This window comes from Pseudoneobacillus rhizosphaerae (assembly GCF_917563885.1).
GTDB classification, from domain to species: Bacteria; Bacillota; Bacilli; order Bacillales; family Cytobacillaceae; genus Pseudoneobacillus; species Pseudoneobacillus rhizosphaerae.
On record NZ_CAKJTG010000003.1, the window covers coordinates 162,064 to 219,734 of the forward strand.

Below are 57,671 nucleotides of genomic sequence, written 5' to 3' on the forward strand. Positions count from 1 at the left end.
TCGGCTGGAAATTGCTGATTAAAATAGTCACTATTTTCAAATGGTGTATGATATTGGGCAAATGGCATCGATCCACTATCAAACCACACATCAATCACTTCTGGAGTCCTGTGCATCTTTTCCTTACAGGAAGGGCACTCGAAAGTGATTTGATCCACATGTGGTTTATGGAGGTCGATTTCTGTAAACGTTTCATTTGCAAATTGTTTTAACTCACCAATACTTTTTGGTGAACATTCCGTGTTACACGAGAAGCATACCCATACGTTTAACGGAGTCCCCCAATAACGATTTCTGCTAATGTTCCAATCCACTAATCCTTCTAGGAAATTTCCGAAACGACCGTTTTTAATATGCTCAGGATACCAATTTACTTGTTGATTTTTCGAAATAAATTCATCCTTTAAGGCAGTTGTTTTGATGAACCAGCTTTCAGTAGCATAATAAAGTAACGGAGTATCGCATCGCCAACAATGTGGGTAGGAATGTTCATACCTCTCTTTATGAAATAGTAATCCTTTTTCATGGAGTAGTTTAACGATTGCTACATCACTTTCTTTTACTAATTGTCCAGCTAGAGGGGTAACGAGCTCCAAGTATCTTCCTCTTTCATCGACAACATTGATAAAGGAGAGCTCGTTTTCCTGAACAAGTCGATAATCATCCTCCCCATAAGCAGGTGCAATATGGACAATTCCTGTTCCACTACTCTCAGTCACAAACCCAGCAGAGACAATACAATGGCCTTTTTTGACCTCGGCAAACGAGAACGGAGGTTCATACGAAAGCCCGACTAATGAATTTCCTTTAACTGTTTCTAAAATTTCATCATATTGGTTAATCACTTGATTGGCTCTGGCTGCAGCAACAATATAGATTTCTTTATCTACTTTTACCCTTACATAATCAAGGTCTGCATGAACGGCAAGTGCTACATTTGCAGGAAGAGTCCAAGGGGTTGTCGTCCATCCTAACACATATTCATTCTCCGTATTTTTAACCTTGAATTTGACTGTTGCACTAAGATCCTTTACATCCTTATATCCTTGAGCGACTTCATGTGAGCTTAAGGAGGTTTGGCAGCTTGGGCAGTATGGCGAAACACGATGCCCCTTATATAACCAGCCTTTTTCATGGATGGTCCCTAGAATGTGCCAGACCGATTCAATATAATCATTTTTCATCGTCATGTAGGGATGGTCCATATCAACCCAATAACCTAAATCTCTAGTAAAATCTCTCCATTGCTTTTCATAGGAAAAGACACTTTCCTTACATTTTTCAATAAAAGCTTCGACACCATATTCCTCAATCGCTTGTTTTCCAGAGATGCCAAGAGCTTTTTCAACCCCTAATTCAACGGGTAATCCGTGCGTGTCCCAACCAGCTTTTCTTATGACCTGTTTGCCTTGCATCGTTTGATACCGAGCAATAATATCCTTTATCGTTCTACCAAGTGCATGCCCGACATGCGGAAGTCCGTTAGCCGTTGGAGGTCCTTCATAAAAGACAAAATTCTCGGACGTTTCCCTGTTTTGAACCGAACGCTGAAAAATATGCTGCTGCTCCCAATAATCCTGTACTCTTTGTTCACGTTTTGTGTTCGATTCCTTTAGATTCATAACATCCATGGTTCCAATCCTCCTTAAAAAATAAAAAACACCCGTCCCTATAAAAGGGACGAGTGTATTACCCGCGATACCACCCAAATTCTGTTGCAAAATGCAACAGCTCTTCGACAACGTACAATCATACGTGTTCCTTGTAACGGTGGACATCCGTCAAGACTTACTAAAGTTCAGCCTTGCATCTCAGAGATGATATTTCCGTTTGGTTTTCCTCACTGGCTTCCACCATACCCAGCTCGCTGTAGATTCCTACCCTAACGTACTTGTTCTCTTCATAGATTTATCTTTTGGAATATTTTGTTTATCATAGCATTTAAACATTGTACATTTCAAGATGGAAAGTAGAAAAAAGGTCCATAATTTTTTGACATCATTAAATATCCAATTATAGTGATATGTTTTATAGTATTTATTCATTAGTGTGAATAAATACTCAGTTAATTTTTAGGGTATTTAAGGTACTAACGGGAGGTTAGTTTAAGAAGCCTGAACAATTAAGAACATATGCCAGAATATATGAATGTAACAATTGGTAAAGTGCTTTGTCACCAATACAGATAGAGTATATTGATCTTTTTATTAGACTAATGAGAGCGTGAGTCAAAAAAGGAGTAGTCGCCCTTTTATGAAAAAGGATTATGGCCATAGCAGGTTTTTTACCCATTTTTCTCCCCTAAGATTATATTGCAGTCTAATATGCTTTCGCTCTTTATCTGCTTGCCAAAACTCTACCTCTGTTGCCTCCACTTTATATAAAGTCCAAGAAGGAGAAATTAATTTTGGATTACGATTAAGTTTAATAAGTTGTTTAGTTAATGCTTCCTCCAATTCATGAGGATCTTGTAGAATTAAACTCTGCTTTTCTAGTAACGCAATAGCTTTTGCAATCTTTCCTCTTTCTAAAAAATCCTTTGAACTACGCTCTTTGTTCATCGTTACCGCATTTCCACGGATTCTGACTTGTCTTCCAATTTCTGACCAATAAAAATTAAGTGCAACCTTTGAATTAATTTCTATCTGCTTACCTTTTGCACTTTGTGAACTTGAAGCAAAATACCAACCTTCATTATCAATATCTTTTAAGATAAGAACACGAGAATCTGGAGATCCGTGCTGATCAATTGTGGAAATAGTCATTGAATGAGGTTCATGTACACTAGATTCAACAGCAACTTGAAACCACTCTAAGAATAGTGCTTGAGGGTAATCTGGCGTTTTTTCATAAAAAAAGTTTGGAAATGGTCCGAGTAGAGTCTTACTATTTCTAATTCTTTGTCTAATTATTTCATCCATTATGTCTCTCTCCTAATCTGATAGTTCAACAACCCACTTATCATCGACAAATTCTATATTTTGATTGTTCACTAATGAAATCATTAATTCTTTAAAATCAACATCTTTCCAAATCGGATGAATATGAATAAGACCAACTTTTTGGATTCTATACTTATTTAGCATTAATTTTATCTGCTCGAAGGAGCTATGGTCCTTACTGTCAATGTTTATTTTATCCCAGCAGTCATGTAATAATAGTTTTACATTCTGCGCTAAGGCAAAGGTTTCTTCAAGGATTGCTGTATCAGTAGCGTAATGTATATAATTACCAACTGTTACTCCAAATGATCGACCACTATGCACCTGTTCATTAATCGAAATCTTCATATTACCGATTTTAAATCCTTGTAAATTATAATCTAACATATTTACTTCATTTAACACTTTGTCTAAATCAACATAATAAGGAGGAGTAAAGATGTCAGACAAAGTTTTGCGGCAGGTTTCAAAACCCAAATCCTTTCCTGGACCATAAATGTTCAATTTCTTTATTGCTTGATTCCAATTGGATAAATAACTAATACCTATTATGTGATCAAGATGATAATGACTTAATATAATATTTACTTCTTCATATTTCTTAAGCATTGTAGAATAGTCACCTAACCGGGCTAGTCCACTTCCTGCATCAAGAATTACAATGCTTTCTCCTGTATCAATTAGATAACTTGCAGTATGTCTACTCTTTGATGGGGTTCCCCCGCCACTTCCTAAAGCAATTAACTTCATCATTCTATCTATCCTTTCAACTTATTACTTGTAAAAAATGATAATAGAAGAGTGGTACAAATGTATAGAAGAATTAAACAAAACTAATTAAGCTAACGAAGGCTTTCTTTTTACAACATATTTTTAGACTAAGCCGAAAATATGCAAATTTTTATACAAATATCAACAAATTTTCCGGCCACCAACTTTTTAAAAATACTTCCTATAAAAATCTTCTCGTAATCGTCCACTTACTAGAGGGAGTTTACTTGAAAAAGGATTTGAAACTGTTGAGGGCGAAAATATCTATTATAATTAGAAAAAGGTTGGTGATTTTTTATAATGATTATCAATATAGATTTAGTATCAAAACTAATAAATGAACAGTATCCAGAATGGTCTGATTTATATATCAAACCTGTAAAAAATAGTGGAAATGATAACAGAACATTTCATCTAGGCGATAATATGAGTGTAAGGTTACCTAGTGCAGCAGGCTATGCTCCACAGGTAGAAAAAGAACAAAAGTGGCTTCCGATTTTAGCTGAAAAACTTTCATTACCCATTCCTGTTCCAATAGCAAAAGGAAATCCGAATGAAGAATATCCCTGGTCCTGGTCCATCAATAAGTGGCTTGAGGGAGAGCACCTATCTCATAACAATATTGAAAATCTTAATCAGATGGCAAAAGATTTGGGGTTATTTTTAAAAGAGTTACAAGACATCGATACCAACGAAGGTCCCTTAGCTGGTAAGCATAATTTTTATAGAGGTGGGTCTTTATCTATTTACAATGATGAAACTCGAAATGCTATTAAGAACAACAAAGAGGATTTTGCTGGAGGTTCATTGAGTGAAATATGGTGGTTAGCTTTAGATTCTGAATGGGAATTAAAGCCTGTGTGGGTACACGGTGATATTGCACCAGGGAATTTGTTGGTTAAGGATGGAAAGCTCAGTGCAGTTATTGATTTTGGTATTTTAGGAGTAGGAGATCCCTCTTGTGATGCAGCAATAGCCTGGACTTTTTTTGATGATGCCAGTAGAAAAGTGTTCAAGAATGAATTAAATTTGGACGAGGCAACCTGGAATAGAGCACGAGGATGGGCTCTATGGAAGGCATTGATAACATATGATGTTCAAAAAGATTTTGATAAAGTGAAAGCAAAAGAAGCATTTAATACTATTTGGAAAATAGTAGAAGATTACAAAAACTAAAACAAGAAAAACAAAAAAAGAGCCTAATTTCAAGTTTTTATACACTACTTGAATATTAGGTTCTTTTTATTTTCTTAAAACATTCTTACATATTTGGTTTTTCAACAGAGGCTTCTGATAGTAGAGGTTCCATGTCAATTACATTGATATTAATCCAATTTCCAGTTAATCGTGTCACTTAAATGAGCAAAAACTGTGTCCTAATCAGGTTAACATTCAGAAAACGCAAAGTATCTTACACACATAATTAAGTGAGTTATTGACCTTTTGAAAAGCGTTATGCTAGAATCATATATGAAAATGATTCTCGTTATCAATAAAGGATAATGAAAATGTGATAATAATTGGTGTCTCGATGAAAAATAACAGAATTATAGATTTATTGAAAGGGTGTACATGATGAGAAATATCGAAAAATATAGAAATGCATTTATCAATGCGCTGGACTTGGAAGAAGATGAAGTATGTGAAGATTTAGCGCTTGGAGTAACAAGAGAATGGGATTCAATTGGACATATGACACTCATTTCTGAGGTTGAGGATGTTTTTGATGTCTCAATAGATTCTGAATGGATTACAGAGTTCAATTCTTACCAGTCAGGAATGGAGCTATTGAAACGGTTGGGAGTGGACTTTATTAATGAATAGTTTCAAAAAAATGGAGGAGTTTGGGAACCGCACCGCTGTATATGCTGAACGAAAATATTCTTACTCTGAAATGTTAGAAATTGCTGACGCTATCTGTGGTAAAGTAGGTGAACGAACGCTCGTTTTTTGTCTATGTTCAAATAATAAAGAGTCTTTATTTGGCTATGTGGGCTTTATTAGAGGTGGTGTTGTTCCTGTACTTTTGGATGCATCCATCCATATTGATCGGTTACGCAGACTGATTAACCTTTATAAGCCTACATACATTTGGGCGAGTAGTGAAAATCAAGACCTAGTAAAAGTAATGGATAGTTCATTTGTGTTTGGTGATTACACATTATTTAGATGTCCGACATTTTTTCAACATGATCTTCATGAAGATCTTGCGCTCCTTTTAACAACCTCTGGAAGTACTGGTAGCCCCAAATTTGTTCGCTTAAGTTATGAAAATATTTTCAAAAATGCTGAATCAATAGCAAAGTACCTTGACATCAATGCAGACGATAGACCTATAACAACACTTCCAATGAATTACTCCTATGGTCTCTCTATCATCAATAGTCATTTCATTTGCGGGGCGACGATAATTGTAACGGATGCATCTGTCATGAAAAAAGAGTTTTGGGACTTATGTAGAGAGCAAGGAGTAACAACTTTTGGAGGAGTTCCCTTCGTGTATGAGATGCTTAATAGGCTGAAGTTTGAAGAGTTTAATCTTCCAAGTTTAAAAAAACTAACTCAAGCAGGTGGAAAATTAAGCGAAACCCTATCGCGCAAATTTGCTAAAGTATGTAATCAGAGAGGAATTCAGTTTTTTTCCATGTACGGTCAAACTGAAGCTACGGCACGGATGGCCTATTTACCATGTGAAAAAAGTCTTGATAAAGCCGGGAGTATTGGTATTGCCATTCCAGGTGGAGAATTGATTCTGCAAGATGACAATGGCAACAAAATTACAGCGCCTAATGTTATCGGCGAATTGATATACAAAGGAGCAAACGTTTCTTTGGGGTATGCTGGGTCGTTATTCGATCTTTCGAAAAAAGATGAGAATAACGGTATTTTGCGTACAGGTGATATGGCTTATTTTGATCAGGATGGGTATTTTTTTATATCTGGCCGAATCAAAAGAATGATTAAAGTCTACGGAAACCGTATCAGCCTTGATGAAGTAGAAGGATTTTTAAATGAGCATGGTCATGATTGTATCTGCGCTGGAACGGATGATCAAATGGTTATTTACACATTAAAAGAAGATTATGTTCAAATTAAAAAATTACTCAAGGAAAAATTAAACTTAAAGGGCTTTAAAATTATTAGAATCAAGGAAATTCCACGTAATCATTTTGGAAAAATCCTCTATTCGGAGTTACCTAAATATGGGTAATATATTCAGATGAACCAGTAACAGGAAATATGAACCACATGAGAAAACCTTAAACACTGAGATCTGAAACCGAGTGTGTCACCTTTTAGGTGAAACATTGAAGTAACGTGAATCCGCATTAGTACATAGTTTACTAGTTCTTATGCGTTAGTCGACACAGAGCAGGGTTTCATGCAACTTGGACAACTTTAGGGTTATTTTTAGTTCGATTCATGAAAAATTTTAAGTATATTTATTATCAGGTGATTAGATGACATTTATATCAATTGAGTTTCTCCTATTTTTCGCAATAATCGTTTTTACTTATTATTTAATCCCACATCGATTGAGATGGATTCTTTTATTAGTAGCAAGTTACGTTTTTTACGCTATCTTAAGTATCCAATTTATCCCGTTACTACTTACAAGCACAGCTTTTACTTATTTTACTGGAATTATAATTGAAAAACAGGAGACAAAAAAACAGAAGAAAAAAGTCATGCTAGTTGGTATTTCGGTATTATTGTTTTTTCTCGGTTGGTTTAAATATTTTAATTTTGTAAATGACTCACTTCGGGCGATGGCAAAATACATAGATTGGAATTATACCATACCATACCAAGAGATTGTCCTGCCATTAGCCATTTCGTTTTATACATTTCAGGCAGTAAGTTATCTTGTGGATATCTACTATGGAAAGCAAAAAGCAGAAAGACATTACGGCTATTTTTCAGTATTTTTTGCATTTTTCCCACAATTGGTTGCTGGGCCGATTGAACGTGCGAAGAAATTACTTCCACAATTGAAAGGCGAACATAGTTTAAATTATGAAAATTTAAACTATGGGATGAAGCGGATTGCATGGGGCTTTTTTAAGAAGACATTAATTGCAGATCGGCTAGCTCCAATAGTATCTAGTGTTTACGATAGTCCCAACCCGACTGGTTCACAAATCGTACTAGCTACCATTCTATTTTCGATACAATTGTTCGCTGATTTTTCAGCATGCAGTGACATTGCCATCGGTTGTGCAAGAATGCTAGGGATAAATTTGACAGAAAACTTTAAGCAACCGCACTTTGCAGTTTCAATTTCAGATTTTTGGAGCAGATGGCATATAACGCTCTCTACATGGCTTAGGGACTATATTTTTTTCCCATTATGTAAGGGGAAAAAGAAGAGAAGTGAAATTTATTTAGCCATTGTGATTACTTTTTTAGTAAGCGGCATTTGGCACGGAGCCGCTTGGACTTTTGTTTTATGGGGTTTTATTCATGGGTTTTATCGCGTGTTTGGAGATGCTACAAAGTCTTTTCGTGAAAGCATCGCTTCATTTATTCATTTGGATAGAAGTCCAGTGCTCCATAAATGGGTGAAAATTACAATAACCTTCCTGCTAGTTTGCTTTTCCAGAGTTTTTTTTCGGTCGGATACCGTAGCACAAGCATTTGAAAATGCAAAACTTTTCTTAACGATTAGCTCTTGGAGTCCTTTGGGAATTGTTAAAGCATTTGAAATTTTTCCGTTACTGGATTTGGTGATTTTTATTTTTTTCTATATTATTGTACAACTATTTCAATATATCGAAAGAAACAATGTTTCAACATGGAAATTTCTATCGAAGCACTCGATATTCACTAGATTTGCATTTTATATTTTTCTCATTCTTTCAGTCCTTGTATTCGGTGTTTCGGGTAATGGATTTGTTTATGGTGGATTTTAATCTAAATACAAATTTCATGGGAAGTTTGATTGCACTTTATACTAGAGCCATTTAGCAATTTTGGTAAAAGAAACAATGTATTGAAAGGATTTGCTATGGGACGATTATTTATCAAGTTAACAATTATCATTAGTGTTATTATCCTACTGTTTATGCCAGTAAATAAATTTGTAAAGGATTCTTATGATTACAATATAGACCATGAGATACTGGCATTTAAGAAACATCCATATCCTGTTGATATCATCAATCTAGGTGCCTCTCATTCAATGTATGGTTATTATTTTAAGCCTACTGGTTTGTCCCATCTGGACTTAGCGCTTCCTTCCCAGACAATTCAGTACGACTTTAAATTGTTGAAAGAGTATGGCAAGTATCTTAAACCTGGTGGTGTCGTTCTCGTTTCCATCTCTCAAATTACTTTCGCCAATTCTGAGGCTAAGAACATAGGAAATTATTATAAAGTTTTGGATCGTACCGAAATTGATCCGTTTAATTTAATAGATTATTACAGTTACTTGTACTTACCAGGGATAAATAGTGGGAGTTTTCATTCTGCGCTCGCGGGTAAATTGAAAAACTTAAAATGGAATTCTCATCAACCATGGGCAAATACCGGTAAAAATTATGCAGGAAGAAAGTATATGAAAATAGAAGGGCAGTACCGAGAAGCAGTTGAAAACAATAATATGGAAATAAATGTAAAGCAGTTAAGAGAGATTGTAGATTATTGTAACGAGAAAGGTTATCGAGTAATATTAACCATGGAGCCAGTACATCAGTCTTATCTAGAGTTTTTCAATGAGGAAGTAATGAACAGACTTGTTTTTCAGTACTTAAAAGCTCTGAAATTAGATGTCCCATTTATAAATTATATGAGTGATCAAAGATTCGTAGACAACAAAGATTATTTTATCGATCCCGATCATTTAAACAGAGAGGGCAGGAAAATGTTTTCTTGGATAGTATACGAGGACCTCAAGAAAATGGGCTATTTATGAGTGGACTAATTACTAATATTGATAACTTATTTAAATGTGAAAGACTTTTTTTAATTGATGTGAAACAATAGTTTGATATCCGTTTAGGGGCTGTCTAATTTTTGTTGATTTTAGCTTTGTCGGACAAGGAAACTGTTCCTCCGTCCCTTTTAGTAAAAGGAATTCTCTTTCGATAATAAGAAACCCAATCTTCTTTTTATAAGAATATTGGGTTTCTTTGTTATCGTTCGAAAAGCAACAATCTTTGCGAAAACAGCCTTTATTATTATTAAAGGATTAATATAGCAAGATTTATTAGCCTTGTGTATCTTGGGCCTTTTTACGTATAAAGGTAGTAAAAATACAGTTTTGTTTAATGAAAAATGGTATAATTTACATATATTTATAGTAGGTCTAATAGACCGATGTTTATGTAGTTGTGAAAACTTGCCAATTAATTTGAGAAAGTAGGTATTTAATTGAAGATAAAAGCTTTATTAGGTTTTATTATACTATTTGCAACATACCATACATCAGAAATAGTGGGCAATAACGCTATATATATCTTATGTAGTTTCATTTTCTTCTTTATAGTCGCACATATAGTTTCAAAATTAATGGGGGAAAAAGGCCTATCTGCATTTGGAATGTATAGACATAAAAGTGCTTTTAAAAATCTTTCTACTGGCTTTTTACTAGGTATATTGTTTTATAGTGGTAGTTTTATTGTATCTGTTATGAAAGGCGAAATTTATTTTGGTGGTTTCTTTTCAATTCAACAAATGATCCTTCCTTTACTAGGAATAATTCTAATTACTTTTTTTTCATCGGCAAGTGAAGATATGTTAACTCGTGGTTATGTTTTTAAATATCTTCCAAAAAAGTTTTCTCCACAATTATTGGTAGGAATTTCTTCTGTTATTTATGTACTTAATCACATTTGGAGAATTGACGATGGTTATACTCAGTGGATAATGCTCTTACTAATGGGATTAACCTATGCTATACCTTTTGCAGTAACTGGCTCCCTTTGGTTCACAATTGGATGTCACTGGGGGTGGAACACTGTTTCACTCTTCAAAAGTCAAATTGGTAATATGAGTGATTTAAGGATTATCGATCATACAACTGACTGGACATATATATTCACAATGGTGATTTTTCTTTTATTTGTTACTATTTATTCAATGTCAGTCTTAAAAAAACAAACTGAATATGAAAGAAAATTAACATCAAAGAAAGACTGGAAATTAAATTTATAATCTCAGAAATAAGACTAGTTGCAAAACAAAGAGCGAAAAATGCAGGAAGATTAGGACTGGGAATTAGGCTTGTAGCGGTAAATGTTTTTATAATTTTCTGAAGGTTATAAAGATAAATTAAGAGAATATATAATATATGATGACCATATTGTCATCGTTTGACTTCAACTTAACAATTAGTTGCAATAAATTGCTCGTTTCCAGCCTTACTCTGAATCATCTCTCCTATTTTATTGGAAAGAGCATAAATTCACTTAAAATGACAAGTTCTAACCCTAGGAAAAAAATAGGAATATTGAGGAGGAAAAGCAGGTGAGAGCAGCTATTCATAGTACATATGGTCCCCCTGAAGTCATGGAGATAAAAGATGTGGAGCAGCCATCCATCATAGATGATGATAGAGTGATGATTAAAGTGCATAGTGCTTCGGTCAATGCTCTAGACTATTTGTACCGAAAGGGATATTTGCCTACAAGGTTAGAGAATGGACTAACTAAACCCAAAAATTCGATTTTAGGTATTGATGTTGCGGGCACGATTGAAGCAGTCGGCAAAAACGTACAGAAATTTAACGTAGGTGATCATGTTTTCGGGAGTTGTTTCGGATCTCATGCCGAATATGTCTCCCCGCGTGAGAAGTTCCTAAGTCATATGCCGAAAAACGTAACATTTGAGGAGGCTGCCGCTATACCGTGTGCTGCACAAACTGCGCTACAAGCATTGAGGGATGTTGCACAGGTTAAGCAAGGACAAAGAGTCTTAATCTATGGTGCCTCAGGTGGAGTTGGTCACTTTGCTGTTCAACTTGCCAGATACTTTGGTGCTGAAGTAACCGCTGTTTGTAGTACCTCCAATCTTGAGTGGGTTAAGGAACTTGGGGCACATCACGTTATTGATTATTCGAAGGAAGATTTCGTTGGTAATGGAAAAAAGTACGATGTAATTCTGGATGCAGTTGGTAAGCGTACCTTTTTCAGTTGTTTACGCTCTTTAACCGAGAACGGTATATATATTACAGAACACCTATTTTACCCTAAGTATCACCCGGTTCAAATTATGATAAGTTCATTATTTGGCAGCAAGAAAGCAAAGATTCATTTTACAAAACCAAATGATAAAGATCTGGATTTCTTACGTAGTCTAGTGGAGGAAGAAAAATTAAGACCCGTTATTGAGAAATGCTTTCCTTTTGAACAGATTGTTGAGGCTCACCGGCACGTTGAAAGTGGACGTACAAAGGGGAAGGTTGTTCTTACTTTCAATAATGGCGCTGAAGAAGAGTAAAAATAAATCAAATATAACTAAAACCTCCGATTGAATCCTAATTGGAATTCTTATCAGTTACACTTTATTTTCGTTACCGTTTTCTCGTTCATTGGCTGTTTCCGGTAACTATTAGCCTCTAATAGTTACCGTTTTCTCGTTCATTGGCTGTTTCCGGTAACTATTAGCCATATTATTACTAACCCAATTTCGTTTGTTTCTTTAGAAAATCTACATTAAGCTTTAACATAGCCTTATTTTTAAAGGTAATCCAAAACAATCTTAAGAAATTCTTCATTTTTTTCCTCTCTTTTACTTAAGAACTTTTGACTATACTAAAATCAATCCTATTAAATTAACTTATGTTAAACTTTGGAAAGGAGGGATGAATCGATGAATACTTATGTGGTGTTAGTGGTTGATGATGATAAAGAAATTCGTGATGGGATTGAAATCTATTTGAAAAATGAAGGGATGAAAGTGTTAAAAGCTCAGGATGGTGTAGAAGCACTAGAGTGTTTAACAGAGAATAAAGTTCATCTCATTTTATTAGATATTATGATGCCGAAGATGGATGGAATCACAGCTACTTTTAAAATACGAGAACAAAAGAATATTCCAATCATTATGTTAAGTGCTAAAAGTGAAGATACGGATAAGATTTTAGGATTACAGGTTGGCGCTGATGATTATATAACAAAACCCTTTAATCCATTAGAGCTGATTGCAAGGGTGAAATCCCAGCTTAGAAGGTATGTTACGTTAGGAACCTTTGAAGGAATCAACAAAACGATTGATTTGAACGGACTTACACTTGACCAGGCTGCAAAGGAAGTCGCAGTAAACGGTGATCCAGTGAAATTAACACCAATTGAATATAAAATTGTTGAACTACTAATGGTGAATGCGGGTCGTGTGTTTTCTATTTCTGATATTTACGAAAAGGTTTGGAACGAGCCAAATTTCAATGCAGAGAATACCGTAGCTGTGCATATTCGTAAAATTCGCGAGAAAATTGAAATCGATCCAAAAAATCCAAGATATTTAAAGGTGGTATGGGGAATTGGATACAAAATGGAAAAATAGAATCGGCATCATAGCTTGGCTCGTTTTGTTCGCGTATGGACTAAGTGGTGTCCTAACTGCCTTAGTAAATGATAACAATTATGTAGAAAATGATTATTTTAAAACCTCTCAATTTCAAAATACAATCGGAAATTTAACAGAGTATATTCAGGCGTTTGAAGTTTCTCCATCGAAGGAAGAGATGAAAAAAGCAATTACCGTATCAAAGGATGAAATAGCGGAACATCGATTAAATTATGGTGAATATGGTGATTTAGGCGATCAGGTTTTGAGTATCGAACAAGAATTTCAGCCACGGATTGAAAATGCCCAAGCAAATAAAGATCAAAAGATGGCAGATGTTTATATAAAAGAAAGAGATAAAAAAATAGAAGAGGTTACAACAATCTTTGAAAATGATGAGTTTATCGAGGAGAAAATCAAAATAGAAAAGGAAAATAACATCGATAACTATTTCAATGAGCTCGATCAATATCGAGACGATTATGAAATCTATCGACAAGCCTTTGTTTATTATCTAAAAAATACCGCCACTGGTGAGGTTTATACGAATCTTCCGATTACAAATAGTAAATTAGTTGATCAATATATAAATGATAAAACGATGGATTTTATTCAAAGTTACCCAAGTAAAAACAATGGCTACCTTAAAATGAAGGAAAATCATTTAGTCTGGAGATATGAAGATGGAGTCCATTTTTCAACTGTCAATTCTAATGATCAATATGAGGGTAAAATAGGTGTTTCAAAGGATGCCCCTAATACCAATATGATCATGCTTGATTATGATAGCTACGATCAAGAAAGAATCGTCTATTGGATTTATACAGTGGGTGCTGTGCTTGCTTTATTAGCTAGTATAATAGTAGGTAAGAAAAAAGGGTTATTCACTAGCATCGCCTCCAGTAAATGGCAGGAAAAATATAATAGAATCCCATTTGATTTAGCTATAGTGCTACTTGGAATATCCATCATAGCCTCCATAGTCATTTCAGTAGAATCATCACATATTTATATGAACTTCCATGTGGATGATATTTTAATTTATCTATTTTGGATAACGGTTTTTATAGGCTTATCCATGGTTCAAGTGAATTATATGTACAAAAGACTTACAAGTCATCCTAACCAAAAGGGAATTTGGAAAAACACATACATTGCAAGAGTGTTAAACATATTTAGAGATGCCTTCTTAAATCGAAAAGTAGGGACGCAAATTTTCTTGATTTTGACCGTTGTCTTTTCATTAGGTTTATTACTCGGTCTCGGAGGAGTGGATGAGGGCTTCCTAATTATCTTTATGTTTGCCTTTTTTATCATTGGGGTGCCACTATTTTTCATTATTATCAGAAGAACAGGATCTTTTAATAAAATTTTGATCAATGCAAAGGCATTAGCCAACGGGAATTTTGAACCTGATTTAGAGATTAAAGGAAAATCCGTCATAGCTAAACTAGCTGAAGATATTAATAAAATGAAATACGGGGTCGAGACCTCACAAACAGCTCAGGCGAAAAGTGAAAGGCTGAAAACGGAGCTCATTACCAATGTGAGCCATGATTTACGTACTCCATTAACCTCGATTATTACGTATACGGAGCTTTTAAAAAATCCGGAGATTGCTGAAGAGGAGCGCAGCACGTATATCGAAATCATTGACCGTAAGTCCCAACGGTTAAAGGTATTAATTGAAGATTTATTTGAAGCCTCAAAAATGGCAAGTGGATCAATTGAGCTCGCTAAACAAAAGGTTGATATTGTTCAATTGCTTCAACAAGCATTAGCTGAGTACAATGAAACGATTCAAGCTTCTCAAGTTCAATTTAGAGTTTCAAATCCAGAACACCCATTATATGCCTTTGTCGATGGGCAAAAAATGTGGCGGGTGTTTGAAAACCTTATTGGAAACATGATCAACTACTCTTTAGAAAATACTAGAGCATTTATCAGTGTGAAAGAAGAAAACGATCAAGTAATCATCACGTTTAAAAATATCTCGAAATATGAGCTAAGTGAAAATACTGATGAATTATTTGAGCGATTTAAACGCGGTGATGAATCACGCCATACGGACGGTTCGGGTCTTGGCCTTGCCATTGCGAAATCCATCGTTGATTTACATGGTGGAGCTTTAGATTTAGAAGTAGATGGTGACCTGTTTAAAGTGACGGTTATTTTGGAACGGTTAGATAAGTAATTGGTTCGGCTTTGAAAAAAACATCTCTCGAAGCTAGGGAGATGTATTTTTTTTAGCCATTTATGCAAATTGGGCATATGCTGAATCGAGATTGAACTGGAAAAATACGGCTGAGGTCTTAGTCGATTCTTAGTCTGAGGTTCATTACACCATTACGGTCCTTTTTGTATGCTTACTTTACCATGACAAAATGAGTGAAGGAATGAGTAGCGATGAAGAAGATATTATTTTTCCCTCTGTTGAGAATGCCTTCGGGTCATCACCAAGTAGCGGATACAATTGCAGGATACTTACAAAGACGAGATTCAACAATCCTATGTAAAAAAATCGATTTAATGAGTGCGTGGAATCCGACTGTTGAAAGAATCGTAACGAATACGTATCTTGAGTGGATTCATTATTTTCCAAGAAACTATGCCTGGGTTTACAAACATATGGCCAATAAATCCAATACGGGTCGTTCCTATAAATACTATGATTTCTTATTCATGAAGAAGATGAAACAAATAATCGCTGAAGAAAAACCAGATTTAATCGTTTGTACACACGGCTTTCCTTCCTATTTTCTTAGCCAACTCAAAAGTAAACATCAATGTCCGATACCTGTCATCAATGTTTATACTGACTTTTTTATAAATGATGTGTGGGGACGGGAGGGCATTGATTATCATTTTGTGCCAAGTCAGGCAGTGAAAAATAATTTAATGAATAGGAACGGAATTCCAGATAATCAAATTATTGTTACTGGTATCCCAACAGATGAACAATTTGAAAAACAATTAACACCATTGGAAGCCACATCGAAAATTAAGGTGCTTGTTTCAGGCGGAAGTGTTGGTCTTGGAAACATTGCGGAACTATTGAAGCAGCAGAGTAACGAGAGTGAAGTCGAATACTTTGTTTTATGCGGTAAGAATAAAAAGCTTTATCAAAAAATTGAAAACCTTCATTATCAAAACATCCACCCTCTCCCATACATTTCATCTAGAGAAAAAATGAATGAACTATACAGCAATGTGGATGCCATCATTACAAAGCCTGGTGGTGTGACAATAAGCGAAGCTTTAAAAAAAGGCCAACCCATTTTCATTCATTCTGCGCTTCCAGGTCAAGAGGAAATTAATCTTAAGCTATTAAAGGAGCTAAATCTTGTCCAAATCCTTAAAGAAAATCTGTCGTTAGATGATCAAGTAATGAACTATTTCAAGGATGAAACAGTAAAGGATCAGTTTCAGGCTTCGTTACAGGCGTATTTAAGAGAAATAAAGGGCGGTTCCCCAAATGAAATAGCAACCTTTATCCAGGATGTGATTGACTTTAATCGTGAAGATGCACTCAAGGGGAGTGCTCGTAAAATAAATTAAACTTAAAAATGTGTAAAAAAGGGGGGAGAGGCAATGGTACAACAATTTTTAGAATGGATCCATGCTATTGGACTTCCCGGATTATTTCTCGTCATGGTTTTGGAAGGCTCATCCTTACCCTTCCCAGGTGTGATTATGGTACTTTCCTTCGGGTACTTATTTTCTCCCGGTTACGTTGACACAGCCGTAATCGCCTTAGGAATGAGCCTCAGCTATAGCCTAGCTAGTCTAATTCCTTACTATCTAGGAAGGAAGCTCGAAAGGCATATCCCCAAACGGATGAAAAAAGGATTAAAGAAGGGTCAATTATTTTTTAATAAATATGGAATATGGAGCATCGCCTTATCCCGCCCATTTGGTATCGGGAATTATATTTCCTATGTAGCGGGAATGAGCAACGTACATTTGTTCAAATATTTTACTTTAACGTTTTTAGGAATTTACCCTTGGTCCTTTGTGATGATTCTTCTAGGAGATTATTTCAATGGGAATTACGAGGCATTTAAGAACTATTTTAGTACCTACAGCATATATGGGTACGGGGCAGTTATCCTCGTGCTCAGCATCATTTTCCTTTTTTATTATAAAAAATCTAAAAGGGAAAAGAACCTTATAACTGATATAAAAGAAAGGGGGCAAAACAATTGAAACAAACAGGAGTTTCACTAGGAGGCGGATCTCTTAGAGGAGTTGCCCATATCGGTGTGTTAAAAGAACTGATTAATAATGATATCGAAATTACTCATCTAGCAGGTACAAGTGCAGGGTCAGTTGTCGGCGGGTTATTTGCCTGTGGGATGTGTCCAGAGAAAATGAGAAGTGTCCTGCATAATCTATCCATTAGAAGACATATTGATATAGGGTTGAATCGAAAAGGCTGGATAAAAGGAGATCGAATCTATCATACTTTGCAAAAACTAACAGATGGAAAGCATTTTTCAGATTTAGAGATTCCTTTTGCTGTCATTTGTGTAGATTTGGTTTCAGGAGAAATGGTAGTGATTGATTCTGGTGAAGTTGCATTGGCCATTCGCGCAAGCATTGCTATTCCAGGTGTGTTTTCACCTGTAGAGGTAGGAAATAAGTTATTAGTTGATGGCTATATTTTAAATAACAATCCTGCTGATATTGTCAGAGGAATGGGTGCTGAGAATGTCACTTCTGTAAGGGTGCGAAGCTCAAACAGTCAACAACCGACCAACATTATTTCTTATTTGAATCGATATATTGATATTGCGAGTCATAAGAATACAGATCGTTGCCTAAAAGAGCATGCCGACCTTTTAATTGATATTGATTTACATGATATTGGTAGATTTGAAACAAAAAACTTATCAAAAGTAATTGAACTTGGTCAGTTAGAGACGAGAAGGGTCTTACTTCATAAAAATAATATGGAAAGTAACAGTAAGATTGTTTATTTAGATCAATGGCTGAGAAAAATTCATTAAAAACAACAATCCCCTTCTGAACTAGGGGATTATTTGTCTTTTAATCTATAACATTCGACAAACAATTCAAATATATTTTTTCCAAAGAAATGGTTATATGTTAACATTTATTTATAAAAGTTGATTTAACGATATATAGGAGTGAGATAGATGAAACCAATCTCAATTTTAATAGCCGATGATGAGGAGGAGATTGCTAATCTAATAGCTATCCATTTAGAAAAAGAAGGTTATCATGTGTTGAAAGTAGCGGACGGACAAGCAGCTATTGATGTTATAGAAAATCAATCCATTGATTTGTTGATTTTAGATATTATGATGCCGAAAATGGATGGATATGAAGTAACCCGTCGCATACGGGAACATCACAATATGCCAATCATTTTTTTGAGTGCCAAAACTTCTGACTTTGACAAAGTACAAGGACTAGTTATTGGAGCAGATGATTATATCACAAAGCCATTCACACCGATTGAATTGGTTGCTCGTGTGAATGCTCATTTACGAAGGTTTATGAAATTGAATCAGCCGAGATCAGCTCAACATTCAAATTTAGAATTTGGGGAACTAGTGATTGCACCTGAGCAGCGCACCGTTAGTCTATATGGTGAAATTATTGAGTTAACACCGAAAGAGTTTGATATTTTGTTATTACTTGCCAGTCATCCAAAGAAGGTATACAGTGTGGAAAATATTTTTCAACATGTGTGGGGAGCAGCCTATTTTGAAGGAGCAAATACCGTGATGGTCCATATTCGTACGTTACGGAAAAAGCTTGATGAAGATAAACGGAAAAACAAATTGATTAAAACCGTTTGGGGTGTGGGGTATTCATTCAATGGGTAAAATCGTCCGTAGTTTTCGTTCAAAAATGATTATGTTATTTGGTTTAAGTATGCTCCTGTCTGGAATCATAACATTTATCATCTTTAAATCCCTACAATTCTACTATCGGGAAAATGCACAACTTGGTGATTCCTTGGCTGCCCTTCGTCAGTGGATAGGAAGAATTGGAGATGTTAACTTCTTTTTACTACTCTTTATCCCGCTTTCGATATTCTTTTTCTATATCCTTACTAAACGATATTCTATCTATTTTAATGTGATATCAACAGGAATCCATAATCTCGCTCGTGCTGACTTTACACATCGAGTTCATATCGAATCCAATGATGAGTTTAACGAGATTGCCAAAGACATTAATCTAGCTAGTGAAAAACTGAAAGAAGCAATCGAACGAGGAGATTTTTCCGAAAGCAGTAAAGATCAGTTAGTCGTTAATCTAGCTCATGATTTGCGTACTCCACTTACGTCTGTGTTAGGTTATTTAGATTTGATTTTGAAGGATGAGAATTTGACAAAGGAGCAAGTCAGACATTTTTTAACGATTGCCTTTACCAAATCTCAACGTTTGGAAAAACTAATTGATGAACTTTTTGAAATAACACGAATGAACTATGGTATGTTACCTGCCCAGAAAAAGGATATTAATTTAAGCGACCTACTTTTTCAATTACAGGAAGAATTATTTCCTGTTTTCGAAAAAAACAATTTAAAAGTGCGAATGAATATGACTTCCGAATTACTTGCTTTTGCTGATGGAGAGTTGCTAGCACGAGTGTTTGAAAACCTTTTAACCAATGCGAATCGTTATGGATATGATGGTCAATATATCGATGTCGAAGGTTTTATAGATTCAGGCGAAGTAGTCGTTCAGGTTGTGAATTATGGGGACAGTATTCCACCGGATGAACTGCCACATATTTTTGATATGTTTTATAAAGGGGACAAAGCCCGAACACATCAAGAGGATAGCACTGGTCTTGGCCTATTTATTGCTAAAAATATTGTGGAGCAGCATAGTGGAACGATTACGGCCGAAAGTAGTTTGATCCGAACGGTCTTTGAAGTTCGCTTGCCAAAGCTAGGTCATTTCGCAAAAAATGAAAAAATTTAAGAAAAATTTAAACTTTACCCCACTATTTTTTTAAAAAGTTTTTCCTATTCTAGAAACATCATGTTAGGACTGGGAGGAAACGGTAAATGAAAAAGTGGGGTTTTTTATTGGTTATTTTATTGTGTATGGGTTTTGCCTTTGAAAATAAAATTCCTTTTTTACAAGATCGAGTAGAGATACAAGAATATATCGGAACAACTGAAAATATCGAAAAAAAAGAAGTGACATTAGACGATATTCATCAAGGAAATCTCCTTTTGGTCAACAAGAAATACCCTGTTCACCAAAAGAGTATTAAATCAGACGTGGTGAATTTATTTTCGCATGATAAATTGACAAATGGTTACGGATTACTTAGAAGCGAAATTTATTTGTCTGAGGAAGTATCCTATCGTTTTTCGAATATGATAGCAGCTGCCCAAAAAGATGGTGTGGATCATTTCTCTATTAATAGTGGTTTTCGAGGCTTTGAGGAGCAAAGCACCCTTTACAAAGAGATGGGTTCGGATTATGCCCTACCAGCAGGCTATAGTGAACACAATTTAGGACTTTCACTTGATGTCGGTTCCACTCAGATGAAGATGGAGGATGCAGCCGAAGGAAAATGGATAGAAAAAAATGCTTGGAAATATGGCTTTATTTTACGTTATCCAAAGGACAAAACAGATGTAACTGGAATTCTCTATGAACCTTGGCATATTCGCTATGTTGGGTTACCACACAGCGCGATTATGAAGGAAAAGAATTTAGTGTTGGAAGAGTATATGGATTATTTGAAAGAAGAAAAGAGCATCTCAGCTAGTGTGAATGGAGAAAAATATACAGTTTTTTATTACCCTGTTTCTGAAAGGATGACAATAGATGTTCCCATGAATCGGGATTATGAGGTTTCAGGTAATAATGTCGATGGCGTGATAGTGACTGTGTTTGAGTAATAGGTCCACTCTGATTTATTTAGACTGCATGTTTTTTTTGTTGCTTATTTTTCAAAGTGAACACTCATCCATGGACGTGCATACTCTGGAAAAAAGGAGTTAATGAGATGAGTATTACTACTTTTATACTTACCGTTATCTTCGCATTAGTAATTGGTACTGTTGCGGATAGGTTATCCCCATTTAGTATGCCAGGTAGCTGGGTTGGTGCGATTGTAGCGGGCTATGTAGGAACTTTACTTGGACCTTATCTATTTGGAACATGGGGTCCAGTGGTAGTTGGCTATTGGTTAGTGCCTTCTCTTATTGGCGCTTATATTGTTGTCATCGTCATAGGTGGAATAAGGAAGGTTTTTGGTTAGTTTTTTTAAATAGTCACCCTAGCTTAAAGATAAACCGTTCATTTTTAAGGTGCATAACTTTTAAATGATAATGAAATAGGTGTGCAATCTGATTTCAAAGGATTTGACACGCCTTTTTCATTTATTATGGATTCTTTGACACAGATAATTTTAAATAAAGAGCGAACCCTCAAGGAACAAGAGGAGGGAGTCGACATGGGTTGATAAATAAGCGGAGAAAGTTCCCTTAATTACGAAATAGCACTGAAAATAGCTTAAATAGACGGAAGGATTCCGGCTATTTACTCAAAAAACGTCAAAATGGGTCATTTCGCTTGCTTAACCGGAAAAACTCCGCTTATATACCCCGAACCAAGCCCTATTTGGCAGTTTAACCGAAAAACCTCCGCTTATTTTTTCATTAGTTACTAATAAACGTCCTAGGAACTGATATCCCAATTACCTCAAAACGGAACTGTTTAACTTTAGGAGTAGGGTGGCTATTTCTTTTGGTGAATGGATTGAGGTGATACAATGATGTAAGCCGCTAAAGTATATTAAATTAGCAAAAGCAGACACTAAAATGTATAAAAATTAATAAAGAAAAGGGGGATACGATGACAACAAGTAACGAAATTGGCTGGAATTTTGATAATAGTTACTCCCAATTGCCGAATACATTTTTCAAAAGCCAAAAACCAACCCCGGTACGTTCACCAAAGTTAATCATACTTAATCAATCCCTGGCCACTTCATTAGGGTTAGAAGTTCAAGCACTGCAAAGAGAAAATGGAATTGCGGTGTTTGCTGGAAATCAAATTCCAGAAGGTGCTTCACCTCTAGCGCAAGCCTATGCGGGGCATCAATTTGGGCATTTTACAATGTTGGGGGACGGCCGAGCAGTGCTACTTGGCGAACAAATTACGCCTCAAGGTGAGCGTTTTGATATTCAGCTAAAGGGACCAGGTAGAACCCCGTACTCCCGTGGTGGGGATGGGCGAGCGGCACTTGGACCAATGCTGCGCGAATACATTATTAGTGAAGCGATGCATGCGCTTGGGATTCCTACAACACGTAGCTTAGCAGTGGTGTCAACGGGTGAAATCGTCAACCGTGAAACGAATTTACCCGGTGCCATTCTAACTCGTGTGGCTTCCAGTCATCTTCGTGTTGGGACCTTTCAATATGCTGCAAAATGGGGGACGCTTGAGGAACTCCAAATTCTCGCAGACTATACAATAAAGCGACATTACCCAGAAGTCGAAGGGGATGAGAATCGGTATCTTTCGCTTCTTCAAGCAGTAATTAAACGTCAAGCCGAACTAATTGCTAAATGGCAGCTGGTTGGCTTTATTCATGGGGTTATGAACACGGACAACATGACGATTAGCGGTGAAACGATAGATTATGGTCCGTGTGCCTTCATGGATACATATGACCCAGCAACAGTTTTCAGTTCCATTGACAAGGAAGGGCGTTATGCCTATGGTAATCAGCCATATATTGCAGTATGGAATTTGGCGCGACTTGCAGAACCCTTGCTGCCACTTATTCATGAAAATCAGGAGCAGGCAGTTGAAATGGCACAGGATGCACTTTCAAATTTTGAGCAGCTATATAAATCTAATTGGCTAGCTGGAATGAGATCGAAGCTAGGGTTATTTAACGAAGAGGATGAGGATGGGGCACTTGTTGATGACCTCCTCAGTATGATGCAAAAATATCATGCGGACTATACAAATACCTTCCGTGCATTAAGCTTTGAAAAACTCGAGGACACGAGTCTTTTTGGAAATTCAGAATTTACCGAGTGGCATGAACGGTGGAAGGCGAGACTAGGCAGGCAAGAAGAAACGCAAGCCTCCTCGCAGGAATTGATGCGAAACAGCAATCCGGCGGTCATTCCTCGAAACCACCGAGTAGAAGAAGCGCTAGAAGCGGCTGTGGATGGAGACTTTAGTGTAATGGAGCGTCTTCTTGATGTACTTTCAAAGCCATTTGAGCATTCTCTTGATCAAGAAGAATATTGCAAACTGCCAGAACCGTCAAACCAACCATATCGGACTTTTTGTGGTACATGAGATAAAAAAGTGCCTAACCCTTCAATAAAGTAGGGGTTTGGCACTTTTTTGTTTTGATTTTTCACTTAAATAAAGGAAAACAAAAGGAAATCCTGAATAAATATACGAGGAAAGAATTATTTCGTTTATTTAAGGAGGTTTCTAATGTTTTCAAAAAAACTAATATGTTATTTTATCATTCTATGTTTCTTAGTTGGCCAAGCTCCAAAGATAGAAGCATCTGCACCGCTTCCAAAGGTCTATGGGAATTTTGCAACGGTGATTGATGCTAAAACGGGCGAAGTAATCTATTCTAAACAAGCTCGGACTAAGTGGTATCCAGCCAGTATGACTAAAATTGTCACCGCTATGCTTTTGCTAGATTCAGTTGAAAAGGGTACGATGCTGACCGCCAGTAAACAAGCAGTAAAACAGGATGTAAGCAATTCTATTTTTCTATTAAAAGTAGGCGAGAAAATGAATCGTGAGGATGCTTTGAAGGCATTGCTTGTGATGAGCAGTAATGATGTGGCGACCATGATAGCGGAACATATAGCAGGTAGTGAAGCCAAGTTTAGTACCCTTATGAATAAGAAAGCCAAAGAAATAGGCGTGAAGGATACGAATTTTGTCACCCCAAGCGGATTGCATCATCCGAAGCATTATACTACGACCTATGATATGGCTTTGCTGACTAGGGAGGCTCTTCAAAAATACCCGGAAATTATTAAAACAATGGGGACAAAAGTGGCAACCGTACATACATCTCTGAGGACAGTAAAGCTTACCAATCGAGCGCAGTACTTTACAAAGCCCCATGTGATCGGTGGGAAAACAGGATATACAGACGCAGCTAGGAATTCATTAGTAGAAATCGTTAAGAAAAATGACGTCACGCTTATTGGTGTTGTGATGAAATCCTCCAAACTAGAACAGTATAAGGACCTTGCAGCTATGACAAATTACTCCTTTTCATTGATGAAGAATGTAGTAGCTGTGAAGCAGGGGCAGGAAATCACAACTGTTAAACTTAATGGTACTTCTGTTCCTCTAATTGCTAAAACAGAGATTTCTTATAAGTCAAAGATCGATTCCAAGCTACCTTTTAGAATAAAAGAAACCATTTTCCCTCAGGAAGTCCTTTTTAATATTGAAAAAGGAAAACAATATGGAGAAGTCACCGTTTGGAAAAATGGTGTGAAAATAGGGAGTGCGCCCCTAATTGCGGCAATGTCATTGGCGGGTGTTGCTGGTAGTAGTGATTGAAAAAATTGATGACTGATGGTCTAAAAGCGAGTAAGAAAAGGGTCATCAATCGCACGATAGGTTACTGTTTTGGTCTTGAAAGTAAGAAAAGGGTCATCAATTGCACGATAGGTTACCGTTTTAGTCTTGAAAGTAAGAAAAGGGTCATCAATCGCACGATAGGTTACCGTTTTGGTCTTGAAAGTAAGAAAAGGGTCATCAATTGCACGATAGGTTACTGTTTTGGTCTTGAAAGTAAGAAAAGGGTCATCAATTGCACGATAGGTTACCGTTTTAGTCTTGAAAGAAGAAAAGGGTCATCAATCGCACGATAGGTTACCGTTTTGGTCTTGAAAGTAAGAAAAGGGTCAACAATCGCACGATAGATGTCCCTTTTGGCCAAAAAAGTAAGAAAAGGGTCATCAATCGCACGATTGATGACCCTTTTGGTCAAAAAAGTTAAAAAAGGGTCATCAATCCCCAGATTGATACCAAACGTCGAAAAAGAGTCACTAAGAAATTTCTGTCCTCATAGGTGGATGACCTATTACAAATGATGGAATCTCTTAATTGAAAAACTCCCTACACAATGTAGAGAGAGAAGAGTAAAACATTATTAATATCCTTTTTCAAAATCAACAACATTAATTATCGTTTTTTGATCATCTATATAGCTCTTCAGATTTGGGATGAAAATATCATCCATTACTCGTTTGTTGTAATGCTCAGTTGAACCAGATGTATGAGGAGTAATAATCACGTTTTCCAACTCCCATAAAGGGCTATCCTCAGATAATGGCTCTTTTATAAACACATCAAGTCCTGCACCGGCAATTTCATTTTCAGTAAGTGCCTGAACAAGTGCTGACTCATCTATAATTTCCCCACGACCAATATTAATTAAGAAAGCTGAAGATTTCATTAGTTTTAATTGTTCTGCACCCAATAAGCGGTATGTCTCTTTTGTAAGTGGCAGTGTAATGACCACATAATCACAAAGGGGGAGAATCTCGTTAAGCTGTTCTTGCTTGTACATTTCATCAACATAATCTTCTTGAATTCCAGAGTGACGGACCCCCAGCACCTTCATTCCGAATGCTTTAGCGATTTTGGCGGTTTCTTTACCAATCGCCCCAACCCCAATAATGCCAACTGTTTTTTCATGCATTTCGAGGTTCATATTAGCATGATGCCATTTTTTAGATTGTTGATTTTTAACATATGTATGGATTTTTCGAGTTAGAGCCAGCATAAGTCCAAAGATCGTTTCAGAGATTGGATAGGCATGTACTCCGTTTGCGCTTGTTAGTTGAATGTTTCTAGATTCTAATTCAGAAAGAGGTAGGTTATTTACCCCAGCACTCCATGTTTGGAGCCATTTAAGCTGAGAAGATTCTTCTAGACAATGTTCTTTAATCTCTTTTTTCCAACCAGCAACAATCTCAGCATCCTTTAGATGCTCAAGCCAAATGCTAGGATCCTTTCCAATATAAATCTCCCATTCTGGGATGATTTCTTTCAAAATATCGTTATAGGTTGAATCTAAGTCTTGTGTAATAATCAACTTTTTTTTCATGATTTCCCCTCCAAATTCAACTTCGGACTCCGTTGCATCGAAATAAACAGAAGGAATCCGCTAATAAGCAATAATAGACTAGTAATGATAAATACAGCTGAAAAACCAAAGTAACCAGCAACCATTCCACCCATAACGGGTCCAATAACATTTCCTAAAAAGCGAAGGCTCGTATTGTAGCCAAGAACTTCCCCTTGCATAGATATCGGAGCTTCCTGTCGAATATAAGCAACACGTACAGGGACAATTCCTCCAATAGCAATGCCGAGCAAAAATCGAATGATCACAAGCTGCCAAATGCTAGTGACAAACCCACCTGGCAAATAAACGATTGCTGCCATAAACAGAAGCATGATTAGAATTTTTACATAACCAATCTTATCAGCGATTTTCCCCCATTGTCTAGCCATCATTAAATTGCCAAGACCAGCCGCCGAAAAGGCAATACCTGAATATAAGGCTAAATTTTCATGGCCATGGATTTCATTCACATACAACGACAAGATCGGTTGAATGCTAAAATGAGCAATTTGTATCAGTGTGGAAATAAGTAATACGGATAATAAAAGAGGATTCTTTGTAATGTGAGAAAGGACCTCTTTACTCGTATAGGATGATTTTGTTCCTTTTTTTCCATCTGACATTTTATATTCTGTTGTGAGCATAACGAGAATCGCTGATATAAAGATGGCAATTGATGTTCCTTGAAAGGTTGCCGAATAGCCAAAGGAATCCGCTAGAACCCCACCTAATAATGGCCCCACTAATGATCCTGTAATTCCGCCAGTTTGAAGAGTTCCAAGTACACGTCCCGCAATATCCTTTGGCGTTTGTGTGGATATAAAAGCTTGTGACATCGAAATAAACCCAGAAAATATCCCCATAAACAATCTTAATACAAATAATTGCCAGACAGATTCGACGAACCCCATCATGAAAATGGAAAAGGCCATCCCAAATGCTGAAAAGATTAAGATTTTTTTCCTACCAAATCGATCACCGATTCGCCCCCAAATGGGAGAAAAGAGAAAGGCGGTGACAAAGGTGATCCCAAAGGTCCAGCCAGACCATTGTTGAACATACTTTTCTGAAAAGTTGCCGAACGTCTCGATATAAAGGGAGAGAAAGGGTAAAACCATTGTCATACTCCCAGAAACAAAAAAGTTAGAAAACCACATTATCATTAAGTTTCGTCGTGCAGCTTTGTTTTGTTCCATATGTAAAAACACTTCTTTCTTTGAAACAATTTCGATTCCCTAAATATATAATACCCCTGTTGTCAGATAATATAAATACTTTTGCAAGATTTTTATTAATTCGAATTGTCTAACCAATTGAGCATAAAATGAATTAAACTAGAATTTCCTTACATAAGCTACCATTATATACCTTAGAAAAAGAGGTTGGAAAGGGCGGAGAAGGATGAAGCATAATAAAGAGGTTCGTGAAGAAGTATTAAAAAGCGTTATAGGTTTAACAGACTCACAGCTAAACGAAAAACCAACGGGGAAGTGGAGTATTATGCAAGTATTAGAGCATCTCTACTTATTGGAGCGGTTAATTGTTCACCAAATGTCTAAGCTGATGAATAGTGATGAGGAAGCAGTTATAGAGGATAAGCCTATTAATCAAATAATCGACCGCACCTCTAAGTTTGATGCACCGTCGTATGTAACACCCTCAGATGAATTTATGACTTTGACTACCATACAAGAGAAATTGCATAAGTCACGTTCTGCCTTAGAAGCATTCATTGTTGATGCTGATGAAGAAAAGATGCTAAAACGCACCATTCCACACCCGGTGTTTGGTCCCTTTCATTTGAAGCAGTGGGTGGAAATCATCGGCTGGCATGAAAAGCGTCATTTAGAACAGATTGAGGAGATAAAAGCAGAGTTAGGGCTGTAGAAACTATAGATCGAAAGGTAACTTGATTCCATTCGGACAGATTATGGCAGAAAAAAATGATCGTGTCCGAATGCAGTTCCCATTCGGACAGGTTGTGCTCCAATAGCTTAAAACAAGTCCGAATGAAGGCCCTATTCGGACAGGTCAAGCTCCAAAATTCATAAACAAGTCCGAAGGGAATATCGCGTATGGATTTTTGGTTTGATGCAGTGAAATGATTTTTTGGGCTAGTTTCATGTGGTAATCATTCAATTTAGAGGGTGTTTTATTAATGTCATTCAAAAAACGATTTACTTGAGTTGGTAATATAATTGGTTGGTTCATAGGGGCTTGATATAAGGTGAATTCAGGATTGATAAAGATAACGTAGGGATCAACAAGGTAATTTAGCTTGTGGTTTTGAAGCAGTTTGCGGAATAGAGTTGCACTTCTATTTAACTGGGTTATAGGATTCATATATTCACGGCCAGTTGTGACGGCATAAAGTTTATCCGCTTCTATATAACAATCACCATAATAATTTTTTATATCTAAAAGGTGGATGACTCCCTGTGAAATTATAAAACTATCAATTTGAGAATATGAGTTGTTTACTTCAAGCAGTAAATCATTTATGAGATACCTGTCTTCTTGAAGCCTTTCTGCTAGTAAGTCAAACTTTTTCTCCCCCTCATAGCCCTTTTCAAGGTTTGTATACTTAAATTTTTCCTTTTCAGTTAACTCCATTCGCATGTTTAAATAGCGGAGCTTCAATAATTCTTCCGATTCAGTACGACCTTTTAGTAACATATGACACTTCCTTCCTTAATCACTACGTTTATTTTATAAAAAATTTCAAAGATTCCATTGAAGAGATGTGAATATTCTGTTAACATTTTACAAGCCTCCCTTATTTTTTTTTTCAAAGGAGAATCTTACTTTGAATATATTAGTTTATAATTAGGGACAAGCAGTAATAAAGATAGATTGTTCATATTCTTGTAGTAGTTTGAGGGGGATTCGTTCGTTGGAAAATGAGTTTTTAATTGTATTATTCAAAATTATTCTTATCAATATTGTGCTAAGTGGAGATAACGCGGTTGTCATTGCCCTTGCGTGTCGAAATTTAGATGTAAAGTATCGAAAGAAAGCTGTTTTTTTAGGTAGCTTCGGGGCAATTGCGTTACGAGTCGCGCTTACATTTGTAGCTGTTTATTTATTAACGATTCCTTTTCTTAATTTTATTGGCGGATTATTACTATTGTGGATAGCTATAAAATTATTAAAAGGTGAAGATGAAGAAAATATTGAGGGCAGTTCTAATTTAATGGGGGCCATCAGGACGATTATCTTTGCAGATCTCATTATGAGTTTAGATAATGTTGTTGCAGTAGCAGGGGTAGCGGATGGAAACATGCTACTTATCTTAATTGGACTAGCTGTTAGTATTCCGTTTATTATCTGGGGAAGCCAACTATTGATGATTATTATGGAAAAGTTCCCAATTATAATCATATTAGGGGCTGCTTTGTTAGGTTTTACAGCAGGGGAAATGATGTTAAGCGATAAAGTGGTTAGCCCCTTCTTTGAGCATCTTCATTCAAGTATTCATACCGTGTTCCCTCTAATGCTTGCTGTTATTGTAGTGATTATTGGTAAGTTTGCTGGGAACAATCATAGAACTGCATAGAAAAGAAATCAAAATCCCGCCCTTTAATGAGTGTGGGATTTTTTGTTTTTATGGAATATATTTAACTAAAAATGACATGTGGCGAATAGATTGTCCATATATTTGGATAAAAGAGAAGTACGAAATGGAGGGTCGATAATGGTTAAATGCGCAGGTTTGCTGTTAGCTGCGGGTAAATCAACTAGAATGGGTAGCTTAAAAGCGCTTTTACCTTGGGAGGATACGACATTACTTCAATTCCAGCTAACACAATTAGAGCGCTCCATGATAGACCAAATCATTATTGTATTAGGTTACGAATCTAACAAACTTCTTCCTTATGTAGAGGAATCATCTGCCTATATAGTCCAGAACGAGAATTATGAAAAGGGAAAAACAGAATCGATTAAACAAGGGGTTCTCGCTATCCATAAAGATGCCGATTGCTTCATCCTTTCATCAGTCGATCAACCAGTTAGCTATTTCCTCCTTAATGCCATGATAAATGAGTTCCGTCTAACAAATAGTAACATTATCATCCCTGTTTACAATAAAAGACGGGGCCACCCCATCCTATTTTCGACAAAGCTACGTGAAGAAATCATGCAAATAAACGAAGAAACATACGGATTAAAGGCAATTTTACAAAAAAGAAAAGATGAGATTAGTGAACTAGTCGTGGAGGACTACTCAGTGTTATTTAATTTTAATAATAAAAAAGATTACAAGGAAGGTATCTCGAAAGGGGGAACTAAATAAATGCTTTGCCCCAACTTGCTGCAAAACATGAAAACGGCGTTAGCCAAGCAAAAGGCGACGGCTTTAGTTACGATTACCTCCCATTTTGACCCAATGTTTATTGGAAAGAAGTTCTTGGTTTGGGAGGATGGCCATTTTAATAATGAACCTGAACTTGAAATCATTTATGCAAGTTTTAAAGATTTGTACTTATCACTTATTCAAAAGCAAAAAACCAAATGTATTCGTTCTATGATAAATGAACAGGAAGTAGAGTGCTTTGTTGAAATATATCTCCCTCGACCACAACTTATTATTGCTGGGGGAGGGCATGTGTGTGAGCCTGTTGTTCAAATGGCTTCCTTACTTGGCTACTATATTACGGTTGTTGATGATCGGTCTGAGTTTGCTAGGAAAGAACGATTTCCTTTGGCCGATGAAGTCATTTGTGCAGGGTATCTGGATTATTTTCAAAAATGCCCCCTTACCAATCATACATGGATATTACTTCTAACAAGAGGTCATCAATTTGATGTGATGAGTCTTCAAGAATTGTTAAAGCGTATGGAAACACCCGCTTATATTGGGATGATTGGGAGCAGAAGGAGAATTGCCGGGGTTTTCGAACAACTGAAACAAGAGTTTCCAGCTACTGCATTTGATTCCATCTACACGCCCGTTGGCCTGGATATTGGGGCAGAATCACCAGCTGAAATCGCGGTTAGTATATTTGCTGAAATGTTAATGGTGAAAAATAACAAATCTGGAGATTCATTAAGTCAGGAAACTCGCCATCTAGCAAAATTAGGTTTTCGGGGTGGGAAAAGTGAATGAACTTGAAATCTTGGAACAAGCTATTTTTTTAAAAGAAAGGAAAGAACCTGCAGCCCTTGCGACCATTATTGTTAAAAAAGGATCGGTCCCAAGAAATCTCGGTTCTAAAATGATTATTATGAGGGATGGAAAAATCATCGGAACCATCGGTGGAGGCTGTGGAGAAGGGGAAGTCATCGAAAGGGCGTTTGATGTAATTGACACAGGAATACCCTGTAAACATACAGTCGATCTTACAAAGGGTCTATTTTACGAAGATGGTGGGATTTGTGGAGGGATTTTTGAGGTGTTTATTGAACCATTAACTGTTAATAAGGAGTAAGTGGCAAGTAACTTAACATCCTTAGTATGAAAAAATTACCCTCCGTTAATAATGTCAAAGTACAAATAAAAAAATGGAGGAATAAACGCATGTATACGTCTATCCAAGAATTTAATGATGAATGGAATAACGAAGCTGCCTCAACACAAAAGGTTTTAGACGCTTTATCAGATAGTTCTCTTGGACAAAAGGTTTCGCAAGAGGGTCGCACTTTAGGTGCCATTGCTTGGCATGTTGTGACAAGTACACCTGAAATGCTAAATGAATTTGGGATTAATGTTGAAGCGGTGCAAGACTCAAACAACGTACCAGCCTCAGCACGGGAGATTGCTGAAATCTTTCGAAGAGTTAGCGCAGACACAAGTGATGCCGTTAAACAGCAATGGACAGATCATTCCTTAACTGAAATGGTAAATGCGTTCGGAATGGACATGCCAAAAGCAGTCACACTTTCTCTTCTCATCAAGCATATCATTCATCATCGTGGTCAAATGACTATACTTATGCGTCAAGCTGGATTGAAGGTTCCAGGAGTTTATGGACCTGCGAGAGAAGAATGGGGTTTAATAGGGATGGATGCACCAGCCTTGTAATTCGGTATTTTTTAGTTCCAGATTCTAAAAAGACCCTTTCACTTGAAGTTCAAGTACGAAGGGGGCTTTTATATGTGCTATATCAAGTGAAGGAATACGAGTTTGTAAGATATGGTAAAATATTCATGTACTATTTTAAGAGAATAGGAGTTGATCGAATTGAATTTTAAAATTGAAGAAGCCATTGAAATACTCGAACGCACACCTCAAACCTTAAGTAGTTTACTAACAGGGTTATCGAATGAATGGATCTATTCCACTGAAGGTGAATCCACTTGGAGCCCTTTCGACGTGGTCGGACATCTCATTGAGGCTGAAAAGTATAACTGGATTCCGAGAATCGAGATAATTTTAACGAAAGGGGAATCCGAAATCTTCCCACCATTCGATCGTTTTAGTCAACTCCGTCAAAATAAAGAGATAACAATCAATCAGTTACTAAGTGAGTTTGCAGAATTGCGTCAACAAAACCTTGAAAAATTAAAAATATTCGTGACGAATCAAACAAATTTAGACCTAACAGGAATCCATCCAGACTTTGGCGTTGTTAAGCTAAGCGAACAGCTGTCCACCTGGACGGCCCATGACCTCAGCCACATCGCCCAAATCACAAGAATCATGGCCAATCGCTATCATGAAGATGTTGGACCTTGGAAAGCATATTTACGAATTTTGAAAAAATAAATTATATTAAAAGAGGAGAGATTAACCAAAATAAGATGGCTAATCTCTCCTTTTAATTACTTCACACTAGTCTTATTTAGTGGGAGTGTTGTACCAAGTATAGAAGCTACTAGCTTCCTCCTTGGAAACACCATATAATTCACTCACATGTAGCGGTTTACTCTTATTAGTAAATTTAAGGGTAGCAACGCCAAATTTTCGTTGCAGCCAAGAATGTTTGACGGTAATTTGCTGAATACGTTCGCGGTGGGTGACGAAGGTTTCATTCGTTAATCCACCTTTTCTAATTTGGACTGTATTTCCATGCCGAATATAGCTGGTGAACCAGTAGTCTAGGATACGAAAAATGGCAGATAGTCCTAAGACGATGGCAGCTACCCACAGCCACTCCTTTTTAAAAATCATTAATCCGATTATCACCAAAATCGTTACATAATACGGATGAAGGAGCTTAAGCCAAAGAACTTTAATCGGAAACCGTTTCATTTCTTCTTCAATTAAATAATTTGGAAGTATCGTTTGTAAAACACGATACGCCTCTTGCTTTGGCATAAAGGGATATAGAGAACTAATTTCCTCATCCTCTTCCTTAGAGCCACCTGCACTAATTAATTTGATGGAAGCTAATCCTAGCAAACGTTTAAGAATAGTTTGTTCGACGATAACCCCTTGTACCTTATGCTTTTGAATCGAAAAACTGACAAATTTACCGACGCCTTTATCAATATAAATTCTCTCCATGTCATCACTAATGACATAATTCCCATACTTTATCGAGGTTTGAATAAAGCCAATTAAGACTGATAAGGCTAGTGCTATAACTAAGATCACTATTAACATCCAGTCATTACCTAGTAAATAGTCTAGTGCATTTTTGGCTGTTTTTTCAATTTGAAAAAAATCATCTAAATTGAAGTACATGGCCGTTAATATGGGAAAGATGGCCAAAAAGCTAAACGAGGTAAAGGATGCCTTTATTAAGTCTTTTTTAGTAGAACGAAAATGAATCGTACGTTCAGGTGATTTCTCTATAACCTCTCCAGCAACATCCTCAAAAGTATCTTGTTTTTGTTCCAAATGAAGAAGGATTCGCTCCTTCTCTACTTCTGTTATGACTGGAAAATGAAAAGTGGCATTTTCACCACTAGTTCCCGTTTCAAGTGTGAGGGAGGTTAGCCCAAACCATTTGTGAACGAAGGTCGTGTTTGATTTTTGGTTATGAATTCTGTCTAGGGCAACCGTGCGTTGTTTTTTTACGAATACACCCTCGTGTACAACAATGGAATCCCCGACAATTTCATATCGGTAAAAGTACCATTTTAAAATAAATGAACAAATAGACCAAATCGTAATAATGAAAAGGATATAACGTCCCCAAGTCACCCAAATCGCTGTGGAAGATGCTTTGATCACAAATAAAAAGAGAAACGGCCATAAGATGCCTTTAACAAAAGATACTAAATCAACAATTATTATGGCAGGATGATACTTTTTTAAATCGTCGGTCATGCGCCAGTTTCTCCTTCCACCAAGTCTGAATCCTGTATTTTGGCATACGTAGCGATTTGAGCTTTTAGTAGCTTTGCCTCTTCTGAAGGAATACCGGGAATGACATGATTAGAAGTGGTCGTGCCAATCTCGATTTTGTAAAGGTTAAACATTCGCATAAGCGGACCTTGCTCTGAACGGACATATTCTACTTTTTCCATCGGTATTAACGTATGCTTTACCTGCCATTTCCCGTGCTTTAACTGAACGAATTGTTGATCAATTTGGTACCGCCACGTGCGTTGGAGGTAAATGGGTTCAATCACAATCGAGAAAACGGCGGATAAGATAGCTAGTCCTCCAATTATATATAGAACGATGTTAATCCAATCAAACCATCCAAACATATTTGAAAAAAAGCCTAAAATAGCGATTATGATTAATGCTAACAGGTGACCTAACGAATTTGAAATTCTCCATACTTTCACCGCATCAGTCGATATTCTTTCAGTTGGTTCTTCAATATTTAAGTACACTCATTTCACCTCATTATCCTATACGGTTTTGGAACTCTAATAGTTTCACCTATCTATAATACAGTATCATCGTATAGCATATGTCAAAAGAAGCCTGACTAAAGACATTTAGTTGATACCAGTTGTCTAACTGAGGAGGTTAGTATGTCTTTAAAAAAGTCTTATCAGCTCTCAACTAAGCCTTAAGTCTGATATAAAAATAAAGCTCAGGCTCAATTATATAAAATGAAGAAAAACGGTAAGATGAAATTAAGATAACGAGGGAGGAAAAAACAATGAAAAAATTTGGTTTATTAGTAGTTGGTGGAATTGCAGCCATCGTTTTGCTTAATACAATTGGTCCAATGATAGGGTTGCTTATCAGTGTAGCGTTACTATATTTTATTATTAGACAATTTTTAAAAACGAAGTCAACTGGTGGGAAGATAGGCTTTGGGATTATCGGGTTTATTCTCTTCATGTCAACGATCCAACATGTACCAGCGCTTATCGGCGTAGCAGCTGCCTATGTTTTATATCTTGTTTATAAAAAATGGAATAATTCAAAACTTACTAGTAGCAAAAAAGACAATGATCCATTTATGAACTTTGAAAAACAGTGGAATGAATTGAAATCATAAAAATAAGAGCCCTCCTTTTATGGAGGCTCTTATTTTTATATTGTGAGTTCAAGTAGAAGGAATATTAGTATTCATATCGAAGTTAGACAGGAGGTAAACAAATTATTAAAGAGGCATGATAGGAATACAAACCCAAAATTTGCTTTGATAGAAAACAGGAGGAATTAATGTTGTCAAAAAAATTTGTTCACCACATCTGTATTCAAACAAACAACTATCAGAAATCATTGGATTTTTATATAAAAGCACTTGGTTTTGAACTAGTTCAAGAATCACCCCAATTTCATACTAGAGATTATAACTCTTGGCTAAAATTAGGTGATTTTTATATTGAACTTCAAACTGGAAAAGCTGGTGAGAATCTTGATACTGTAAGTAGTACAAATATGGAAGGAATCGCTCACCTTTGCTTATGGGTAGAGGATTTAGCGGCGGAGGTTCAGTTCATAAAGCAACTAGGTTATGAATATAAGTTAAAGAATGGACATGAAATTTATCGAGTTGAAAATGGGAATCTATGCAAAATGGTTGCCCCTGAAGGTACTATTATTGAGCTTAGGGATAATAGAGGGGTATAGATTGAAAATTTTATAATGAAAGTGATGTTGCCGATCATGTTACCTTTTATAGAAGAAAAAATTAGCGATTATTTAACCCAAATTACTCCATTTGGTTTTACAGGAACTGTCTTAATCGCCTCCGAAGAAAAAATCATCCATTCAGCTGGATATGGCTTAGCCAATAGAAGAAATAAAATTCAAAATACGACATGTACCTACCATGATATTGGATCGCTCACAAAACAATTTACAGCTGCTGGTATCCTAAAACTAGAAATGGAAGGGAAATTAACCACAGAGGATACCATTAATCTTTATTTTGAAGGTGTTCCTGATGAAAAGAAATCCATCACCTTACATCAACTATTAACCCATACCTCGGGAATCCATGATAGTAGTTCAGATGATTATGAGATGGTAACAAAAGAAATGGCACTTGATAGAATTTTTTCATCGGATTCTTACGAGTCTAATCAATTTTCTTATAGTAATGATGGTTATTCACTGTTAGCAGCCATTATAGAAAGAGTATCTGGGCAATCTTATGAGGATTTCATTTATAGAAATTTGTTCCTACCAGCAAATATGCAAGATACAGGCTATAGCCTTCCAAGCTTTGAGGCTGACAGAATAGCCAATGGCTATGTAAATAACGAGGATTGTGGGAAACCAACAGAAAAAAATTATCCATATTGGAACCTGATGGGGAATGGTGGGATGCTATCAACATCAGAAGATTTATATAAATGGCATCGTGCTTTACGAGGGGAAAGCATCCTATCAAAAGTAGCCAAACGAAAATTGTTTACTCCTTTTTTAAAGGATTATGCATATGGCTGGAGGGTACTCAACACTGCACAAGGAACGGTACATGAACATGGAGGAGCTAGTTCCTATGGAACATGCGCACACTTTCGAAGATATGTTGAAAAAGATGTCGTCGTCATCGTACTTTGCAACCAATTCTCAGGAATCAGTAACCAAATGGCAAAAGTGGTTTCTGATAAATTAAGTAAGATTCTATTTGGTCAAGACATAGTGATTCCACCAAAAGTAATCGGTGAAAAAAATGAACATGCAAGTATCAAGGCAGGAAGTTTTCTTTACCGACTAAATACAGGTGGCTATTTTACGATTAATTCAAAAGACGATAGCATGACTTTAGAAACCTACGATCAAGATGCTATACAATTATTTCTTGGATCAGTAGAAGAAACGGATGTTATAACAAAATTATCTCTTGAAATAACAAAAGACATGATGAATGGCGACTATTTATCGCTCGAAACAAATATGGAAGATCAACAAGTTTTTCAAGGAAGAAGATCTTTTATCGAAAATTACTTATCTAAAAAGACAAATTTCAAAAGTTTTAAATTAATGGGAAGTATGCCTTCTACGATTATTCCTGAAACCATTGAAGTACGAATCCTTTTAAGCTTTGAAGAGGAAGACATCAGCCTACTCTTTTTTTGGAAAAATAATCAAATACATTACCTTGGGTTCTCAAGTGGAATTGGTCCAATAAGTATTGAATGTAGACAGAATAAAGATACGTACATTTGTTACTCAATAGAGTATGAATCTGTCGTAACATTCACGATTTCCAAAGATGAATTAAATAAAATAAATTTTATTTCTTCTGCACTTTCAGCCAAATGGGTAAAAAATATTAACGAGTAATGCCTAAAAAAGTCGTACAGCAAAGACTGTACGACCTTTTTTCTAAATATTTGCTCCGACAAAGGAAAATAAAGCAATTGCAACCAAAAAGACAAAAACGTAAAAGATAATTGAAAGGATAACAAGAATCCATCCAAGGACTTTTCGGTTTGTTTTTATAAAAAAAATCCCAAGAGCAATTAATCCAAAAATAAACCCCATAATGGCCCAAAGCCATCTGCTCTTACCAAACTTAGGAGCAACGACGAATAAGTAAATGGCAATCCCGACAGAGATGAAAAAACTAATATACTCCATAAAATAAGCTCCTTCTAATGTAAAATATACGAATTTGCTTTAGACAAAGTATTACCTACCTAGCATTTATTAATGCATCAGTAACCTGCTGCCTGTTTGAACATCCTAATTTTCACCATAATAATTCTATGCAAAAGGAAGACAATATTAGTGTGAAGACTAATTAAAGGATGAATACGATGAGGCGAATTCTATTACAACTTGGTACTTTCATTGATCCTCTTTATTTTAGATGTACTCGTCTCGAATATTTAGCGGACCCGACGAATATTTTTCGGATCCGACTGAATCGCTATAAAGGACGGGAAGTTATCCTTTCTGACGGTACCAATATCAAGAAAAACGATTTGTTAGTGAAAATTCATTTTCACAATGTGAGGCTTCTAAAGGAATTAAAGGATATTTCGAACGAAATTCAAAAGGTAAAGAGGATAATTAAGGAAGTTCAAAGGTCCTTGCCTGGGGTTGAAGAGTACATTCGACAGCATAAGAATTTCGATGAAATAAAGGGGATTATTGGCATTACTTCACTATGCTCAGGAAGTCAGCGGATTGGTTTCGATACCATTGCTATTCCTCTTCCAGTGTATAGATGGCTGAAATGGTCAACTTGTCTGCCGATCATGATGGTATCTAAGAAGCATTTCTCCATTATGAAGCAACCAGCTCCCAAGTATTTATTTATGTCAAAAAATAAATTAAGCCAGCTTTATGGGACTCAATAAAGAAAAAAGACTGTTAACAGTCTGTTAGCAGTCTTTTGGTTATATCGCTGCTGCTTTGTTTACCGCTGCAGAAATAGGAAATTGATGCAATGTAATTTCAGGTCGGCTACCAACGCGAATATTAATACCGGTTTGGCCAAGCCCTTCGTTAATATAGAAAAGTTTGCCCTCATGCTTGTGTAGGCCTTTAACCATATTCATTCGAATTAATTTTCCCATCTTAATTAAGTGATAGGCCTTTGGATAACAAATTTGTCCTCCATGAAAATGACCAGATAGCAAATATTCGAAATGATAGTTTTTCATTTTAAGAACAATATTAGGATCGTGGGTTAACACTAGGTTTGTTCCTTTCTGCTGTATACCTGAATAGGAAGCAGCCACATCACTGCGGTGTGTGTGATTGTCATCAATTCCAATAATATTGAGGATTTTCCCATCAACGACTATTGATGTGTTTTCATTTTGAAGAACCGTACAGCCATGTTCTTTAAGAGTAGAAATTAAACGATTTAAGCTATCCTCGTTCAGCTTATAATCATGATTACCTAAAACCGCGTACACTCCATATTTGGCATTTAATTGCTGGATGGCTTTAAGATAAGGACCAAGTTTAGGGATTGTGCGTGTGCGATCAAGGAAGTCACCAGTTAATGCAACTAATTCAATCTCTTCCTCTTTTAATCTATCAAATAACTCTTCCGGTGAAATTGAGATATTCTCAAGGTGTAAATCGGATAAATGCAAAATATTTAAAGATTGCTGAGAGCCTTGAACCCCGTCTTGCTCTACATAAATCTTATTGATCACGATATCTTTCGTGTTTTTATGTGCTTTATTGAAAGTCCAATATAGGAAAAGAACTAATACGGCAATTAAAAATACCATCATCCTGTCACCCCCAAGTTTGATTATACAGGGTGAAAGGTATTTTTTTTGCGGTAATTATTGGAATAGGGATAAGTATTACCTACCTTGCATTAATGAATGCATCAGTTACCTGCTGACTGTTTGTCTTTGATTTTTTTAACAAGAAAAGCGCATAAAGGAAAAACGCTACGTTAAGTAGGAAAAATACGCTTAATAATTTTAGTGAATAGTCACTAGAATGAACACCATATTCTCCTGTTGCTGCATACTCAACGGCATCTAATACAAAATGGAAAACAATGGCTGGCAGTAAGCTTTTATTTGCTAAAACCATAGCCGTTAGTGCCATCCCTCCGAAAGTAACCCAACCGAATTGAAAAAGAGCATATGTGACATCTCCACCTACAAAAATATTACCAAGATGAGCAGCTCCAAACAAAAGCGAAGGAACGATAATCGCTACAGCGTTTCCGAATGGTAAGATAGCTCGTAATAAAATGCCTCTAAATAAAATTTCCTCATTGACTGCCACACATACGGCGGCAATTAGTAGGAACGGAACATGCCCCCAAGTGGAATTAAAGCCAAGAACATAAGCCAATGTCAGTGGAATTATTAGGAATGGCAACCAAACGATCCATGCTTTAGAAGACGACGGCATCTTCAAACCAATTTCCTTATCAATTTTCACCCATTTAACAGCTAAGAAAGCGCAAGTTGCATAGATTAACATAATGAACCAACCTAAATCCTCTTGAATGTTAAGGGATGGATCAAAAAATTGAATGCCTTTTACAGCAAACATTCCGATAAAGCCTCTACCAAGCATTACAACTAGAAATAAAATCAAACTATGATTATATAAAAAATTCTTCATTTTCATTTCTCCTTTTTTGTTTCAATTTGTATCTTCATTATGGAACTTAGGAGGTCACATCCAAAAGTGAACTTCGTCATAAGGGGGTCATATGACTTTTATGACTTCATTTTTTTGAGGAAGAGGAAAAGAAGAAAAGTATGTGGAATATTTGTAGGAGTAAATAATTTTATTAAAGGAGCTCTGTATGCTACCGATACAAAAAGAAACCCATTGGGTATTTAAATTGGCACAAATAACGAGAATAGGCTGGTTTGTGTTCCATTTATTAGTCATATTTTTAGTTCTTGCCTCCGAGTCCTTCTTCTGGTTGTTGATGCCGTTATTCTTTGCAGCCTTTCTGATTCCACAGTGGTCTGGAATAAAGGTGGATAGTTTTGGCGTTAAAAACTATCCGTTACTTGAATTGATTTTTAGCGGGTTGTTTTTGATTGTTGGATGCTACTTTTCAGGGGAGTACTCGTCTTTCTTGGCATATCCTGCTTTATGTGCAGGTATTTATAGTCAGCCAGGGAAGAAAAGATGGTTTCTTTGGGCTGGATTTTCGATTGTTCCATTTTTTGCTGTGCTTGCTGTTGGATTAAGCCAGCTTGGCATGGGGGTTATTGATGGGCTCTTCTTTTTTGGAATAGGAATAGCGGTTGCAAAGGTACTAGAAGCAGAGAAGAAAACGCAAACGTTACTGGACGAAAACCGAAGGCAAAATCAGCTTTTAGAAGAGTATGCGAAGCAAATTGAAAAAATCACATTATTAGAGGAGAGAAATCGACTTGCGAGAGACCTCCATGACACCATAGGACATACGTACACCTCTGTCATTATGGGGCTAGATGCCTCATCATACCTAATTGGAACTGTACCCGATAAAGCAAAGGAACAAGTTGAGCTGTTAAGTAATGTAATGAGAAAATCTCTAGGAGAAATCAGAAGTCATATACACCAAATTTCGCCAAGTGGAGAACGTGAAGACTTATCATCACAACTGAAAAAAATCGCTACTGAATTTGCTTTACATACAAAAATTGACATCGATTTTCAGCAGATTGGCCCACAAGAGAAGAATCTATCACCTCATGGGATTCACACTCTAAACCGAATTCTTCAGGAATCCTTAACGAATGCCGTCCGACATGGGCAAGCCACTTCAATCATAATCATTCTGAAAGAAGAAGCGGCTTATATGAACCTCACAATTAAGGATAATGGCATAGGTATGAGTGACATAAAATTCGGATTTGGACTTAACGGCATGAAGGAGCGACTGGAATCACTTCAAGGTAGCCTGAAAATTGAATCGAAAGAAAATGAAGGAACGGTTGTGACATGTTTTTTACCAGTAAGAATAGATCGTTTAAGAGGAGAGTTGGTTCAAGATGATAAAAGTATTAATAGTGGATGACCAGGAATTGATTCGTGCAAGTCTTTCCATCGTATTGGGAGGGGAAACAGATTTTGAAATCGTAGGTGTAGCAGAACACGGGCAAACGGCTATAGAGTTAACAAAACAGCTTTCCCCTGACATTGTTCTCATGGACATTCACATGCCACTTATGAATGGAGTAGAGGCAACAGCTCAGATAAAGAAAGAATTTCCACAAGTAAAAGTAATGATATTAACGACCTTTGAGGAATTAGATTATGTAAGGGATGCGTTGGCCGCTGGGGCAGAAGGGTATTTATTAAAAGCTATCCATCCGAAAGATTTGGCTGCAGGAATTAGACTAGTTCATCATGGTGGAACCCTAATTACACAGGAAATTGCGAAGCAGTTAATTACACAATGGATTAATCCAGTGGAGCCCGTGAAAGAAGTAGCTAAAAAAAATAACTTCCGTCTCACGGAAAGAGAGATTGAAGTATTAGAAGAACTTTCTAATGGTTCAACAAATCGTGAAATTGCCCGAAAACTTTATTTAACAGAGGGAACTGTGAAGAATTATATCTCGAATATTTATTCGAAATTAGAAGTTACGGGAAGACATAAAGCAGTGTTTAAGGCTAAAGAGGAAGGGATTATTAATCCATAAGTGTATGAAATCTATTACCTTATTTACACAGGCACCACTTGTAGTCTGTAATCATAGTGTCCACTACCTGGTGCCTGTTTATTATAAGTATTATAAATTAAGCTCTTGGGGCTTTTCACCATTAAGGTTTAATAATCGCACAGTTTCGGGTTGAATTTGAAGAAACACATAGTTCGGATCCTCAGGACCTTGAAACCACTGATTAAACGCTTCGTCCCAGTATTTCATTTTCAAATCCTGTGAATCATTTATTGAAGATGATCCAAATACTTCAACATATGCGTCGCTTTGTCCTTTTTCCTCATAACCTAAAAGAACAGATACATAAGGGTTCTTCTTTATTTCTTCTGTTTTCTCTGTATCCATTTTCGTAGGTGTAAATAATGTTAAGTCTTCATGATAAAACGTCATATAGCGAGAATGAGGCTTATTATTTTCAACCGTGGAAAGTACCCCGATTTTATGGTCAGAGATAATTTTCATAACCTGGCTTTTTAAGTCTTGTTGGCTCATTGATTTGCTCCTTTTTAATTGAAAGATAGTAGTATCTTTCCACTTTTTTTATTTATTAATCCGAAGAAAATGTACGAATCACCTGTCGATAATCGACTTGGATAAATGAATGGGCGTTGGTGACAATAATAACGGTGGATTGACACCAACTAACTTCGATGTAGGGGGATTTGCTATGAATATTCGTGAAGGACTAATTCCAACCGCATTAGGATCAGCCGTTACCGCTACGGGGTATGCCTTGAAACAAAAGCGTGGATCAAATAAAATGATTGCAAATACCGTTTTTGGTTTTGGATTAGCACACGTCGTCCTGGGTGTAATTGACCTAATTGAGCATCGTCGTTAGTAATGAGGAGAGGGTTGGGCATTGATAGAGGATGCCCTCCTTCTTTTTTTAATATTTATAGGGCTAAATCAATAGTCGTCACCTTTACTCATTAGGTAAGGTGACTATTTCTTTTTAATGGTGGCAAGGATGTAAAGTATGTATACTTATGTCATTAATCGTTTTACAAATGAAATGAGGGAATAAAATTAGATGACAACCTTTATTGCACTGCTACGTGGTATTAATGTCGGTGGAAAAAATAAGATCAAGATGGCTGATTTGAAGAGTATGTTCGAGGCGATTGGTATGAGTAGAGTTAAAACATATATTCAAAGTGGGAATGTTTTGTTCGAGTCGAATCAAGAAGAAGAGGCTATTCGTCAGAAACTTGAAAAGGAAATAGAGGTTACATTTGGATTTTCTATTAAAGTCATCTTAAGAACGTCCCAAGAGTTGAAAAAGGTTGCTGAAAATTGTCCGTTCTCTCAAGATGAGATTGCTGCAGCGGAAGCTACAGCTGAAGGAGAAAGTTTATACGTTTCGTTTTTACTTCAAGAGCCATCCGAGGAAGCTATTAAAAGGATAGAAGCTTACAAAAGTGAAACCGAGGAATATAAAATAGTGGACAGGGATATGTATCTATTATTTCCTCATAGCATTCTGAAATCCAAGCTTGCTAATAACCTACAAAAGTTAGATGTTCCCGTGACGGTAAGGAATTGGAAAACAGTCAACAAGCTAGTTTCTTTAGTAAATGAGATGCAAGGTTAATACTTATTTTGACAAAAAAGAGGTATGTTAAAAATGATACATAATCAACATATAAAATCTGAATTAGGACAGGATATCATTTTCCAAGTAAGAGAGATTTCGAACCCTTTTCCAGAAGTTGAGGAGCAAATCGATAAATTTGGTCATACTTCCTTTCGGATTAAGGATAAGCCTTTTGTTATCATAGGAGAAAGTGAAAAGGGACTAGCTTCTTTAGCGATTAAAACATTAAAAACAACTCAATCCTTTCTATTAAATCAGCAGGATCGGTTTTTTAAAACTCCCTATATTGGCCAACACGGTTGGACCTCCTTACATATAGGTAAGTCATTGGATTGGAAGGAGATTGAAGGATTAATAAAAGAAGCCTATTTGCAAACGGCTCCTAAAAAGATTGTTGCAGCCTTTCGAAGTATGGAAAATCCAGAATAAATTAGATAACTGACTTACTAAACACCAATTTCCGCAGAAATCGGTGTTTTTTAAATCTAATTACCCATTTCAAAAATAATACTCAACAATTCTTCAGTATCAAATCCATCCAGCAATTCCTAATAGCGTTAGTACAATCTCAAATAATATAAGACTCACAATAATCCATTCAACGAATAGCCCACGAATAGAATGACTGATGGTAGAAAATCCATCCATGATGTTATATAGAATATCCGTCTTACTTTTCAAAATTTTATACCGGTCATTTAATTCAAAGAACTCAAGCATTTTATCATAAAATTCATTAGCAGTGCTGCTGCTCCAAGTAATATCAGGTTTGTCTAAAATCATAATATAGGCAAGAGTGTTATATTCGTGACGAACGATTTTCGCTGTAGTCCGTGCTAATTCCTTATTACCGATTCTTAATTTCCCCTTTTCTAGTCTATCAATCATATTTTCAAGCGTGTCGTGGATTTTTCCGAGTTGTTCCTCTGTTTTTTCGAGTGCTACCGATTTTGCTAGAACTGTGGAAATCAATTCAGGATAAAAAACTTCATAGACGGGTACGACTACATATTCGTCGGTCAACTCTAGACTTTCTGTTTCCTTGATATGAAGACTGTAATCGTCTGTGTATTTGTAGGCGCTTTGGATATCTAGGTCTGGTTCGAAGGATTGTATGTAAAGGAAAAAATCCCTTATTTCCTTAGAACTCGATAGATTAATAAAGACGACGCTACCAAAAGAAAAAACCAGCACCATTTGTGTCTCGTCCATATTTTTCTTTAGGATAGAATTTAAAATTCCACCACGTAGAATTAGCGGTTGTTCCCACGTGAATTTCTTTGGGATACCACAATGAATGGCAATTTTGTTCAAATCAATTTCATGTGTAATGGCAAATGCTTTAAAGGTCATTGCCTTCATCATTTTCACTCTCTTTTCAGCGATTTTAGTAGTTGGGTCGAAGTGTTTTTTTACAATTGAAGGGCAGTGTTTATATAAAAATATGAAATAATGATTACAAATATGTGGTGTATGCTTCAGTTGGGGACAATTTCGTTCATTTGTCCCATACTAGATTTGAAAATTGAAGTGATTTAAATATCAAAATTATTAGAATTTTTGTAAAATAGAAGATATAGTCCCATCATCGGTGTAAAAGAGGTAGAAAGCGGACTTTAAAAGATAATGGCTATCAATAATTCAATTTACTGGAGGAAAACATGAAAACTTTATTTCATTATAATTGGATGGTAAGAGATGAATGGTATCAATGGTGTGAAGAGTTGACAGAGGAGGAGCTTCTTCAAAAACGAACAGGGGGAGTTGGTGGAATCCTCCATACTCTTTTTCATATTATTGATGTTGAATGGAGCTGGATACGCATTCTACAAGGAAAACCTGATTTCCAAGAGAAGTTTGAGGAGTATAGCACTTTAGCGAAGGTCCGAGAGTTAGATACTCAATTTCATCAGGAAGTTGAAGAATTTATTCGGAATTGGGATGACAGTATGGAGACCAACGTTCTTCAGGAAACCAATGCGGATTGGACGGGTGAAACACTAACATGGGGCGAGGTAATGTGTCATACCCTTGCTCACGAAATCCATCATATTGGTCAACTATCGGTTTGGGCACGGGAACTTGGCAAAAAACCTATTACGGCAAACTTAATTGGTAGAAATCTTTTGGTTAGGCAGAATAACAGAATAATCGGCTGATGGTTCTTTGAAAAGAAAAAATAATACTGATTGCATGTTTTCGGGAGCACATCTCCGCCTTTTTTGGTGAGTTTCTGGTCCGCATGAAGTTCATGAGCCGCCTCAAGAGATTCTTGCAATCAGAAAGATGAGGCGGTTTAAGTATTTGTAAACGGTATTACAGAGTAATATTGTTCCTTAGTTAGTTTTTGAAAAATGAATATTTATTATTTAGAGCTAAAAGTATAATGGAGTATGTAAAATGGAGGGATACGATGAGGCACTCTACTGTCTTAATTAATGGGAGTATCTTCGAGGAAAATAAACATATTCCTAATGGATTTATCAGAATAACAAATTCGAAAATTATAGATATTGGTAAGATGAGTGAATATGCAGTAACCGTAAACGAGAATATAATTGATTTGCAAGGAAAGACGGTCATCCCAGGGATGATAGACCTTCATATTCATGGGACTGCTGGCCATGATGTGATGGATGGAGAAATCGAGGCATTAGAAACGATGTCTCAATCTTTGCCACAAGAAGGCACAACGAGTTTTTTAGCGACAACGATAACACAATCGGATGAAGAGATTTCTAAAGCTTTACGGAATGTCGCTAAATATATAAATGGATATCAAAATAGTGGTCAGTCTGAGATTTTAGGTGTTCATCTAGAAGGACCATTTATTAATCCGAAAATGGCAGGAGCACAGCCGGTAAATTACATCTTATCCCCAAATATATCCCTTTTTGAAAAATGGCAGCAACAAGCCGAAGGAAGTATTAAGCAAGTAACAATGGCACCGGAACAAGACGGTGGAGTGGAGCTTGTTCGTTATTTAAAAGACAGTGGTGTCATTGTTTCCATCGGGCATTCAAATGCAACATATACTGAAGTTAAAGAAGCCATTTTGGCTGGAGCCACACAGGTTACTCATTTATTTAATCAGATGAGAGGACTTCATCACAGGGAACCAGGGGTAGTAGGCGCTTCCTTACTTTTACATGAGCTATATGCGGAATTAATTGTCGATGGGATCCATGTTTGTCCGGAAATGGTCAACCTCGCTTTTAACAATAAGACAAGTGAAAAACTTATCTTAATAACCGATTCAATTCGAGCAAAATGCTTAAAGAATGGTTACTATGACTTAGGTGGACAGACGGTGATTGTAAAGGAAGGCAGAGCTGAATTAGCAAATGGAACACTAGCTGGAAGTGTTCTAAAACTAAGTCATGCAATGAAAAATATGTTAGCTTATGTCAAGGATTGCAGTCTTCAGGACATAATCAAAATGACATCCTATAACCCGGCTAAACAGTTAAAAATACTAGATCGCAAAGGGAGCATTCGTAAAGGGAAAGATGCAGATTTAGTTGTATTAGGAAAAGAGCATGAAGTGATTATGACTTTTTGTAGAGGGAAATTAGCATATAAACAGGAAGGGGTCTAATGCTAATGGAAGTCATTAAGGTAAGAGATTACAAGGAATTAAGTAAAAAAGCGGCTGAAATCATTATTCAAAAAGTAAAGCAATCCAACACACTAACACTGGAATAGCTGCAGGGAGTAAAGGGTCCTTTAATGATGTAAAATCACTATACCGCATTAACGTACTGGGGGACAGTCCCCCAGCACGTTAATGTGTTAAGGGGGAGGAGTTTTTAAGTCTGCATAAAAGCTTAAAAATCCGCACATACTTCGGTTATAAATTTCCATTTTATTTGGAGTCTGGGACTGATAGGGAAGACCTTTAAAAGGAGAAATTCGATGAATTGGTATGAGAAGCTAAATCAATATTTTCCAATTGAAGAAATGAAATCAAGAGAGCATATGGAATCCTTACTTAAAGAGCTTCCGGATATATATCATAAAGATGAAGGACCCTACCACGTGTTAATGTATGCGGAGTTGGATAACTTTGTATTTGTGGATTATTTGTTTGTTTCCAAAGATGCTCGTGGTCAGGGGTTAGGCCATAAACTAATAGAAAAATTAAAACAAAAAGAAAAACCAATCATTCTTGAAGTAGAGCCAGTTAAGTATGAAGATAGTGATACGGAAAAACGGCTTCGTTTTTATAAACGTGAAGGCTTTGAGCATGCACAATCAATTGGTTATTTGACTAGATCCTTGTCAACAAAGGAGAATTTTGAAATGGAAATTCTTTATTGGGCACCTGATGGAGAAACAGAAGAGATGATTTTCGAAGCGATGAAAAAAACATACGATATGATCCATACCTACAAGGATTTATATTTTTATGGTGAATCCTATCAACCAGTAAATGAAGTATTAACCTTTAATGAACGGTCAGAGCATGATAATATTTTAGAGAATCTATAACAGCTAGGTCGGCTAAACTTGACTGAATATGAAGATCTAGTATAAAAATATTGAATTTATAAAATATTACAATTATAATAATATTTGGATATTGAAAAAAACTCATTTTTGATAGTAAATCCAACTGAATAAATCGATAGTAATGAATTAGACAATGTTTCAGCTAAGTATAAGCCGAATAAGATTAGACCATTAGTCTATGCTTATTCGGTTTTTTCATTAACCCATCATCAGAGAAAGGAACTTAAGAAAGAGATGAATAGTTCGATCGAATATGATGAAAAATTAAATTTAGAAAATCGTATAGTAAAAGATATGAATGGCAAGTTTGAGTTGGATGCCGTATATGCGATTGATTTAGAGGGGAACATTGTTCAAATAAATCCAAGTTGTGAAGCTATTATTGGATATACGGTGGAACAATTAAGTGGAAATTCACTTTGGTCTATAGTAGAGCCTAAAAGCTTGGAAAAAGTAGTTTCTTATTATAATGAAGCACGAGTAGGGAAATATCAAAACTTTGATTGTCAATTTATACATAAAAATGGAAGCCATATTGATTTAAACATTATTAATCTACCTATTTTGTTAGTAGGTGAAATTGTTGGTGTCTATGGAGTTGTAAAAGACATCACAGAAATTAAACAAAAAAGACATCAAATAAGGGAAAGAGAAGTACTTTATCATCTTCTTACTGACCATTCCTTAGACATGATTACTAAGTCAAATATTGATGGAGAACTTCGTTATGTATCACCTTATTGTTTTGATTTACTTGGGTATACACCAGAGGATTTAATCGGAAAATCATCCTATGACTTCATTCATATAGATGATATAGATAGGGTATTGGGTAGCCGTTCATTAGTAATAGATACTCATCGTAACGGCAGAATATCTTACCGAATGAAACATAAAGCGGGATATTATGTTTGGGTGGAGGCACTTTGTAAATCGATCGTTAAAGAAAATAGTGATGAAATTAGAATTATTAGTGTAATTCGAGATATATCAGATCGGAAAAAAACAGAGGAAATCCTGCTACATTCTGAAAAGCTAGCAGTTGCTGGTCAACTTGCTGCCGGGATTGTCCATGAGGTTAGAAACCCATTAACAGCTATTAAGGGTTTTTTACAATTAATGGATGCTAATAAGGAGTATCAGCATAGCTATTTTCAAATTATCCAGTCTGAAATCGATCGAATTGAGCTTATACTTAGTGAGTTATTAGTACTTTCAAAGCCAAAGGATATGGAGTTTAATAAGGCTGATTTATTGGAGATTCTACTACAGGTAAAGGCTCTTATCGATACGCATGCTACTATGAATAATATTGAGATTGAATTAAGCTACTTATCCACTATTCAAACACTAATTTGTGATGAGAATCAATTAAAGCAAGTCTTTATTAATTTTCTAAAGAATGCGATTGAAGCGATGCCTAATGGTGGAAAAATAAACATCAACGTTTTATCAGAAGAGCGGAATACTATAAAAATTCAGATGATTGACCAAGGTTGTGGGATCCCAAAAGAGCATTTAGAGCGAGTAGGCCAACCATTTTTTACAACGAAAGAAAATGGGACAGGGCTAGGATTTATGATTAGCATGAAGATTATTGAAAATCATCAAGGGAACATTCATATTATAAGCAATGAGAATGGAACTACGATCGAAGTAACTTTACCAACCTCTCATTAAATTAAACTACATAAAAGCAGTGGAACTCTTTTGGTTTCCACTGCTTTTTTACATTATAATAATCCACATTGGAAAAATAATGTGTATTAATTAAATTTCCCTTTTAATGGTTGGTAGTATGATATAAAGTTAATTTGAATAGAAGGAATTTTTTATCCAATTCATCCAAACAAATTTAATCCACTTGAGGTGTTGCTGTGTTAACGTCTACACGATTAATTATGATTTTCCTACTATCCTTTGTATATTACAATCTAGTACCCAATGGTAGTCAATGGCTTAAGTATTATGTGATTGTGGCAACCATTTTGTTTATATTGAATCATATTTTACTATTCTTGGAAAAGTTTAAAAAATGGAGTCTTGTTTATATCCTTATTGATTGTATTCTTAGTTTTTTATATGGAATTTTATTTCCAAGCATAACACTTTACTTAATTTTCTTTGGAGTTATTGCTGTAACTCTTTTCTTAAGTATTTCGGATAAAAGAATCTTGAAAATTTCCTCCTATGTATTTTTAATAATATGGGGGATTGTAGCGTTTTCTTGGTGGAAACAAACGGGTAGGATTGAAATTCTTGAAAATGTCATAAGTGGTTCCTTTGTTGTCTTTGGGGCAGTTGTTGGGAATCTTATTCGAAAGCTACTCGAGGCACGTGAAACGATGGATCGTCAATTTGAACAATTACAGTCCTCCCATCAAGCTTTATCTGAAGCACATGATCAGCTTCAAAACTATTCCAAGCAGGTAGAGGAATTGACTACTATCCGCGAACGAAATCGAATCGCACGGGAAATTCATGATACCGTTGGGCATAAGATGACGGCTTTACTTGTTCAAATGGAGTTAAGTAAAGTTTTACTAAAACTAGATTTGCCAAAGGCTGAGGAGACGATTGAAGTTTGCGAAAATCTAGCCCGTGATGCGCTACAGGAAATTCGCTTATCCGTACGAACCTTACATCAAGAAGAAGAAGAACACGTGGCATTCATCCCAGCGATTCGAAAGCTGCTTGCAGACTTTTTTGAAACAACCAACTTAGAATCGGTTTTCGAATTAAGTGGTGACCCGACAATTATTCCAAATTATCTGCAACCAATCATGATTCGGACGATTCAAGAATCTTTAACAAATGCCAAACGACATGGAGGGGCGACCTCTTTTTTACTAAAAATGAATTGTTCGGAGGAAGCGATTACGATGATTACCAAGGATAATGGGAAAGGTGTCCATTTGATTGAGCCGGGATTTGGATTAATCAATATTAAAGAGAGAATTGAGGAACATGGCGGAAGCGTGTTTTTCGAAAGTTTCGTAGGAGAAGGTTTCCAAATGAATGTTTTATTTCCACTTCTGCAGAAGACGTGGAGGACTGGGGGACGAAATGATTAAGATTGTCGTTGTCGATGACCAACCATTAATACGCGATGGATTGGCCACACTATTAGGACTAAGACCAGAACTAGAAGTAATTGGTACTGCTGGCGATGGCCGTGAAGCCTTTGAGAAAGTGAAACAGCTAAACCCTGATATCGTCTTAATGGACATTCGGATGCCAGGAACAAACGGTGTGGAAGCTACTAGTCTCATCACCCAAAATGTCACGGGTGTAAAGGTGTTAATGTTAACGACCTTTAAAGACAGCGAGTTAATTTTTGAAGCATTAGAGAAGGGTGCAAGTGGTTATTTACTAAAGGATATGCCAACAGACACCATCGTAAAAGCAATCTTGACAGTCCATTCAGGTGGAATTGTCCTCCCCCCAGATATCACCGCACAAATGCTGAAAGAATTGAAAAAATCAAAGGTATTTGAAACTCCGTCTGATCAAGTAGAGGCTCCAAAATTACTTGAAGAATTGACTGAAAGAGAACTAGAAGTGTTAAAGCAGCTTGGATATGGACATAGCAACAAAGAGATTGCGGGCATCCTATTTATTACGGAAGGTACCGTCAAAAACCATGTATCCAGCCTGATTAATAAGCTTGAACTTCGTGATCGGACTCAAGCAGCCATTTTTGCTGTACGTTATGGAATCACAACCTTCTTGTAAGCAACGCATTCATTTGGCACATGACTTTTAGCATAGAAACCATTCCAAAAGGCCTGAAAGGGTCTTTTTTATTTAGTTAAATTCTATCCTGCGCTACATGGAAACTTCTTCTAATTGAAATAGAATGAACGTAACAAAGAGAAGAAAAAAGGGGTGTTGGTGTTATGTTAGTTGTGAGCGATATAAAAAAATCTTTCGATCAAAAAGAGGTTGTACGGGGCGTTTCGTTTTCGGTAGAAAAAGGTGAGTCTTTCGGATTGCTAGGTCCTAATGGAGCTGGTAAATCGACAACCATTAGTATGATTTGTGGTTTACTGACTTATGACTCCGGTGAAGTGACGGTCGACGGAATTTCGGTTAAGAAAAAACCGCTCGACGTGAAGAAGAAAATCGGTGTAGTCCCACAAGAAATTGCCTTATATCCAACGATGTCAGCTAAAGAAAATTTGCTATTTTGGGGTAAAATGTACGGACTCTCAAGTAAGCTTGCCAAAAAACGTGTTGATGAGGTATTGGAGTATGTTGGCTTACGTGATCGGGCAAATGACAAAATTGAAACCTTTTCAGGTGGGATGAAAAGAAGGATAAATATTGGTGCCTCATTAATGCATGAACCTGAATTACTCATAATGGATGAACCAACAGTTGGAATCGATCCCCAAAGTCGAAATCATATTTTAGAAACGGTCAAACGGTTAAATCAAAATGGCATGACTGTTATTTATACAAGTCATTACATGGAGGAAGTCGAGTTTTTATGTAATCGAATCGGCATCGTTGATCAAGGGAAAATGATTGCTTTAGGTACAAAAAGCGATTTAGTAAACAGGCTAGCAGGGGGGACGGTAATCAAGTTAAGCGTTGCTTCCTTAAAGGATGAATTTACAGCTTCCTTAAGAAAAGTTACCAATGTGGAACGGGTGATTCCAGATATTGAAAACAACTCAGTAGATATATTTGTTCATCATCATCAACTTGCCTTCAGCGATATTATTGCTTGCGCCATGGATAATCGCGTTCAAGTACTATCCTTTGAAGTCCAGGAACCAAACTTAGAAAGTCTTTTTCTATCATTAACAGGAAGAACATTACGTGATTAAGGGGGGAAAAGCGATGAAAAGTTTTATCATTGCTTGGAAGGATTTTAAGATTCGGGTGAAGGACCGTAAAGGATTTGTGACGATGATTGTCATGCCGCTCATCTTGACCGCCATTTTAGGAGCTGCCCTAAGTGATGTAATGGGGGGTGATGGAGGTTTTAGTGACACAACGGTTGGTCTATACCAAGCAGATCAAGATCCAATATCCGAAGCCTTTCGTAGAGAGGTATTACTAGAATTAGAGTTTGTTAAGGTAAAGATGGTAAAGAATGATACGGAGCTTGAAGAGCTGTTACGTGATGGGAAAATAGATGTTGGTTTATCGATACCAGAGGGGTGGAGCTCGGATCTAAATAACGGAGGTCTGAAAGAAATTCTTATCTACTCCCAAGCTGATAAACAAATCAAAGCCACAGTTATCCAATCTATTGTGGAGTCTTTTAGCGAACGGGTAAAGACGATTTCATTAAGCACTACTGCGGTGATTAACGATTTAACAAAGTCGACGGTAGTTACTACAGGCTCAGTCAATTTAAAAGAAGTGGTCGACGTAATCGTAGCAGACCTAAATCAAGCTGGCCAAATTCAATTTGGAATAGAAGAAGAATCAATTGGTAAAAAAATGGTCTCATCGATGCAATATTATGCAGCAGCAATGGCAGTCATGTTTTTATTGTTTAATGCCACAATGGGAGCTAAATCCATTATTCAAGAGCGCAGTACGGAAACCTTAGCGCGGCTAATGATGTCACCCACAAGTAATGGATCGATTTTAATAGGGAAATTTCTGGGTACTCTTCTGTTTGCATTCGTTCAACTGATCATTTTCTTTTGTGCAACCTCCCTATTCTATGATGTTAATTGGGGTGGGAATATTCTTCAAGTATTGGCGATTGGGATTGCCTATTCAGTGGCTGTTTCAGGACTATCCATGATTCTTGCAAGCCTTGTTTCAGAAGAAAAAACAACTGATGTCATCAGTGGGGTAGGAATCCAAATTTTTGCAATTTTAGGAGGCTCCATGCTTCCAATCTATGTATTCCCTGATGCCCTTCAAACATTTGCGAATATTACTCCGAACAAATGGGCGTTGACTAGCTTTTTAACCATCATGTCCGGTACATCATGGGATAAATTATTCCTACCGATGTCTGTTTTATTATTAATAGGGCTTTTATCGTTAACGATCGGTACGTGGCGATTAAAGGCTAGATAAGGAGGAAGCAATTTTTATGAAAAAATCATGGGTTATTTGTAGTATGGAAATCAGCCGACTTCTGAAAAAGCGGCAAACATATTTGCTTATGTTCGTCATGCCCCTACTTTTTACGCTCATTTTTGGTTCATTAATGAGCGGTGGCGAACAAGAGAAGATGACCATTTTGTTAGTGGATAAAGATCAAACCGATTTATCACAGACCCTATACGAACAATTAAAGGAGGATAATGCCCTTTTTAGCTTAAAGAAAAGTACAGAAGTAAAGGCAAAACAAATGATCGAATCCAAAAAAATCCCTGGAGTGATTATCATTCAAAAAGGATTCCAGGATGGGATGCTTCAAAGTGAAGATTCCTTTGTAGGATTTCAAAAAATTCCTGAGTTGACTTCAAGTTCAACAATTACAGGGTATGTATCTGATAAGCTTTCAAAGATGAAAATAGAAGTAACGGCTTCCAATCAATGGAGTCAATATAGTGGTGAGGCATGGGAAGTGATGTATACAGGAATGGAAAATTCAAAAGAACAGCCACTTGCTATTCGACATGTCCATATAGATAAGAATGAATCAGTTCCTCAGATGAATGGAATGTCTGCACGTGCTGCTGGATTCTCTATTATGTTTGTGATGATGATGTTGTTGAGTGTCACTGGTACGATAATCGAGGCGAGAAAAAATGGTGTGTGGTATCGAATACTTGCTACCCCTTCTTCCAAGCTCGAAATTGCTTTTGGCTATTTACTATCCTTCTTTCTAATTGGCTGGATTCAATTTGGAGTTCTACTCATTACTACTCATTATCTGTTTGATGTTCAATGGGGTAATCCTTTCTCCATCGCCATTTTAGTATCTGCCTTGTTATTTGCAATTGTCGGGTTAGGTCTATGTATTGCGGGTATGGTCAAAACGGTCGAACAACAAGCTTCCATTGGTAACTTAATCGTCGTGTCAACCTGTATGCTGAGTGGTGTATATTGGCCGATTGAAATTACACCTAAATTCATGCAAAAAATGGCAGAGTTCCTACCACAAACATGGGCGTTGAGAGGATTTACAGAAATAATAGTGAGTGGGGGAACCTTGATTGATATTATCGATAACATCGCCATCCTGATCGGTTTTGGATTATTATTTCTTGTTGTAGGAATGAGAAGAATACGATTTGAGTGAGAAAACAAGCATAGTGCTTGTTTTTTTATTTGTACCTGCAAAGCGATTTACGCCCGTATAAGTAGATTTACGCCCGTATAAGTGGATTAACGCCTTTGCACTCGACCACCCTCCTCAAGATAATTCGCTAATGGATTCTTGAAATAATTCTGTTGTTTCAAACTATGCAGACGGATATTTATCTATCTAACAAGTTTGGCACTTTTTTATTTATATTAGGATAATATTTTCTGGTACGAAAGTACTGGAAAGTTTTTTATTTGTATAAAAATCAATAACGAAACCGCTTTCATTGAAAATTCTAAAAATTTGAATTGACTGATAACTGCTATTGTATTATTATTCTACTAACATATTATTTTTCGGGAAACGAAAGATAATAAATATCAAAAAGAAAGTGGAGGGATACTTATGTCACAAATGCTAGCCTTAGTCATTCTTACGTTTATTTTATTTGTTGGAGATTTTGTAGCCGTTCGTACGAAAGCATGGGTACCATCTATTTTCATCTGTGCTACCTTGTTTTTACTAGGATATTGGACATTCTTTCCGCAAAATATCGTTGAATTAGCGGGAGTTCCACCAGTTGTTGCGACAATGCTGATGTACTTATTAATCACGAATATGGGCACTTTATTATCCATTCAAGAATTGAAAAACCAGTGGAAGACAATTGTTATTGCTCTCTCAGGAATTGTCGGAATCATCGCTTTATTATTCGGAGTAGGGACCTTTCTTTTCGGTTTCGAGACAATTGTTGTTGCCATTCCGCCTTTAGTTGGTGGGGTCGTATCTGCTTTAATTATGTCAGAAGGGGCAAAAGAGGCAGGACTTGCTTCACTATCTGTTTTTGCCATCGTCATCTATGTTATGCAAGGCTTTGCAGGTTACCCACTAACATCGATCATGTTGAAAAAAGAAGGAAAAAGATTACTTACGCAATACCGTAATGGACAACTTACTGATGAGGCTCAGGGAAAAGTAGCATCAGAAATAGCTGCTACTGTGGCAACGCCAAAGGTTGAACTTAAACTTTTTAAAAATATGCCAGCCAAATACAACACAGAGTTCTTTAAGTTTTTTAGACTAGCATTAGTTGCTTATCTTGCCTATCAGGTTTCTACTCTATTAGCACCAATCGTTTCGATTAGCCCATTCGTTCTTTGCTTATTGTTTGGGGTTATCGCTACAAGCGTTGGTTTCCTTGAGAAGCACCCTTTACAAAAAGCAAATGGTTTTGGCTTCGCCATCTTAGGGTTAATGCTATTCATTTTTGATGGTCTAAAAAAGGCAACACCAAGTATGATGTTAGAAATACTTTATCCGCTTATCGGTACGATTGTAATCGGAGTGATTGGTATGTATATATTCTCATTCATCGCTGGGAAGCTATTAAAAGTAAGTAAAGAAATGGCATTTGCCGTGTCACTGACAGCATTATACGGATTTCCGGCTGATTATATTATTACAGCAGAAGTAATCAAATCTTTATCAGAAGATGAAAAAGAAAGAGAAATGCTGACAAGCCGTATGCTACCACCAATGCTAGTAGGTGGATTTATC

At 36.4% G+C, this 57,671-nt stretch carries 58 protein-coding genes and 1 other annotated feature (2 of these 59 only partly in view); of the genes, 45 read left to right on the forward strand and 13 right to left on the reverse strand.

Annotated elements, in window-relative coordinates:
• The 3 genes from ileS to LRP83_RS03230 all read right to left on the reverse strand — a co-directional run.
• On the reverse strand, positions 1-1,622 hold the 5' portion of the coding sequence (gene ileS, locus LRP83_RS03220) for an isoleucine--tRNA ligase (protein WP_435531324.1). It extends 1,459 nt beyond the left edge of the window; 1,622 of the gene's 3,081 nt are visible here — the first part of the coding sequence; its start codon is at positions 1,620-1,622; its stop codon lies off the left edge, out of view.
• A 51-nt stretch (positions 1,623-1,673) separates the two neighbouring features.
• Positions 1,674-1,913 (reverse strand) — a binding site (T-box leader).
• 351 nt (positions 1,914-2,264) lie between these two features.
• The gene (locus LRP83_RS03225; RefSeq protein ID WP_230495229.1) at positions 2,265-2,921 is read right to left on the reverse strand and encodes a pyridoxine/pyridoxamine 5'-phosphate oxidase; all 657 of its coding nucleotides are present in this window, start codon (positions 2,919-2,921) and stop codon (positions 2,265-2,267) included.
• Positions 2,922-2,933: 12 nt separating this feature from the next.
• On the reverse strand, positions 2,934-3,695 hold the full coding sequence (locus LRP83_RS03230; RefSeq protein WP_230495230.1) for an MBL fold metallo-hydrolase: 762 nt from the start codon (positions 3,693-3,695) through the stop codon (positions 2,934-2,936).
• Between the two features lie 318 nt (positions 3,696-4,013).
• Between LRP83_RS03230 and LRP83_RS03235 the strand changes: the two genes are divergently transcribed.
• The 19 genes from LRP83_RS03235 (at position 4,014) to LRP83_RS03325 (ending at position 25,102) form a co-directional block, all read left to right on the forward strand.
• Positions 4,014-4,889, forward strand: coding sequence for an aminoglycoside phosphotransferase family protein (locus LRP83_RS03235; RefSeq protein ID WP_435531321.1), 876 nt, complete (start codon positions 4,014-4,016; stop codon positions 4,887-4,889).
• Positions 4,890-5,285: 396 nt separating this feature from the next.
• The gene (locus tag LRP83_RS03240) at positions 5,286-5,537 is read left to right on the forward strand and encodes an acyl carrier protein (RefSeq protein ID WP_230495231.1); all 252 of its coding nucleotides are present in this window, start codon (positions 5,286-5,288) and stop codon (positions 5,535-5,537) included.
• On the forward strand, positions 5,530-6,924 hold the full coding sequence (locus LRP83_RS03245) for an AMP-binding protein (RefSeq protein WP_230495232.1): 1,395 nt from the start codon (positions 5,530-5,532) through the stop codon (positions 6,922-6,924). Before LRP83_RS03240 ends, LRP83_RS03245 begins: the two co-directional genes overlap by 8 nt.
• Positions 6,925-7,174: 250 nt before the next feature.
• Positions 7,175-8,626 (forward strand): MBOAT family O-acyltransferase, encoded by a 1,452-nt coding sequence (locus tag LRP83_RS03250; RefSeq protein ID WP_230495233.1) that lies wholly within the window; start codon positions 7,175-7,177, stop codon positions 8,624-8,626.
• Positions 8,627-8,721: 95 nt separating this feature from the next.
• Complete coding sequence (locus tag LRP83_RS03255) at positions 8,722-9,627, forward strand: hypothetical protein (protein ID WP_230495234.1); 906 nt, start codon at positions 8,722-8,724, stop codon at positions 9,625-9,627.
• A gap of 458 nt (positions 9,628-10,085) precedes the next feature.
• Positions 10,086-10,868: a CPBP family intramembrane glutamic endopeptidase gene (locus tag LRP83_RS03260; protein ID WP_230495235.1), complete on the forward strand. Its 783-nt coding sequence runs from the start codon at positions 10,086-10,088 to the stop codon at positions 10,866-10,868.
• A gap of 312 nt (positions 10,869-11,180) precedes the next feature.
• Entirely contained in the window at positions 11,181-12,152 is a 972-nt protein-coding gene (locus LRP83_RS03265) for an NAD(P)-dependent alcohol dehydrogenase (RefSeq protein WP_230495236.1), read from the forward strand.
• Between the two features lie 372 nt (positions 12,153-12,524).
• Positions 12,525-13,217 (forward strand): response regulator transcription factor, encoded by a 693-nt coding sequence (locus LRP83_RS03270; RefSeq protein WP_230495237.1) that lies wholly within the window; start codon positions 12,525-12,527, stop codon positions 13,215-13,217.
• Positions 13,195-15,414 (forward strand): HAMP domain-containing sensor histidine kinase, encoded by a 2,220-nt coding sequence (locus tag LRP83_RS03275; RefSeq protein WP_230495238.1) that lies wholly within the window; start codon positions 13,195-13,197, stop codon positions 15,412-15,414. The genes LRP83_RS03270 and LRP83_RS03275 overlap by 23 nt, the downstream gene beginning before the upstream one ends.
• A 212-nt stretch (positions 15,415-15,626) precedes the next feature.
• Complete coding sequence (locus LRP83_RS03280; RefSeq protein ID WP_230495239.1) at positions 15,627-16,778, forward strand: MGDG synthase family glycosyltransferase; 1,152 nt, start codon at positions 15,627-15,629, stop codon at positions 16,776-16,778.
• A 33-nt stretch (positions 16,779-16,811) separates the two neighbouring features.
• Positions 16,812-17,426 (forward strand): DedA family protein, encoded by a 615-nt coding sequence (locus tag LRP83_RS03285; protein ID WP_230495240.1) that lies wholly within the window; start codon positions 16,812-16,814, stop codon positions 17,424-17,426.
• On the forward strand, positions 17,423-18,229 hold the full coding sequence (locus LRP83_RS03290; RefSeq protein ID WP_230495241.1) for a patatin-like phospholipase family protein: 807 nt from the start codon (positions 17,423-17,425) through the stop codon (positions 18,227-18,229). Before LRP83_RS03285 ends, LRP83_RS03290 begins: the two co-directional genes overlap by 4 nt.
• A gap of 150 nt (positions 18,230-18,379) precedes the next feature.
• Entirely contained in the window at positions 18,380-19,075 is a 696-nt protein-coding gene (gene vanR, locus LRP83_RS03295; RefSeq protein WP_230495242.1) for a vancomycin resistance response regulator transcription factor, VanR-F/VanR-M family, read from the forward strand.
• Positions 19,068-20,186 carry a sensor histidine kinase gene (locus LRP83_RS03300; protein WP_230495243.1) on the forward strand — a complete coding sequence of 373 codons (1,119 nt, stop codon included), beginning with the start codon at positions 19,068-19,070 and terminating at the stop codon, positions 20,184-20,186. Before vanR ends, LRP83_RS03300 begins: the two co-directional genes overlap by 8 nt.
• 86 nt (positions 20,187-20,272) lie before the next feature.
• Positions 20,273-21,121: a VanY-A/VanY-F/VanY-M family D-Ala-D-Ala carboxypeptidase gene (vanY, locus tag LRP83_RS03305; RefSeq protein WP_230495244.1), complete on the forward strand. Its 849-nt coding sequence runs from the start codon at positions 20,273-20,275 to the stop codon at positions 21,119-21,121.
• 107 nt (positions 21,122-21,228) lie between these two features.
• Positions 21,229-21,483, forward strand: a complete 255-nt coding sequence (locus LRP83_RS03310; RefSeq protein WP_230495245.1) for a GlsB/YeaQ/YmgE family stress response membrane protein — start codon at positions 21,229-21,231, stop codon at positions 21,481-21,483.
• A gap of 596 nt (positions 21,484-22,079) precedes the next feature.
• Complete coding sequence (locus LRP83_RS03315) at positions 22,080-23,543, forward strand: protein adenylyltransferase SelO (RefSeq protein ID WP_230495246.1); 1,464 nt, start codon at positions 22,080-22,082, stop codon at positions 23,541-23,543.
• Between the two features lie 144 nt (positions 23,544-23,687).
• The gene (locus LRP83_RS03320) at positions 23,688-24,788 is read left to right on the forward strand and encodes a D-alanyl-D-alanine carboxypeptidase family protein (RefSeq protein WP_230495247.1); all 1,101 of its coding nucleotides are present in this window, start codon (positions 23,688-23,690) and stop codon (positions 24,786-24,788) included.
• Entirely contained in the window at positions 24,785-25,102 is a 318-nt protein-coding gene (locus tag LRP83_RS03325) for a hypothetical protein (protein ID WP_230495248.1), read from the forward strand. Before LRP83_RS03320 ends, LRP83_RS03325 begins: the two co-directional genes overlap by 4 nt.
• Positions 25,103-25,383: 281 nt before the next feature.
• Here the strand turns inward: LRP83_RS03325 and LRP83_RS03330 are convergent, their stop codons facing one another.
• Entirely contained in the window at positions 25,384-26,346 is a 963-nt protein-coding gene (locus LRP83_RS03330) for a D-2-hydroxyacid dehydrogenase (RefSeq protein ID WP_230495336.1), read from the reverse strand.
• On the reverse strand, positions 26,340-27,560 hold the full coding sequence (locus LRP83_RS03335) for an MFS transporter (protein ID WP_230495249.1): 1,221 nt from the start codon (positions 27,558-27,560) through the stop codon (positions 26,340-26,342). The genes LRP83_RS03330 and LRP83_RS03335 overlap by 7 nt, the downstream gene beginning before the upstream one ends.
• A 205-nt stretch (positions 27,561-27,765) precedes the next feature.
• Here LRP83_RS03335 and LRP83_RS03340 point away from each other — a divergent pair, with 205 nt between their 5' ends.
• Positions 27,766-28,251 carry a DinB family protein gene (locus tag LRP83_RS03340; RefSeq protein ID WP_230495250.1) on the forward strand — a complete coding sequence of 162 codons (486 nt, stop codon included), beginning with the start codon at positions 27,766-27,768 and terminating at the stop codon, positions 28,249-28,251.
• A gap of 144 nt (positions 28,252-28,395) precedes the next feature.
• On the opposite strand, the gene LRP83_RS03345 is transcribed toward LRP83_RS03340, so the two are convergent.
• Positions 28,396-29,040 (reverse strand): nuclease-related domain-containing protein, encoded by a 645-nt coding sequence (locus LRP83_RS03345; RefSeq protein WP_230495251.1) that lies wholly within the window; start codon positions 29,038-29,040, stop codon positions 28,396-28,398.
• Positions 29,041-29,257: 217 nt separating this feature from the next.
• Between LRP83_RS03345 and LRP83_RS03350 the strand changes: the two genes are divergently transcribed.
• From LRP83_RS03350 to LRP83_RS03375, 6 genes are all read left to right on the forward strand, one after another.
• Complete coding sequence (locus LRP83_RS03350; protein ID WP_230495252.1) at positions 29,258-29,920, forward strand: TerC family protein; 663 nt, start codon at positions 29,258-29,260, stop codon at positions 29,918-29,920.
• Positions 29,921-30,058: 138 nt separating this feature from the next.
• The gene (locus LRP83_RS03355; RefSeq protein WP_230495253.1) at positions 30,059-30,658 is read left to right on the forward strand and encodes a nucleotidyltransferase family protein; all 600 of its coding nucleotides are present in this window, start codon (positions 30,059-30,061) and stop codon (positions 30,656-30,658) included.
• Positions 30,659-31,471, forward strand: coding sequence for an XdhC family protein (locus LRP83_RS03360; protein ID WP_230495254.1), 813 nt, complete (start codon positions 30,659-30,661; stop codon positions 31,469-31,471).
• Positions 31,464-31,793 carry an XdhC family protein gene (locus tag LRP83_RS03365; RefSeq protein WP_230495255.1) on the forward strand — a complete coding sequence of 110 codons (330 nt, stop codon included), beginning with the start codon at positions 31,464-31,466 and terminating at the stop codon, positions 31,791-31,793. Before LRP83_RS03360 ends, LRP83_RS03365 begins: the two co-directional genes overlap by 8 nt.
• 89 nt (positions 31,794-31,882) lie before the next feature.
• The gene (locus LRP83_RS03370) at positions 31,883-32,386 is read left to right on the forward strand and encodes a DinB family protein (RefSeq protein WP_230495256.1); all 504 of its coding nucleotides are present in this window, start codon (positions 31,883-31,885) and stop codon (positions 32,384-32,386) included.
• A gap of 159 nt (positions 32,387-32,545) precedes the next feature.
• Positions 32,546-33,070: a DinB family protein gene (locus tag LRP83_RS03375; RefSeq protein WP_230495257.1), complete on the forward strand. Its 525-nt coding sequence runs from the start codon at positions 32,546-32,548 to the stop codon at positions 33,068-33,070.
• Between the two features lie 72 nt (positions 33,071-33,142).
• Here LRP83_RS03375 and LRP83_RS03380 read toward each other — a convergent pair whose 3' ends face one another.
• Both LRP83_RS03380 and LRP83_RS03385 read right to left on the reverse strand, forming a co-directional pair.
• The gene (locus LRP83_RS03380; RefSeq protein WP_230495258.1) at positions 33,143-34,579 is read right to left on the reverse strand and encodes a PH domain-containing protein; all 1,437 of its coding nucleotides are present in this window, start codon (positions 34,577-34,579) and stop codon (positions 33,143-33,145) included.
• On the reverse strand, positions 34,576-35,094 hold the full coding sequence (locus tag LRP83_RS03385) for a PH domain-containing protein (RefSeq protein WP_230495259.1): 519 nt from the start codon (positions 35,092-35,094) through the stop codon (positions 34,576-34,578). Before LRP83_RS03385 ends, LRP83_RS03380 begins: the two co-directional genes overlap by 4 nt.
• A gap of 275 nt (positions 35,095-35,369) precedes the next feature.
• On the opposite strand from LRP83_RS03385, the gene LRP83_RS03390 reads away from it, so the two are divergent.
• The 3 genes from LRP83_RS03390 to LRP83_RS03400 all read left to right on the forward strand — a co-directional run bounded on the left by LRP83_RS03390 (position 35,370) and on the right by LRP83_RS03400 (position 37,957).
• Positions 35,370-35,714, forward strand: a complete 345-nt coding sequence (locus LRP83_RS03390; protein ID WP_230495260.1) for a lmo0954 family membrane protein — start codon at positions 35,370-35,372, stop codon at positions 35,712-35,714.
• Positions 35,715-35,884: 170 nt separating this feature from the next.
• A complete protein-coding gene (locus LRP83_RS03395) occupies positions 35,885-36,292 on the forward strand; it encodes a VOC family protein (protein ID WP_230495337.1) in 408 nt (135 codons plus the stop codon).
• 36 nt (positions 36,293-36,328) lie between these two features.
• Positions 36,329-37,957: a serine hydrolase domain-containing protein gene (locus tag LRP83_RS03400; protein WP_230495261.1), complete on the forward strand. Its 1,629-nt coding sequence runs from the start codon at positions 36,329-36,331 to the stop codon at positions 37,955-37,957.
• 42 nt (positions 37,958-37,999) lie between these two features.
• Here LRP83_RS03400 and LRP83_RS03405 read toward each other — a convergent pair whose 3' ends face one another.
• On the reverse strand, positions 38,000-38,254 hold the full coding sequence (locus tag LRP83_RS03405) for a hypothetical protein (RefSeq protein ID WP_230495262.1): 255 nt from the start codon (positions 38,252-38,254) through the stop codon (positions 38,000-38,002).
• A 179-nt stretch (positions 38,255-38,433) separates the two neighbouring features.
• On the opposite strand from LRP83_RS03405, the gene LRP83_RS03410 reads away from it, so the two are divergent.
• Entirely contained in the window at positions 38,434-38,979 is a 546-nt protein-coding gene (locus tag LRP83_RS03410; protein ID WP_230495263.1) for a YkoP family protein, read from the forward strand.
• A gap of 39 nt (positions 38,980-39,018) precedes the next feature.
• Here LRP83_RS03410 and LRP83_RS03415 read toward each other — a convergent pair whose 3' ends face one another.
• Positions 39,019-39,870 (reverse strand): metallophosphoesterase, encoded by an 852-nt coding sequence (locus LRP83_RS03415; protein WP_230495264.1) that lies wholly within the window; start codon positions 39,868-39,870, stop codon positions 39,019-39,021.
• Between the two features lie 79 nt (positions 39,871-39,949).
• Positions 39,950-40,726: a CPBP family intramembrane glutamic endopeptidase gene (locus tag LRP83_RS03420; protein ID WP_230495265.1), complete on the reverse strand. Its 777-nt coding sequence runs from the start codon at positions 40,724-40,726 to the stop codon at positions 39,950-39,952.
• A 187-nt stretch (positions 40,727-40,913) separates the two neighbouring features.
• Between LRP83_RS03420 and LRP83_RS03425 the strand changes: the two genes are divergently transcribed.
• A complete protein-coding gene (locus LRP83_RS03425) occupies positions 40,914-42,125 on the forward strand; it encodes a sensor histidine kinase (protein ID WP_230495266.1) in 1,212 nt (403 codons plus the stop codon).
• Positions 42,100-42,753: a response regulator transcription factor gene (locus tag LRP83_RS03430; protein ID WP_230495267.1), complete on the forward strand. Its 654-nt coding sequence runs from the start codon at positions 42,100-42,102 to the stop codon at positions 42,751-42,753. The genes LRP83_RS03425 and LRP83_RS03430 overlap by 26 nt, the downstream gene beginning before the upstream one ends.
• Positions 42,754-42,843: 90 nt before the next feature.
• Here LRP83_RS03430 and LRP83_RS03435 read toward each other — a convergent pair whose 3' ends face one another.
• Positions 42,844-43,266, reverse strand: a complete 423-nt coding sequence (locus LRP83_RS03435) for a pyridoxamine 5'-phosphate oxidase family protein (RefSeq protein ID WP_230495268.1) — start codon at positions 43,264-43,266, stop codon at positions 42,844-42,846.
• 175 nt (positions 43,267-43,441) lie between these two features.
• Here LRP83_RS03435 and LRP83_RS03440 point away from each other — a divergent pair, with 175 nt between their 5' ends.
• The 3 genes from LRP83_RS03440 (at position 43,442) to LRP83_RS03450 (ending at position 44,800) form a co-directional block, all read left to right on the forward strand.
• The gene (locus LRP83_RS03440) at positions 43,442-43,615 is read left to right on the forward strand and encodes an asparagine synthase (RefSeq protein WP_230495269.1); all 174 of its coding nucleotides are present in this window, start codon (positions 43,442-43,444) and stop codon (positions 43,613-43,615) included.
• Positions 43,616-43,807: 192 nt separating this feature from the next.
• Positions 43,808-44,368, forward strand: coding sequence for a DUF1697 domain-containing protein (locus LRP83_RS03445; RefSeq protein WP_230495270.1), 561 nt, complete (start codon positions 43,808-43,810; stop codon positions 44,366-44,368).
• 33 nt (positions 44,369-44,401) lie between these two features.
• Complete coding sequence (locus LRP83_RS03450) at positions 44,402-44,800, forward strand: MmcQ/YjbR family DNA-binding protein (RefSeq protein WP_230495271.1); 399 nt, start codon at positions 44,402-44,404, stop codon at positions 44,798-44,800.
• 99 nt (positions 44,801-44,899) lie between these two features.
• On the opposite strand, the gene LRP83_RS03455 is transcribed toward LRP83_RS03450, so the two are convergent.
• Positions 44,900-45,736 (reverse strand): RMD1 family protein, encoded by an 837-nt coding sequence (locus LRP83_RS03455; RefSeq protein WP_230495272.1) that lies wholly within the window; start codon positions 45,734-45,736, stop codon positions 44,900-44,902.
• 296 nt (positions 45,737-46,032) lie between these two features.
• Between LRP83_RS03455 and LRP83_RS03460 the strand changes: the two genes are divergently transcribed.
• The 10 genes from LRP83_RS03460 to LRP83_RS03505 form a co-directional block, all read left to right on the forward strand.
• Positions 46,033-46,530, forward strand: coding sequence for a DinB family protein (locus tag LRP83_RS03460; RefSeq protein WP_230495273.1), 498 nt, complete (start codon positions 46,033-46,035; stop codon positions 46,528-46,530).
• A 254-nt stretch (positions 46,531-46,784) separates the two neighbouring features.
• Positions 46,785-47,969: an N-acetylglucosamine-6-phosphate deacetylase gene (gene nagA / locus LRP83_RS03465; protein WP_230495274.1), complete on the forward strand. Its 1,185-nt coding sequence runs from the start codon at positions 46,785-46,787 to the stop codon at positions 47,967-47,969.
• Positions 47,970-48,286: 317 nt separating this feature from the next.
• The gene (locus LRP83_RS03470) at positions 48,287-48,862 is read left to right on the forward strand and encodes a GNAT family N-acetyltransferase (RefSeq protein WP_230495275.1); all 576 of its coding nucleotides are present in this window, start codon (positions 48,287-48,289) and stop codon (positions 48,860-48,862) included.
• A 255-nt stretch (positions 48,863-49,117) separates the two neighbouring features.
• Complete coding sequence (locus tag LRP83_RS03475; protein ID WP_230495276.1) at positions 49,118-50,563, forward strand: PAS domain-containing sensor histidine kinase; 1,446 nt, start codon at positions 49,118-49,120, stop codon at positions 50,561-50,563.
• A gap of 197 nt (positions 50,564-50,760) precedes the next feature.
• Positions 50,761-51,957: a sensor histidine kinase gene (locus LRP83_RS03480; protein WP_230495277.1), complete on the forward strand. Its 1,197-nt coding sequence runs from the start codon at positions 50,761-50,763 to the stop codon at positions 51,955-51,957.
• Positions 51,950-52,618 carry a response regulator transcription factor gene (locus tag LRP83_RS03485; protein ID WP_230495278.1) on the forward strand — a complete coding sequence of 223 codons (669 nt, stop codon included), beginning with the start codon at positions 51,950-51,952 and terminating at the stop codon, positions 52,616-52,618. The genes LRP83_RS03480 and LRP83_RS03485 overlap by 8 nt, the downstream gene beginning before the upstream one ends.
• 164 nt (positions 52,619-52,782) lie before the next feature.
• On the forward strand, positions 52,783-53,718 hold the full coding sequence (locus LRP83_RS03490) for an ABC transporter ATP-binding protein (RefSeq protein WP_230495279.1): 936 nt from the start codon (positions 52,783-52,785) through the stop codon (positions 53,716-53,718).
• Between the two features lie 13 nt (positions 53,719-53,731).
• Positions 53,732-54,934, forward strand: a complete 1,203-nt coding sequence (locus LRP83_RS03495; RefSeq protein ID WP_230495280.1) for an ABC transporter permease — start codon at positions 53,732-53,734, stop codon at positions 54,932-54,934.
• 16 nt (positions 54,935-54,950) lie between these two features.
• Positions 54,951-56,108, forward strand: a complete 1,158-nt coding sequence (locus LRP83_RS03500; RefSeq protein WP_230495281.1) for an ABC transporter permease — start codon at positions 54,951-54,953, stop codon at positions 56,106-56,108.
• A 411-nt stretch (positions 56,109-56,519) separates the two neighbouring features.
• Positions 56,520-57,671, forward strand: partial view of a hypothetical protein gene (locus LRP83_RS03505; protein ID WP_230495282.1) — the 5' portion only. Its footprint extends 54 nt past the window's final position; only the first 1,152 of its 1,206 coding nucleotides appear in the window; its start codon is at positions 56,520-56,522; its stop codon lies beyond the right edge, outside the window.

What these genes read in the sequence shown, in the direction of transcription:
- LRP83_RS03225 (WP_230495229.1), bottom strand. Translation starts at nt 2,921, where the DNA reads ATGGATGAAATAATTAGACAAAGAATTAGAAATAGTAAGACTCTACTC.
- LRP83_RS03230 (WP_230495230.1), bottom strand. Translation starts at nt 3,695, where the DNA reads ATGATGAAGTTAATTGCTTTAGGAAGTGGCGGGGGAACCCCATCAAAG.
- LRP83_RS03235 (WP_435531321.1), top strand. Translation starts at nt 4,014, where the DNA reads ATGATTATCAATATAGATTTAGTATCAAAACTAATAAATGAACAGTAT.
- LRP83_RS03240 (WP_230495231.1), top strand. Translation starts at nt 5,286, where the DNA reads ATGATGAGAAATATCGAAAAATATAGAAATGCATTTATCAATGCGCTG.
- LRP83_RS03245 (WP_230495232.1), top strand. Translation starts at nt 5,530, where the DNA reads ATGAATAGTTTCAAAAAAATGGAGGAGTTTGGGAACCGCACCGCTGTA.
- LRP83_RS03250 (WP_230495233.1), top strand. Translation starts at nt 7,175, where the DNA reads ATGACATTTATATCAATTGAGTTTCTCCTATTTTTCGCAATAATCGTT.
- LRP83_RS03255 (WP_230495234.1), top strand. Translation starts at nt 8,722, where the DNA reads ATGGGACGATTATTTATCAAGTTAACAATTATCATTAGTGTTATTATC.
- LRP83_RS03270 (WP_230495237.1), top strand. Translation starts at nt 12,525, where the DNA reads ATGAATACTTATGTGGTGTTAGTGGTTGATGATGATAAAGAAATTCGT.
- LRP83_RS03280 (WP_230495239.1), top strand. Translation starts at nt 15,627, where the DNA reads ATGAAGAAGATATTATTTTTCCCTCTGTTGAGAATGCCTTCGGGTCAT.
- LRP83_RS03285 (WP_230495240.1), top strand. Translation starts at nt 16,812, where the DNA reads ATGGTACAACAATTTTTAGAATGGATCCATGCTATTGGACTTCCCGGA.
- vanR (WP_230495242.1), top strand. Translation starts at nt 18,380, where the DNA reads ATGAAACCAATCTCAATTTTAATAGCCGATGATGAGGAGGAGATTGCT.
- LRP83_RS03300 (WP_230495243.1), top strand. Translation starts at nt 19,068, where the DNA reads ATGGGTAAAATCGTCCGTAGTTTTCGTTCAAAAATGATTATGTTATTT.
- vanY (WP_230495244.1), top strand. Translation starts at nt 20,273, where the DNA reads ATGAAAAAGTGGGGTTTTTTATTGGTTATTTTATTGTGTATGGGTTTT.
- LRP83_RS03310 (WP_230495245.1), top strand. Translation starts at nt 21,229, where the DNA reads ATGAGTATTACTACTTTTATACTTACCGTTATCTTCGCATTAGTAATT.
- LRP83_RS03315 (WP_230495246.1), top strand. Translation starts at nt 22,080, where the DNA reads ATGACAACAAGTAACGAAATTGGCTGGAATTTTGATAATAGTTACTCC.
- LRP83_RS03320 (WP_230495247.1), top strand. Translation starts at nt 23,688, where the DNA reads ATGTTTTCAAAAAAACTAATATGTTATTTTATCATTCTATGTTTCTTA.
- LRP83_RS03335 (WP_230495249.1), bottom strand. Translation starts at nt 27,560, where the DNA reads ATGGAACAAAACAAAGCTGCACGACGAAACTTAATGATAATGTGGTTT.
- LRP83_RS03340 (WP_230495250.1), top strand. Translation starts at nt 27,766, where the DNA reads ATGAAGCATAATAAAGAGGTTCGTGAAGAAGTATTAAAAAGCGTTATA.
- LRP83_RS03345 (WP_230495251.1), bottom strand. Translation starts at nt 29,040, where the DNA reads ATGTTACTAAAAGGTCGTACTGAATCGGAAGAATTATTGAAGCTCCGC.
- LRP83_RS03355 (WP_230495253.1), top strand. Translation starts at nt 30,059, where the DNA reads ATGGTTAAATGCGCAGGTTTGCTGTTAGCTGCGGGTAAATCAACTAGA.
- LRP83_RS03360 (WP_230495254.1), top strand. Translation starts at nt 30,659, where the DNA reads ATGCTTTGCCCCAACTTGCTGCAAAACATGAAAACGGCGTTAGCCAAG.
- LRP83_RS03370 (WP_230495256.1), top strand. Translation starts at nt 31,883, where the DNA reads ATGTATACGTCTATCCAAGAATTTAATGATGAATGGAATAACGAAGCT.
- LRP83_RS03380 (WP_230495258.1), bottom strand. Translation starts at nt 34,579, where the DNA reads ATGACCGACGATTTAAAAAAGTATCATCCTGCCATAATAATTGTTGAT.
- LRP83_RS03390 (WP_230495260.1), top strand. Translation starts at nt 35,370, where the DNA reads ATGAAAAAATTTGGTTTATTAGTAGTTGGTGGAATTGCAGCCATCGTT.
- LRP83_RS03400 (WP_230495261.1), top strand. Translation starts at nt 36,329, where the DNA reads ATGTTACCTTTTATAGAAGAAAAAATTAGCGATTATTTAACCCAAATT.
- LRP83_RS03405 (WP_230495262.1), bottom strand. Translation starts at nt 38,254, where the DNA reads ATGGAGTATATTAGTTTTTTCATCTCTGTCGGGATTGCCATTTACTTA.
- LRP83_RS03410 (WP_230495263.1), top strand. Translation starts at nt 38,434, where the DNA reads ATGAGGCGAATTCTATTACAACTTGGTACTTTCATTGATCCTCTTTAT.
- LRP83_RS03415 (WP_230495264.1), bottom strand. Translation starts at nt 39,870, where the DNA reads ATGATGGTATTTTTAATTGCCGTATTAGTTCTTTTCCTATATTGGACT.
- LRP83_RS03420 (WP_230495265.1), bottom strand. Translation starts at nt 40,726, where the DNA reads ATGAAGAATTTTTTATATAATCATAGTTTGATTTTATTTCTAGTTGTA.
- LRP83_RS03425 (WP_230495266.1), top strand. Translation starts at nt 40,914, where the DNA reads ATGCTACCGATACAAAAAGAAACCCATTGGGTATTTAAATTGGCACAA.
- LRP83_RS03430 (WP_230495267.1), top strand. Translation starts at nt 42,100, where the DNA reads ATGATAAAAGTATTAATAGTGGATGACCAGGAATTGATTCGTGCAAGT.
- LRP83_RS03435 (WP_230495268.1), bottom strand. Translation starts at nt 43,266, where the DNA reads ATGAGCCAACAAGACTTAAAAAGCCAGGTTATGAAAATTATCTCTGAC.
- LRP83_RS03440 (WP_230495269.1), top strand. Translation starts at nt 43,442, where the DNA reads ATGAATATTCGTGAAGGACTAATTCCAACCGCATTAGGATCAGCCGTT.
- LRP83_RS03445 (WP_230495270.1), top strand. Translation starts at nt 43,808, where the DNA reads ATGACAACCTTTATTGCACTGCTACGTGGTATTAATGTCGGTGGAAAA.
- LRP83_RS03450 (WP_230495271.1), top strand. Translation starts at nt 44,402, where the DNA reads ATGATACATAATCAACATATAAAATCTGAATTAGGACAGGATATCATT.
- LRP83_RS03455 (WP_230495272.1), bottom strand. Translation starts at nt 45,736, where the DNA reads ATGATGAAGGCAATGACCTTTAAAGCATTTGCCATTACACATGAAATT.
- LRP83_RS03460 (WP_230495273.1), top strand. Translation starts at nt 46,033, where the DNA reads ATGAAAACTTTATTTCATTATAATTGGATGGTAAGAGATGAATGGTAT.
- nagA (WP_230495274.1), top strand. Translation starts at nt 46,785, where the DNA reads ATGAGGCACTCTACTGTCTTAATTAATGGGAGTATCTTCGAGGAAAAT.
- LRP83_RS03470 (WP_230495275.1), top strand. Translation starts at nt 48,287, where the DNA reads ATGAATTGGTATGAGAAGCTAAATCAATATTTTCCAATTGAAGAAATG.
- LRP83_RS03475 (WP_230495276.1), top strand. Translation starts at nt 49,118, where the DNA reads ATGAATAGTTCGATCGAATATGATGAAAAATTAAATTTAGAAAATCGT.
- LRP83_RS03485 (WP_230495278.1), top strand. Translation starts at nt 51,950, where the DNA reads ATGATTAAGATTGTCGTTGTCGATGACCAACCATTAATACGCGATGGA.
- LRP83_RS03490 (WP_230495279.1), top strand. Translation starts at nt 52,783, where the DNA reads ATGTTAGTTGTGAGCGATATAAAAAAATCTTTCGATCAAAAAGAGGTT.
- LRP83_RS03495 (WP_230495280.1), top strand. Translation starts at nt 53,732, where the DNA reads ATGAAAAGTTTTATCATTGCTTGGAAGGATTTTAAGATTCGGGTGAAG.
- LRP83_RS03500 (WP_230495281.1), top strand. Translation starts at nt 54,951, where the DNA reads ATGAAAAAATCATGGGTTATTTGTAGTATGGAAATCAGCCGACTTCTG.